This is a genomic window from Amycolatopsis sp. cmx-11-32, from assembly GCF_047608695.1.
Lineage (GTDB): Bacteria > Actinomycetota > Actinomycetes > Mycobacteriales > Pseudonocardiaceae > Amycolatopsis.
In genome coordinates this window covers 111,921-167,565 of sequence record NZ_JADNQN010000010.1, presented here as the reverse complement: position 1 = coordinate 167,565, position 55,645 = coordinate 111,921, and the positions used below count along the sequence as shown (strand labels likewise).

Annotated in this window: 55 protein-coding genes and 3 tRNA genes (2 of these 58 only partly in view); 27 read left to right on the top strand and 31 right to left on the bottom strand. The window is 68.0% G+C overall.

Annotated features, from left to right (window positions below; all coding sequences use genetic code 11):
* Positions 1–2,437 carry the 5' portion of a DEAD/DEAH box helicase gene (locus ACM6LR_RS27635; RefSeq protein WP_414944898.1) on the bottom strand. 2,336 nt of this gene lie to the left of the window's left edge, so the window shows 2,437 of its 4,773 coding nt (coding positions 1–2,437); the start codon lies at positions 2,435–2,437; its stop codon lies off the left edge, out of view.
* A 396-nt stretch (positions 2,438–2,833) separates the two neighbouring features.
* Between ACM6LR_RS27635 and ACM6LR_RS27630 the strand changes: the two genes are divergently transcribed.
* The 3 genes from ACM6LR_RS27630 to ACM6LR_RS27620 are packed head-to-tail and all read left to right on the top strand — an operon-like array spanning position 2,834 to position 6,785.
* Positions 2,834–4,927 carry a helix-turn-helix domain-containing protein gene (locus ACM6LR_RS27630; protein ID WP_414944802.1) on the top strand — a complete coding sequence of 698 codons (2,094 nt, stop codon included), beginning with the start codon at positions 2,834–2,836 and terminating at the stop codon, positions 4,925–4,927.
* On the top strand, positions 4,924–5,904 hold the full coding sequence (locus tag ACM6LR_RS27625; RefSeq protein ID WP_414944801.1) for a hypothetical protein: 981 nt from the start codon (positions 4,924–4,926) through the stop codon (positions 5,902–5,904). The genes ACM6LR_RS27630 and ACM6LR_RS27625 overlap by 4 nt, the downstream gene beginning before the upstream one ends.
* Positions 5,901–6,785 carry a DUF6339 family protein gene (locus ACM6LR_RS27620; protein ID WP_414944800.1) on the top strand — a complete coding sequence of 295 codons (885 nt, stop codon included), beginning with the start codon at positions 5,901–5,903 and terminating at the stop codon, positions 6,783–6,785. The genes ACM6LR_RS27625 and ACM6LR_RS27620 overlap by 4 nt, the downstream gene beginning before the upstream one ends.
* On the opposite strand, the gene ACM6LR_RS27615 is transcribed toward ACM6LR_RS27620, so the two are convergent.
* From ACM6LR_RS27615 to ACM6LR_RS27570, 10 genes are all read right to left on the bottom strand, one after another.
* On the bottom strand, positions 6,745–7,947 hold the full coding sequence (locus ACM6LR_RS27615; RefSeq protein ID WP_414944799.1) for a DNA cytosine methyltransferase: 1,203 nt from the start codon (positions 7,945–7,947) through the stop codon (positions 6,745–6,747). The two genes, ACM6LR_RS27620 and ACM6LR_RS27615, sit on opposite strands and share 41 nt — an antisense overlap.
* Positions 7,948–7,987: 40 nt before the next feature.
* Complete coding sequence (locus ACM6LR_RS27610; protein WP_414944798.1) at positions 7,988–8,980, bottom strand: DNA cytosine methyltransferase; 993 nt, start codon at positions 8,978–8,980, stop codon at positions 7,988–7,990.
* A 160-nt stretch (positions 8,981–9,140) separates the two neighbouring features.
* Positions 9,141–9,214: transfer RNA gene (locus tag ACM6LR_RS27605), tRNA-Arg, on the bottom strand.
* A 42-nt stretch (positions 9,215–9,256) separates the two neighbouring features.
* Positions 9,257–9,346: transfer RNA gene (locus ACM6LR_RS27600), tRNA-Ser, on the bottom strand.
* 410 nt (positions 9,347–9,756) lie between these two features.
* Entirely contained in the window at positions 9,757–10,557 is an 801-nt protein-coding gene (locus ACM6LR_RS27595; protein ID WP_414936253.1) for a phosphatidylglycerol lysyltransferase domain-containing protein, read from the bottom strand.
* A gap of 182 nt (positions 10,558–10,739) precedes the next feature.
* Positions 10,740–12,716, bottom strand: a complete 1,977-nt coding sequence (locus ACM6LR_RS27590; RefSeq protein ID WP_414944797.1) for an acetoacetate--CoA ligase — start codon at positions 12,714–12,716, stop codon at positions 10,740–10,742.
* Positions 12,717–12,744: 28 nt separating this feature from the next.
* Positions 12,745–13,497: an ESX secretion-associated protein EspG gene (locus ACM6LR_RS27585; protein WP_414944796.1), complete on the bottom strand. Its 753-nt coding sequence runs from the start codon at positions 13,495–13,497 to the stop codon at positions 12,745–12,747.
* Positions 13,497–14,621 (bottom strand): PPE domain-containing protein, encoded by a 1,125-nt coding sequence (locus ACM6LR_RS27580; protein ID WP_414944795.1) that lies wholly within the window; start codon positions 14,619–14,621, stop codon positions 13,497–13,499. The genes ACM6LR_RS27585 and ACM6LR_RS27580 overlap by 1 nt, the downstream gene beginning before the upstream one ends.
* The gene (locus tag ACM6LR_RS27575; protein ID WP_414944794.1) at positions 14,621–15,100 is read right to left on the bottom strand and encodes a hypothetical protein; all 480 of its coding nucleotides are present in this window, start codon (positions 15,098–15,100) and stop codon (positions 14,621–14,623) included. The genes ACM6LR_RS27580 and ACM6LR_RS27575 overlap by 1 nt, the downstream gene beginning before the upstream one ends.
* Positions 15,101–15,148: 48 nt before the next feature.
* Positions 15,149–15,781, bottom strand: coding sequence for a dienelactone hydrolase family protein (locus ACM6LR_RS27570; protein ID WP_414936258.1), 633 nt, complete (start codon positions 15,779–15,781; stop codon positions 15,149–15,151).
* A gap of 97 nt (positions 15,782–15,878) precedes the next feature.
* On the opposite strand from ACM6LR_RS27570, the gene hisC reads away from it, so the two are divergent.
* Complete coding sequence (gene hisC / locus ACM6LR_RS27565) at positions 15,879–16,934, top strand: histidinol-phosphate transaminase (RefSeq protein ID WP_414936259.1); 1,056 nt, start codon at positions 15,879–15,881, stop codon at positions 16,932–16,934.
* Positions 16,935–16,980: 46 nt separating this feature from the next.
* Here the strand turns inward: hisC and ACM6LR_RS27560 are convergent, their stop codons facing one another.
* The gene (locus ACM6LR_RS27560) at positions 16,981–17,742 is read right to left on the bottom strand and encodes a sulfite exporter TauE/SafE family protein (RefSeq protein ID WP_414936260.1); all 762 of its coding nucleotides are present in this window, start codon (positions 17,740–17,742) and stop codon (positions 16,981–16,983) included.
* Between the two features lie 69 nt (positions 17,743–17,811).
* Positions 17,812–18,456 (bottom strand): GNAT family N-acetyltransferase, encoded by a 645-nt coding sequence (locus tag ACM6LR_RS27555; protein WP_414937083.1) that lies wholly within the window; start codon positions 18,454–18,456, stop codon positions 17,812–17,814.
* Between the two features lie 74 nt (positions 18,457–18,530).
* Here ACM6LR_RS27555 and ACM6LR_RS27550 point away from each other — a divergent pair, with 74 nt between their 5' ends.
* The gene (locus tag ACM6LR_RS27550; RefSeq protein ID WP_414936261.1) at positions 18,531–19,223 is read left to right on the top strand and encodes a FadR/GntR family transcriptional regulator; all 693 of its coding nucleotides are present in this window, start codon (positions 18,531–18,533) and stop codon (positions 19,221–19,223) included.
* Between the two features lie 77 nt (positions 19,224–19,300).
* The gene (locus ACM6LR_RS27545) at positions 19,301–20,116 is read left to right on the top strand and encodes a class I SAM-dependent methyltransferase (RefSeq protein WP_414944793.1); all 816 of its coding nucleotides are present in this window, start codon (positions 19,301–19,303) and stop codon (positions 20,114–20,116) included.
* Positions 20,117–20,292: 176 nt separating this feature from the next.
* Here ACM6LR_RS27545 and ACM6LR_RS27540 read toward each other — a convergent pair whose 3' ends face one another.
* A complete protein-coding gene (locus ACM6LR_RS27540) occupies positions 20,293–20,793 on the bottom strand; it encodes an FBP domain-containing protein (RefSeq protein ID WP_414944792.1) in 501 nt (166 codons plus the stop codon).
* 84 nt (positions 20,794–20,877) lie between these two features.
* Between ACM6LR_RS27540 and ACM6LR_RS27535 the strand changes: the two genes are divergently transcribed.
* Positions 20,878–22,362 carry an adenylate/guanylate cyclase domain-containing protein gene (locus ACM6LR_RS27535; protein ID WP_414937084.1) on the top strand — a complete coding sequence of 495 codons (1,485 nt, stop codon included), beginning with the start codon at positions 20,878–20,880 and terminating at the stop codon, positions 22,360–22,362.
* Here the strand turns inward: ACM6LR_RS27535 and ACM6LR_RS27530 are convergent.
* Positions 22,349–23,386, bottom strand: a complete 1,038-nt coding sequence (locus ACM6LR_RS27530; protein ID WP_414944791.1) for a beta-ketoacyl-ACP synthase III — start codon at positions 23,384–23,386, stop codon at positions 22,349–22,351. The genes ACM6LR_RS27535 and ACM6LR_RS27530 overlap by 14 nt on opposite strands.
* An 86-nt stretch (positions 23,387–23,472) precedes the next feature.
* On the opposite strand from ACM6LR_RS27530, the gene ACM6LR_RS27525 reads away from it, so the two are divergent.
* The 3 genes from ACM6LR_RS27525 (at position 23,473) to ACM6LR_RS27515 (ending at position 25,090) form a co-directional block, all read left to right on the top strand.
* On the top strand, positions 23,473–23,838 hold the full coding sequence (locus ACM6LR_RS27525; protein WP_414936265.1) for a hypothetical protein: 366 nt from the start codon (positions 23,473–23,475) through the stop codon (positions 23,836–23,838).
* Between the two features lie 67 nt (positions 23,839–23,905).
* Positions 23,906–24,379, top strand: a complete 474-nt coding sequence (locus ACM6LR_RS27520; RefSeq protein WP_414936266.1) for an Lrp/AsnC family transcriptional regulator — start codon at positions 23,906–23,908, stop codon at positions 24,377–24,379.
* Positions 24,380–24,685: 306 nt separating this feature from the next.
* Positions 24,686–25,090 (top strand): SsgA family sporulation/cell division regulator, encoded by a 405-nt coding sequence (locus ACM6LR_RS27515; RefSeq protein ID WP_414936267.1) that lies wholly within the window; start codon positions 24,686–24,688, stop codon positions 25,088–25,090.
* Positions 25,091–25,193: 103 nt separating this feature from the next.
* On the opposite strand, the gene ACM6LR_RS27510 is transcribed toward ACM6LR_RS27515, so the two are convergent.
* Positions 25,194–26,288: a S1 family peptidase gene (locus ACM6LR_RS27510; protein WP_414944790.1), complete on the bottom strand. Its 1,095-nt coding sequence runs from the start codon at positions 26,286–26,288 to the stop codon at positions 25,194–25,196.
* A 472-nt stretch (positions 26,289–26,760) separates the two neighbouring features.
* Here ACM6LR_RS27510 and ACM6LR_RS27505 point away from each other — a divergent pair, with 472 nt between their 5' ends.
* From ACM6LR_RS27505 to ACM6LR_RS27480, 6 genes are all read left to right on the top strand, one after another.
* Positions 26,761–29,688, top strand: a complete 2,928-nt coding sequence (locus ACM6LR_RS27505; protein WP_414944789.1) for a helix-turn-helix transcriptional regulator — start codon at positions 26,761–26,763, stop codon at positions 29,686–29,688.
* Between the two features lie 211 nt (positions 29,689–29,899).
* The gene (locus ACM6LR_RS27500; RefSeq protein WP_414936270.1) at positions 29,900–30,751 is read left to right on the top strand and encodes an ESX secretion-associated protein EspG; all 852 of its coding nucleotides are present in this window, start codon (positions 29,900–29,902) and stop codon (positions 30,749–30,751) included.
* Between the two features lie 31 nt (positions 30,752–30,782).
* Positions 30,783–31,196 (top strand): hypothetical protein, encoded by a 414-nt coding sequence (locus ACM6LR_RS27495; RefSeq protein ID WP_414944788.1) that lies wholly within the window; start codon positions 30,783–30,785, stop codon positions 31,194–31,196.
* 11 nt (positions 31,197–31,207) lie between these two features.
* Positions 31,208–33,295, top strand: a complete 2,088-nt coding sequence (locus ACM6LR_RS27490) for a hypothetical protein (protein ID WP_414944787.1) — start codon at positions 31,208–31,210, stop codon at positions 33,293–33,295.
* Positions 33,292–33,621, top strand: coding sequence for a type VII secretion target (locus tag ACM6LR_RS27485; RefSeq protein WP_414936273.1), 330 nt, complete (start codon positions 33,292–33,294; stop codon positions 33,619–33,621). The genes ACM6LR_RS27490 and ACM6LR_RS27485 overlap by 4 nt, the downstream gene beginning before the upstream one ends.
* Entirely contained in the window at positions 33,618–34,133 is a 516-nt protein-coding gene (locus ACM6LR_RS27480; RefSeq protein WP_414936274.1) for a YbaB/EbfC family nucleoid-associated protein, read from the top strand. Before ACM6LR_RS27485 ends, ACM6LR_RS27480 begins: the two co-directional genes overlap by 4 nt.
* A 95-nt stretch (positions 34,134–34,228) precedes the next feature.
* Here the strand turns inward: ACM6LR_RS27480 and ACM6LR_RS27475 are convergent, their stop codons facing one another.
* The 6 genes from ACM6LR_RS27475 to ACM6LR_RS27450 form a co-directional block, all read right to left on the bottom strand.
* On the bottom strand, positions 34,229–35,365 hold the full coding sequence (locus tag ACM6LR_RS27475; RefSeq protein WP_414937085.1) for a diguanylate cyclase: 1,137 nt from the start codon (positions 35,363–35,365) through the stop codon (positions 34,229–34,231).
* Positions 35,366–35,582: 217 nt separating this feature from the next.
* Complete coding sequence (locus ACM6LR_RS27470) at positions 35,583–35,939, bottom strand: hypothetical protein (RefSeq protein WP_414944786.1); 357 nt, start codon at positions 35,937–35,939, stop codon at positions 35,583–35,585.
* Between the two features lie 143 nt (positions 35,940–36,082).
* Positions 36,083–36,217, bottom strand: coding sequence for a hypothetical protein (locus ACM6LR_RS27465; protein WP_414944785.1), 135 nt, complete (start codon positions 36,215–36,217; stop codon positions 36,083–36,085).
* 132 nt (positions 36,218–36,349) lie between these two features.
* Positions 36,350–36,562: a hypothetical protein gene (locus ACM6LR_RS27460; RefSeq protein ID WP_414944784.1), complete on the bottom strand. Its 213-nt coding sequence runs from the start codon at positions 36,560–36,562 to the stop codon at positions 36,350–36,352.
* A 294-nt stretch (positions 36,563–36,856) separates the two neighbouring features.
* Positions 36,857–37,510: a hypothetical protein gene (locus ACM6LR_RS27455; protein ID WP_414944783.1), complete on the bottom strand. Its 654-nt coding sequence runs from the start codon at positions 37,508–37,510 to the stop codon at positions 36,857–36,859.
* Between the two features lie 131 nt (positions 37,511–37,641).
* On the bottom strand, positions 37,642–38,472 hold the full coding sequence (locus ACM6LR_RS27450; RefSeq protein WP_414936278.1) for an SDR family NAD(P)-dependent oxidoreductase: 831 nt from the start codon (positions 38,470–38,472) through the stop codon (positions 37,642–37,644).
* A gap of 146 nt (positions 38,473–38,618) precedes the next feature.
* Here ACM6LR_RS27450 and ACM6LR_RS27445 point away from each other — a divergent pair, with 146 nt between their 5' ends.
* Entirely contained in the window at positions 38,619–39,365 is a 747-nt protein-coding gene (locus tag ACM6LR_RS27445; RefSeq protein WP_414936279.1) for a serine protease, read from the top strand.
* A 7-nt stretch (positions 39,366–39,372) separates the two neighbouring features.
* Entirely contained in the window at positions 39,373–39,591 is a 219-nt protein-coding gene (locus ACM6LR_RS27440) for an RNA-binding S4 domain-containing protein (protein WP_414936280.1), read from the top strand.
* 23 nt (positions 39,592–39,614) lie between these two features.
* Here ACM6LR_RS27440 and ACM6LR_RS27435 read toward each other — a convergent pair whose 3' ends face one another.
* Positions 39,615–40,559, bottom strand: coding sequence for an Ldh family oxidoreductase (locus ACM6LR_RS27435; protein WP_414936281.1), 945 nt, complete (start codon positions 40,557–40,559; stop codon positions 39,615–39,617).
* 113 nt (positions 40,560–40,672) lie between these two features.
* On the opposite strand from ACM6LR_RS27435, the gene ACM6LR_RS27430 reads away from it, so the two are divergent.
* The 3 genes from ACM6LR_RS27430 (at position 40,673) to ACM6LR_RS27420 (ending at position 41,610) form a co-directional block, all read left to right on the top strand.
* A complete protein-coding gene (locus tag ACM6LR_RS27430) occupies positions 40,673–40,960 on the top strand; it encodes a DUF2277 domain-containing protein (protein WP_414936282.1) in 288 nt (95 codons plus the stop codon).
* Positions 40,961–40,988: 28 nt separating this feature from the next.
* On the top strand, positions 40,989–41,333 hold the full coding sequence (locus ACM6LR_RS27425) for a DUF4190 domain-containing protein (protein ID WP_414936283.1): 345 nt from the start codon (positions 40,989–40,991) through the stop codon (positions 41,331–41,333).
* A gap of 188 nt (positions 41,334–41,521) precedes the next feature.
* Positions 41,522–41,610 (top strand) — tRNA-Ser (locus ACM6LR_RS27420).
* A 50-nt stretch (positions 41,611–41,660) separates the two neighbouring features.
* Here the strand turns inward: ACM6LR_RS27420 and ACM6LR_RS27415 are convergent.
* The gene (locus ACM6LR_RS27415) at positions 41,661–43,451 is read right to left on the bottom strand and encodes an RICIN domain-containing protein (RefSeq protein WP_414936284.1); all 1,791 of its coding nucleotides are present in this window, start codon (positions 43,449–43,451) and stop codon (positions 41,661–41,663) included.
* Positions 43,452–43,693: 242 nt separating this feature from the next.
* Here ACM6LR_RS27415 and ACM6LR_RS27410 point away from each other — a divergent pair, with 242 nt between their 5' ends.
* Together ACM6LR_RS27410 and ACM6LR_RS27405 are read left to right on the top strand one after the other, a co-directional pair.
* Complete coding sequence (locus tag ACM6LR_RS27410) at positions 43,694–44,101, top strand: YciI family protein (protein WP_414936285.1); 408 nt, start codon at positions 43,694–43,696, stop codon at positions 44,099–44,101.
* 8 nt (positions 44,102–44,109) lie between these two features.
* Positions 44,110–45,252, top strand: coding sequence for an RNA polymerase sigma factor (locus ACM6LR_RS27405; RefSeq protein ID WP_414937086.1), 1,143 nt, complete (start codon positions 44,110–44,112; stop codon positions 45,250–45,252).
* On the opposite strand, the gene ACM6LR_RS27400 is transcribed toward ACM6LR_RS27405, so the two are convergent.
* The gene (locus tag ACM6LR_RS27400) at positions 45,233–45,745 is read right to left on the bottom strand and encodes a MarR family winged helix-turn-helix transcriptional regulator (protein ID WP_414936286.1); all 513 of its coding nucleotides are present in this window, start codon (positions 45,743–45,745) and stop codon (positions 45,233–45,235) included. The genes ACM6LR_RS27405 and ACM6LR_RS27400 overlap by 20 nt on opposite strands.
* A gap of 538 nt (positions 45,746–46,283) precedes the next feature.
* Between ACM6LR_RS27400 and ACM6LR_RS27395 the strand changes: the two genes are divergently transcribed.
* Positions 46,284–47,216 carry a neutral zinc metallopeptidase gene (locus ACM6LR_RS27395; protein ID WP_414936287.1) on the top strand — a complete coding sequence of 311 codons (933 nt, stop codon included), beginning with the start codon at positions 46,284–46,286 and terminating at the stop codon, positions 47,214–47,216.
* Between the two features lie 96 nt (positions 47,217–47,312).
* Here ACM6LR_RS27395 and ACM6LR_RS27390 read toward each other — a convergent pair whose 3' ends face one another.
* A complete protein-coding gene (locus ACM6LR_RS27390) occupies positions 47,313–48,854 on the bottom strand; it encodes a M28 family metallopeptidase (RefSeq protein ID WP_414936288.1) in 1,542 nt (513 codons plus the stop codon).
* Between the two features lie 80 nt (positions 48,855–48,934).
* On the opposite strand from ACM6LR_RS27390, the gene ACM6LR_RS27385 reads away from it, so the two are divergent.
* On the top strand, positions 48,935–49,912 hold the full coding sequence (locus tag ACM6LR_RS27385) for an NAD(P)H-quinone oxidoreductase (protein WP_414936289.1): 978 nt from the start codon (positions 48,935–48,937) through the stop codon (positions 49,910–49,912).
* Between the two features lie 52 nt (positions 49,913–49,964).
* Here the strand turns inward: ACM6LR_RS27385 and ACM6LR_RS27380 are convergent, their stop codons facing one another.
* Positions 49,965–51,164, bottom strand: a complete 1,200-nt coding sequence (locus ACM6LR_RS27380) for a cysteine desulfurase-like protein (protein ID WP_414936290.1) — start codon at positions 51,162–51,164, stop codon at positions 49,965–49,967.
* 134 nt (positions 51,165–51,298) lie between these two features.
* Here ACM6LR_RS27380 and ACM6LR_RS27375 point away from each other — a divergent pair, with 134 nt between their 5' ends.
* Positions 51,299–51,907 carry a bacterial proteasome activator family protein gene (locus ACM6LR_RS27375; protein ID WP_414936291.1) on the top strand — a complete coding sequence of 203 codons (609 nt, stop codon included), beginning with the start codon at positions 51,299–51,301 and terminating at the stop codon, positions 51,905–51,907.
* Positions 51,908–51,966: 59 nt separating this feature from the next.
* Here ACM6LR_RS27375 and ACM6LR_RS27370 read toward each other — a convergent pair whose 3' ends face one another.
* The 4 genes from ACM6LR_RS27370 to ACM6LR_RS27355 are packed head-to-tail and all read right to left on the bottom strand — an operon-like array spanning position 51,967 to position 55,063.
* Positions 51,967–53,082: an epoxide hydrolase family protein gene (locus ACM6LR_RS27370; protein WP_414936292.1), complete on the bottom strand. Its 1,116-nt coding sequence runs from the start codon at positions 53,080–53,082 to the stop codon at positions 51,967–51,969.
* 52 nt (positions 53,083–53,134) lie between these two features.
* Complete coding sequence (locus ACM6LR_RS27365; RefSeq protein ID WP_414936293.1) at positions 53,135–53,347, bottom strand: hypothetical protein; 213 nt, start codon at positions 53,345–53,347, stop codon at positions 53,135–53,137.
* Complete coding sequence (locus ACM6LR_RS27360; protein ID WP_414936294.1) at positions 53,331–54,320, bottom strand: spore coat protein; 990 nt, start codon at positions 54,318–54,320, stop codon at positions 53,331–53,333. Before ACM6LR_RS27360 ends, ACM6LR_RS27365 begins: the two co-directional genes overlap by 17 nt.
* Positions 54,317–55,063, bottom strand: coding sequence for a cytidylyltransferase domain-containing protein (locus ACM6LR_RS27355; protein ID WP_414936295.1), 747 nt, complete (start codon positions 55,061–55,063; stop codon positions 54,317–54,319). The genes ACM6LR_RS27360 and ACM6LR_RS27355 overlap by 4 nt, the downstream gene beginning before the upstream one ends.
* Positions 55,064–55,112: 49 nt before the next feature.
* On the opposite strand from ACM6LR_RS27355, the gene pseB reads away from it, so the two are divergent.
* On the top strand, positions 55,113–55,645 hold the 5' portion of the coding sequence (gene pseB, locus ACM6LR_RS27350) for a UDP-N-acetylglucosamine 4,6-dehydratase (inverting) (protein WP_414936296.1). It continues 451 nt past the right edge of the window; only the first 533 of its 984 coding nucleotides appear in the window; it begins with the start codon at positions 55,113–55,115; its stop codon lies off the right edge, out of view.

The window sequence follows — 55,645 nt, the reverse complement described above, 5'->3', positions numbered from 1 at the left end:
TCGAGGTGTCGACCATGCCGTAGGTACGCAGGAACCAATTGACCGGCGAAAGCACTCGCATCCGAGTACTCACCTTGCTGCCGATCTGCCGAGTCCAGGACTCGACCAGCCCGTCCTCGGGCGCCGCCGCCAGGAACGCGGCCTTGCCCTCATCGGACAGTTCCTGGAACAGGTGCAGTGACCCCATGGTCGGCGCCCCGGTCAACACGACCGTCTGGAGCTGCACCCTGCTGGCGGTCGCCTTCAACTCCCGGCAGTACTCGCCGTGCGCCCACAGGTGGTACTCGTGGAACCAGCTGTCGTTTTCCGGCCGATGACCGGAGGCCGGTCGATCGGTCATGCCGAGCTCTCGCAACACCGGCAGGTCATCGGAGTGAAAGCGGACGTCGACAGCCAACCGGGCGTCACGCGAACCGTCCCCCGGCACCACCGGCCCCGGCAGCAGGCACTTGCCGATCGGACGAAATACCCCGGCAGTGGTCCTGACCCGGAGCCCGGCGGACACCTTTGCCGACTTGTCGCGCACCACACTCACGAGGTCCACACCGCCCGCGGTGCGCCACAACTCCCAGAGCCGAGTCCACTCCTCTTCACCGTAACCAGAGAAGCCCTGGTCGATGACGCTGCGAAAGCGTCCCTCCGCGTCAGCTTCTCGGATCCCGAGCCGGTCGAGTTCCCGAATCATCGTCGGGTCGCCCGAGATCCCACGATCCACGTACACCAGGTCATCGGTGAGACCGTCCTCGTCGTTGGACCGGAAGACGCGGCCGGCTGACGCGGCGACGAAGTCACCGTTCTCGGTCAGGACGATCTCGGCCTTCCTTGCCTCCGTCGCAACCGTTCGGAACGTGACGTCCTCGGCTGCGCGCTCGTCAAGGTGCGCCACGATCCGGATAGCGACGGCGGACGCGACCGCTGTCCCGTCCTCGACGAGTGCCTCCAGCCACGCGACGACGGTTTCCACCTCCACGCCCGCCGCGGCGAGTACATGGTTCACTTTTCCTCGGCGCAATCCACTCGCGTCCACCGAACTGTGCAGCCAGTCCTTCGGCCGACCGGCGTATTCGGTCCACAACGTCAGCGCGATTCGGCTCAGCTTTTCCGGGTGAACGCGCAGGTCGGCGGGTTTACGCAGGACCCCATCCTGATCAGGGAGCGAAGGCCGGACAGCCGCAAGCGCCCAGACCTTCTCGGTCAGGTACTCACATGCCCAGTTCGGCGACTCTTTGGCTCGTCCCGGCAGCAGAGGCAAGTACGCCGCCGGGTCTTCCGCCACCACCAGATCCGACAGTGAAGAAAGAACGAGATCGGCGGTGGCGTCGAGCAGTTCGATGTTGAGTTCGCTGCCGGACAGGAGGTGCTGCCGATCCTCGTTGGTCTTCCACGCGGCATTGACGACGCCGCTGAGCGTGGTCGCGTACTCGGTCGGGAAGAAGGCCCAGAACTCTCCTCGCTCATGCGGCACGTGGCACACGATCTGCCCATGGTCGTTCTTCGAGACCGAATACTCCGGCACAGCCCAAGACATGTCGATCACGACACGGTCGTGCAGTTCACCCGCGCCGATCCGCGTACGCTCGCTGACCTGGTGGGACCGGGAGAACACGCGGTACTGCTCCGAGCGCGACTTCTGACCGCCCCTGGCCTCGTGGATCACGTACCGCACGCCATCGTGCTCGACGGTGATTTCGCGACGGACGACCGGCAACTCCCGGCGGTCCTCGAGCACCATCTTGCGGACGTGGTGCGAGAACACCTGGAAGAGGCGGGGGAACTCGAGGATGTCTTTGCCGAGCAGGTCACCGACGCCGGTCACCAAAGGCAAGCGGACGACGGTGGCCGCTCCCGTACTCATCAGCTCGTCGAGGACGGGATCGAGCGAGCGTTCGTGGTCCTCGACCAGCGGCCAAGCGAGCCTCAGCACTGGAGTGTCGCCCACCGTTTCCAGCGGCTTCTCGCCGTTCGCGATCCGCGCATCGTTGACGGCCGTGAGGATCTCGTCGGCGGAACGCTCCGCGTCGAACCCGAACGAGCCGGAGCGGCTGAAGAACTGCGGAGTGTCGGTCACGGTCAGCACTGACTTCACGCCGACACCGAAGCGGCCGATCTGACTGCCGCTCTTCTGCGACACCCCCATGCGGAGAATGGTGTCCGCTCCCTGCACCGAAATAGGCGCGCCGTCATTTGCGCAGTACATGTGGGTTTCGGTGAGAACGACCTGGATCGTCCCGTTCCGGTGTTCGGGCGCCCGCATCTCGTCCGCACCGTTTTGCACCAGCTCGTATACCTGGCGTTCTCCGTAGCCGCCTTGGTGGATGCGACGCTCGGCGTTGGCGTCCTCCTTGATGCGGTCGGGATCGAACGCATAGGTCCCCAACGCCAGGCCATCGAGCCTGGCGATCATGACAAGCACGGGGCTGACCGCACTGTCGACCATCACTACTTCACTCCTTCAACGGACAGGTTCATGACCACTGTCCTTCTGATCCTCAGCAGATCGGGATTCGAGCGAGTCCGCTGCGCACTGCCACCCGACAGAAACGGACAACACAAAAGTTGGGTACGGCAAGTAGCGGCCCCTGACCGCAGGCCGCGCTTGACTCGGATGTGGATGACTCTGCTGCGGCTCGGATCCCTCCCGAAATGAAGTCGACACCCGAAGGGTGTGTCGGAGCGATGAGAAGACGAGAAGCGGTACAGTCGAACAGATTCAGCCGACCGAGGTGACGTTAACCATAAGTTGACAGCGCGCAAGTGTCAAATTTGCCTGTTAGACTGCTCTGGACCGCCTGTTGGGAGGTCGCTCGCAGGCACCAGGAAGGCAATCAGGCGAATGAGCGCTCAGCAGGGCGAGGACTTCGGCCCGTGGCTCGGACGGCAGTTGCGCCGGGCATCGAAATCCCAGGCCGAGCTCGCGCAACACCTGGACTTGACCCGTGCCGCCGTATCCGCATGGATCACCAGCCGCTCCGAACCTCGCGAGGAAGTCAAGCGACGGATCGCCGAGTTCCTCGGCATCGACGTGGCCTCCCTGCACAACCGCACCGCGGACGTGGTCGCCAAGCTCCCACTGGAGTGGCACCACAGGCCGGCACATGCGGACGGCGGACGTGAATACGGCAACGCCGCCGCCTTCGCCTTCAACGCCGACCTGGCCGTCCTCGCCCGCGAGGCGACCCAGAACTCGCTCGACGAACGCCATGATCCTTCCAAACCGGTCCGGGTCCACTACACATTGCACGAGTTGAGCGGCGGACACCTCGACTCGTTTCTCGAGGCGTTGCAGTGGGACAAGTTACGCCCGCACTACGACAAAGCCGCTTCGGCGGAACAGAAGGTCTCCCGAAGTCTGCGAGCGGCGCTGGACGACCTGGACCGAACCAGGTCGCTGCTGTTGTTGAGGGTGGACGACTACAACGCCGCCGGCCTCACCGGTCCTGAGTACAGCGACGGTCGCTTCGCGGCTGTCGTCCGAAGGCAGCTCGACAGCCACAAGCAGTCCGGCAAACGAGCCGGCGGTTCCTACGGGCTCGGAAAAGTCACCCTTTGGGCCACCAGTCGCTTCGGTCTGGTCTTGATGAACTCGACGCTGTCGATTCCCCATGAGGGCCGGACCGAACGTCGTGTCATCGGCAGGCTCGACTTGCCTTGGCGAACCGTGGACAAGACGGCTTACGCGGGGCCGGCCTGGTTCGGGGAGCCGGACACCACGCAGAGCCACAAGGGTGTCTCCCGCTCATGGTGGGCGGACGAGGAGTCCGTTCGGGGATTGCAGCTCGAACGCTCCAACGCGGAAACAGGCACGTCGTTCCTCATCGTCGGGGCGCATGACGCCTCCGGGGACGCGGAATCCTTGGAGGAGATGCACGAGAAGCTGGTGCGTTCGCTGGCCGATGGTTTCTGGGCCGCGATGATCGGTGGTGATCGGGCAGGCGCGCTGCTCGAAGCCCGCGTCACGACCTTGCGCAACGGCCGGGTGCTCGTACCCGAACAACAGGTCAATCCGCATACCCACCATCCCGCGCTGAGCAGAGCCCTCAAGGCGTATCTGGACAACGAGACCGTGACCGAGCGGACCGCGGGCGATCAAGTGGCCAGTGTCGAAGTACCTTTGTTCGTCACCCCGTTGAAAGGCGAAGGTCGAGCCCAAGGCAAAGGGGCAAGACACTCCGCCGTCCTTCTGCTCACCCGTGCCGAAGGGGAGGAACGAACCAACCGAGTGGCCTGCATGCGCGGCAACCGCATGACGATCCTCGACAGGCGCCCCAGGGATCTCCCCCTGGGCACCGACGCCTTCCAAGCCGTCCTTCTCGCCGGCCATGCGACCGAGAACGAAGGCGAAGACGTCGACCTCGCAGAACAGTTTCTCCGCGCGTCCGAGCCCCCTGAGCACCACAAGTGGGATCGCACGGAAGAACTGACGTCTTTGTACCAGCGAGGAGCGCTGTCCCGCATCAGCGAGTTCCTCGAAGAGATCGACAAAGCGGTACGCGAGCTTGTCGGGCGTCGGGAAATCGGCCATCGTGGTGGCCCGAGCGTTCTGAAGGAGTTGCTGAAGCTCGACGGTGCCGCCGCCGGCAGCAGACGCGCACAGGGCGTGCCGACGGTCCGGAGCATCAACGCTCAGCTGGACGACACCGGCGCCTGGCACGTGAGCGTCGACATCAAGCTGCCCAACGCGGAAGACCCGTGGTTGCTGACACCGGTCGCCAAGTTCGACGTCAGGTCCGGCGGGCGCCCGGCCGTCGAGTGGAGCCTTCTCAGCCCTGCGAAGAACTGCGACATCGAGAACGGCAACCTGGTCGTCCCGCCGGGGATGCGATCGGCCTCGTTCATCGGTGTCACGGATCCGGGAAGTCATCCTGTTCAAGGTCGTCTGTCCCGACTGGTCGTGGACGTTCAGAAGGCCCGCGGAGGTGTCGCGTGAGAGCCGCGTTTCCCTATCCGACGCTCTTCGGTGACGTGAGTCTCGATGTGACGGCCGTGAGTGTGGACGGCGCAGAGCTGCCGTACTCACACGTGTCCAAGGTCGAGCAGACAGTGGCGTTGCATCGAACCGGACGGGAAGAATGGGAGGTTGCGACTCTGCACCTGGCCGCCAAGCTCCCCGAGGCGGAGCTTTCCGAAGGACCTTGGGTCGATCCGGTGTGTTTGGCGGTGCTCACCGAGAAAGCCACCAATGCCCGGTCGACAACACGTCTGACCCGTTCCCGTGACGGTAGTTGGCGCGGAAGCATCGAACTGGCTCATGCCCGTCATCTCAACCGCGCCTCACTCGGTTTGACGGTTGTCGCCACACTCGACGACATGGCGGGCCGTTTCATCGGTGCCACCGAAAAGGACTGGTTCGTGGACCTCAAGGTCACCACCCCGGTCCGACAGCGCGATATCGAGATCGTGGAGATCGACTTCCGCGAAGGACCGCACGAATGGTTGCATCCGTTCAAGGAGTCACCATGGATCGTCGAAACCACGGGTGAGATCCCGACGGTCTATCTGAACACGAGCGCGGTGGAGGGTTTGGTCGATGCCCTGCACGGCACAGGCGGCAGCCCTGAAGAGAAGATGCTGCGTGAGATGACGGCGAGTCAGGTCGCACAGGACGCCTGGACAGCCATGTTCCACACGGCCATCAGCGACCTGGATCTGGACGAGGACGGGACACCTCAGATGCCTGCCGGCTGGCGCGAGGCCGTGGTGCGGATGATGCTGCCGGACGTGCTGCCGGGACGGCAGCTCACGGACGCGCTCTTCGACATCAACGAACGTCGTACCAAGGGGTTCGGTTGGTCCGAGCTCCAGACGAGTGTTCAGTACGCGGCGGGCAGGCGAAGTCAGATCACCAAGAAACTGACCAACGCCGTGCGGTCTGTTCATCGTTCGGACAGGAGCGATGAACGATGAGTCTTGAAAACAAGGCCGACCTCCCGCTCGTTCTGGGTTTGTTGCCGAACGCGGCGGTGGCCAAGTTCCTGACTCGCGGTATGCAGTCAGGGCAAGAAAAACCTCCGCTGGTCACACTCCGCAAGGCATCGATTCCTCTTCCGTCGACGGAAGCCCGTTGGGGGATCGCACCGATCCGGGAGTTGCTCGACGTAGCGATGGAGCGCTTCGAAGGGAGACCTGTGGATGCCGACGGCTGGCTGGCACCGAGACTGCATGCCACCCTGCGGATGACCAGGGCCGAAGCTGCCGACAGTCGCCTGTGGAACTTCCTCTCCATGATCGCGGCCCCGGATTACGTGGTATGGCGCCACAAAGGCGCCGAGATCACGCCGGCCTCCCGGTTCAGCGGCCCGCACTACACCCAGGCCTTCGCCCGTCTGTGGTGGGCGGCCGAGCTGTTCCGCAACGCGGACGACTACAGCCCGGTAGAAGTCGCGTGCAGCGTTCAAGACGTCCTGAACACGACGATGCGCCTGGACGTCATCGACCATCGCCCGACCGCGTTCGCGATCATTCGCGTGCTCGAAGAGTTGAAGCGCTCGAACGTTTCACGTCTGGGAGACCGGGCCAACGCGTTGTCGTCCGCGGTGAACGCGGCGGGGAGCACCCTGCTGTACGACGTTCTGGCGCCTGACGAGCTGGTGGATCAAGACGCGGTGCACGACTGGATCGCCGAGGCCGAGAACATGGCACCAGTGCACTGGGACCGTCTTCCCGACGGACCGGACGACGGCGAAGTCAGCGAGGACGCAGTCAAGGCCCTGACGCCCTTGTTCAGCCAACTACTCGAAGAAGCGCCTATGCGACAACGGAAGAAGGCTGCTGACTCTCCAGAGTAGCGTCCTTTTCGGACGGAGTCGCGATGGGCGTCGAGGGCAGCTGAGGTCGGTCGTAAATTCCCGGATCCCACTTCGCAGCGACAACCGCGTCAAGGTCCTCGGCTTTGAACTCAACCCCCAAGGCCGCAGCGAGCACGTGTGCGGCCAGACGCGGCGGAATGGCGTTGCCGACCTGCTGCGCGATCTCCTTGCCGGACCAGGGGTAATCAGCGGGGAAGGTCTGCAAGAGCCCGGCCTCGTCTTTCGTCAGCCGGTCGAGCTCTTGCTTGGGCCAGGCGGACGAATACAGCCTATTTCGTGAGATTTTGCCGGTGACCGTGGCGGAAGGCTCGTCGGACCTGCGCCTTCCCCGCAACTTGGGATCGCCGCCGGTTCCGTAGTTGGACACCACTTCGAACGGCTCGTCCCGATTGCGCAAGGCGTCGGACATCGTCACCCACGGCTTGAGAGTGGCTACTCCCTCAGACCGATCCTTACCCTTGTAGTACCGACGGTGCGTTGGCGTGGGCAGGGAAGCCTCGCCGTGAAGTCGTGCGATGAGGATCGCGCGACGGCGAGTCTGCGGGACTCCGAACTCTTCAGTGTGCAAGACGCCGCAGGCGACTTTGTAGCCACGTTCCTTCAAAACACCGGCGTATGCCTGCCAGACCGGCAGGACCGTCGGAACCTGTTCCAGCACGATGGCTTTGTAAGGCATCTCGTAGTCGAGAGCTTCCAATGCCCAGCGCAACGGCTCGAGTACCAGACCGGAACGTTCTTTGCCATTACGATTGTCGTCGCCTGCGCGTTCGTCGTCTTCGTGCATCTTCTCGAGTTCGGCGCTGATGTCTTCGCCTGCGGCCATCCGCTCGACGAAGCCGAGGACCGTGTCCAGTGCACGACGACCGGCGCCGCCCCCCGCGACGGTGTACGTCTGGCACGGAGGCCCGCCCGAGAGCACGGTGGCATCGGGGAAGTCCTTGGGCCCGTAGGCCCGCACGTCGTCGTGCTTGGTGCCAAGACCTGCGGCTGTCCTGGTCTTGCAGGCGTTGTCGTCCCACTCGATGCCGTCGACGTGCACGCCCAACCAGTGCGCGGCGACGTCCAGCCCGCCAGGCCCCGCGAACAGGTCCACCATCTGGATCTGCGCAGTCGTGAACAGCTGCGGCTGCACAGGGGTCATGGGGTGGAAGCTTAACTCGTGTACGACGGCCTTGAAATCATCAGGCTCCACCGCGTGTCAGCGCGGCACGAATGGCAAGTCCCAACGCACGGGCGACGGGTGGTGGTGAAGCGTGACCGACCTGGCGGTAGCGAACGGTCTTCTTGCCTTCGAACCGCCAGTCCGGCGGGAAACCCTGCAGACATGCGGCTTGCTCGACAGTCAGTTTGACCATGCCGTCCCGGCCGAGCGCCGGGTCCCACACGAAGTCGGAATCCGGCACCTCGTTCGCGACCGTGGCGCCGTCCACACCCATCTTGGCCCAGGCCTGCTTCGACCCGGTGGGGCCGAGATCCGGACCTCCCCGTTCCCAGGATCCTCCGACCAAGGTCGGCGCCAGTTTGTTCGCCTGCCGGGCCCACTCGCTCGTCTTGGCCCAGCCTCGCGCCTTCATCGACTCTTCCAACGCCTCACCCACCGTCACCGGTGGTTCCAGGCTCGGTTCGGGTACTTCAAAGGCGTCGATGGCATCGCCTTTGAGCGCCACCAGGATGCCTTGCTCACGATTCTGTGGGACCTGGTGGTCTGCCGCGTTGACCACGAACCACTTGTACCGATAGCCCAGGTGGTCGAGTTCCTCGTGGACGAATTCCCTTACTGCACTGTAGTCGTCCTTGGTGACGAGGTCCGGAACGTTCTCGACCAACAGTGCACGCGGCTGAACTCCATGCATCAACATGATGGTCGCCTTGAGTAACTCCAGCTCGATGTCACTTCCACGAGTCCGGTTGACCGTCGCCGAAGCCTTCACCCGCGGAAGGCCGGCGGACAGCAAGTCCACGTCGTAGACCTGCTGATGTTCTTCTGCGACGAACTGGAGAAGATCCAGTTCGAGGACATCCCATCCAGGACGATTCGCTCGCAGCGTTTGACACGCCACATCGCGATTATCCAGCAGCAGAACAGGATCGAAGCCTGCCTGTTCCAAACCCAGCGTGAGCCCGCCCGCCCCCGAACAGACATCGAGCGAGGAAAATCGTTTTGCTTCCGCCATAGTCCCCACCGAACCCCTCGACCACAGGAAGTGTTTCAGCGTATCTTAGAACAGCGTTCAAGGACGCCGGACAACCGAAGACTCAAACGAGGGTCCACAAAGGACAGACAAAAAGGCCCTCCCGCGAACGGGAGGGCCTTAGTGCTGTCTCAACCAGACGTGCGCCCGAAGGGATTCGAACCCCTGACCTTCTGATCCGTAGTCAGATGCTCTATCCAGCTGAGCTACGGGCGCTTGTTCAGTTTTCAATCTAGCACCTGCCGAAACAGGGGCCAGCGGAGGCTCCGGGATTTGAACCCGGGAGGGGGGGTTACCCCCAACCGCATTAGCAGTGCGGCGCCATAGACCAGACTAGGCGAAGCCTCCCAGGTCGAACGACCACTGCCCAGATAGGTTACACACTCCGCGAACCCCCGCGAAAGGGACCCCCCTTAGCTCCGCGGCAACGCCCTGAGCAGCAGCGGAGAGCGTCCGCCGAGCCTTTCGGCTTCAAGGACGGCGGTTCCGACGCTGGGGAGGTCGGGGGGGGGGACGCCAGGTAGCGCGCGGGACCCAGCGGGGCTGGCACTTCGCGTTGAAGCGGTAGAGGGTTTGGATCCAGCGTGAGAAGAATCGCAGTGTCCGTGCGGACGGGCCGGCGCCAATGCGTTGGCCTTGTTCGAGGACGGCGCGGAAGGCGGCGAAGTTCAGGGAGACGTGCTGCGCGGGGGTTCTCAGGAGCAGTTCAGCTCGTTGACGCCCGGTCGCGGCGCATGACGTCCAGCGAGAGGACTTCCTCACCCAGGGGAAGATGAAGCAAGCCGCGAACGCGACCCTCGTGCTCGGTGGTGACCAGGACCGAACCTGGGTCGCCCCATCCGTCCCAGTGCCATCGAGATGTAGGTGGCGGCCAGGGTGCGGAGTTCGTCCAGCTCGGCAGGAAGCAGGTCTTCCGCCTTGCGGACGGTGTAGCCGGCTCGTTTGGTGCGTGAGACGGCTTGGCGGACACCGCGCCTGACGCGGCCGTCGAGGGTGAAGGTTTCCGTGCCGACGACGGCTTCGTCGCGATCGCCAGGTTCTCGATGCCGAAGCGTGCCCAGTTCCGAGCAGCCCATGGTCGCGGGGCCCACGCGTACCGACGGCGGACGTCCAGGTACTCCTCGATCGCGCCGGCCACGCTTCCGGGTCACCGAGGGGCCCGCCGAGCACAGCGCGACGCCGGCGATCACGCGATAGGTCACGGCAGCTTCCCTGACTTCGAGAAGACCACGAACTTGTCCCCGCGCAGGGCGAGTCGCTCTCGTCCAGCAGCGCCCTGAGCCGCTCGACCTCGTCATCGGACAGCTCGGGCGCGGTTCGGCGAGCGGAGCGGGGAAATAGCCGACAGGGTCCTCCAGCCACAGCGCGTGGACATCGCCGGGCCGATATCCCGGGCCGGGGAGTGCGAGGAAGTATCGCCGCGTCGCGATCAGGGCGATCAGCAACGCGAGCGACACGAGACCGGTGCCGAGGTGCGACACCGTCAGGAGCACGGCGGCGGCGACCGCGAGTTGCCAGGCCCGTCGCTTCCTCCGGTTGAGGCCGACGGCGAGCAGCACCAGCGCGACCGTCGCCGCGCCGACCGTGGCCTCGTGCGGCGGTTCCAGCCATTCGGCGACGTGGCCGCGCAGAGTGCGCCGCCCGGCCGGGGACCGGCACCGAGACCAGGGTCGGCAGCCCGGCCAGGCGCGTCACCCAGGTGACCTCCCCGCCACGCGCCCGCCGAGTCCCGCCCCTACGTTCAGCTCCTCGCCAGCTCCACGAACGGTACAAGGGCGTCGGGGTTCAGCAGCGCGTCGCGGCTGACGGCGCGGTCAGGGGAAACGCCCGAAAGGATCTTCTTCACCGGAACCTCGCATTTCTTGCCGTTCAGCGTGCGGGGTACCTCGGTCACCTGGACGAACCGGTCGGGCACGTGCCGTGGCGAGAGGGCGCCTCGTAGCTCCTTGCGCAGGGCCGGCTCGACCTCGTCGAGCGAGGCGCCCTCGGCCAGGACGAGGAAGCACAGCAGTTGCCCGTCCTCGTTCCCCGCTGCCGAAGTGTCGATCACCAGCGAGTCCGCGACCTGGTCGAACGACTCGACGACCCGGTAGAACTCGGCCGTGCCCATCCGGACGCCGCCGCGGTTCAAGGTCGAGTCGCTGCGCCCGTAGATGACCGCGGAGCCGCGCTCGGTGATCCGGATCCAGTCGCCGTGCCGCCAGATCCCGGGGTACATCTCGAAGTACGCCTCGCGCAGCCGCGAGCCGTCCTGGTCGTTCCAGAAGAACACCGGCATCGACGGCATCGGCTCGGTGATCACCAGTTCGCCGACCGTCTCCACCACCGGCTTCCCGGTCTCGTCGAACGCGGCGACGGCGGCGCCGAGCGCGCGGACCGAAAGCTCCCCCAGCCACACCGGGACGTCCGGGGCGGAGGTGACGAACGCCGCGCACAGGTCCGTGCCGCCGGACACCGAGCAGATCTGGACGCGTTTGCCGACCTCGTCGACGATCCACCGGAAGCCTTCGACGCTCAGCGGCGCGCCGGTGGATCCCAAGGCGCGCAACGCGGTGAGGTCGTAACGCTCCGCCGGTTTGATGCCTGCTTTCAAACAGCTCTGGATGTACGGCGCCGACGTGCCGAAGTAGGTGACGCGGTGCTGCTCCGTCAGGTGCCACAACACGTTCAGGTCCGGGCTGCCGGGGCTGCCGTCGAACAGCACGATCGTGGTGCCCGTCAGCAGCCCGGAGATGAGGAAGTTCCACATCATCCAGCCGGTGGTGGTGAACCAGAAGAATCGGTCACCCGGGCCGAGATCGCTTTGCAGGGCAAGGGCTTTGAGGTGTTCGAGGGTGATCCCGCCGTGCCCGTGGACGATCCCCTTCGGCAGGCCGGTGGTCCCCGAGGAGTACAGGACCCACAGCGGGTGGCCGAATTCGACGGGCTCGAAGGCCAGTTCCGCACCGGCGTTGTCGGCGAGCAGCGTGTCCCAGTCGAGCGTGCCGTCGAGGCGGCCGCCCGCGTAGTCGATCAGCACTGTCGCTTCGAGCGTGGGGATCTCGTCCCGTAACGAGTTCACCGTCGACCGGCTGTCGAACCACCGTCCATTGTAGACGTAGCCGTTGACCCCGATCAGCACCTTCGGCTCGATCTGCGCGAAGCGGTCGGCGACCGCGCGGACCCCGAAGTCCGGCGAGCACGACGACCAGACGGCGCCGAGGCTCGCGGTGGCGAGGAAGGCGATCAGCGTCTGAGGGCAGTTCGGCGCCAGCGCGACGACTCTGTCCCCTTTGGTCACTCCCAGCTTCCGTAAACCCTCGCGCGCGGAGGCGACGGCGGAACGCAAGGCGCCGTACGTCAGCTGCGAGGAGAGGCCGTCTTCGCGGTGAAAGATCACGGCGACCTCGTCGTCGGCCTTCGCCGCGCCCGCGACACCGGGCATGAGCGAGTGCTCGGCGTAGTTCAGCGTGCCGCCCTCGAACCATCGCGCGTTCGGCATCTCACCGGTGAGCACCTCGCCGGGCCGGTCGTGCCAGCGCAGGCCGAGAAATTCGCCAACGGCCGACCAGAATTCCGGCACGCGCTGTACGGAGAACTCCCACAGCGCGTTGTAGTCGTCGACCTTCACGCCGCGTTCGGTGCGCAGCCACTGGCGGAACGCGTCGATCTTGGTGTCGGACAGGCGGCTCGGCTCGGGGCGCCAGAGCACTTCTGGGGCGTCGGCGGTGTGCGTCACCCAGCGATGTTAACCCTCGTTAACAAATCTAGCGAGCCCCCGTGAACAGCTCGTACGCCATCGTCTTCAGCCGCCCCGCGTCAAGCGGAGTAACCGTGAGCCAGCCCCGGTCGCGGCGAAGACCGTAGCGGCCATCGGGGGTGTCCACCCAGGTCAGCGTGCCCTCGCCGCGTACCCAGCGGCCTTCCCAGGACTTCCTCGTCGCCCCGAGCCGTCCACTGCCGATCCGCTGCGTCACGATCCGCACCATCACGATGACCTCGGGTTCACGCAGCCCGGCGTCGCGCAGGACGTCGGAGAACGCCGGCTGCCCGCCGCGCTCTCCCGCCTCGCACGCCGCCGTGTAGTCGTCCACGCGCAGGTTCACCGAGAGGCCCCGCCCCTGCTCGCACGGCGGCAACGCCTGCAGCAGGGTCGCGGCGACGAGCGGTTCCCGCAGAGCCGACAGCTCGACATCGGTGCCGGCGACCCCGATCGCGACGGCGCCCCGATCGGACACGCAGCCGACGGCCCGGTACGCCGGATCACCGTCGAGCCGCAGGTCCAGCGTCAGTTCGCTGTTCGCGAGGGTGTGCAGCAGGCCCATCAGTTCCGGTGCGGGAGCCTCCACCGTGCCGAGGCCGCGTTCGGACAGGGTCCCGCTCGCCGTGGCGACCAGTTCGGCCCGGAACTCCGGTGTCCGCCCGACGTGCGGAACCTCCAGCACCGCGGGCAGTTCGTCGCGTCCATGCGCCGACCACAGCAGGAACAGCTCGCCGATGTGCAACCGGATCCAGTCCATCAGCGGCCGTCCCTCGGGTCTTGGCCGATGACCGGCGGGGTCACCTGCCCGCCGAGGCCCCAGACGTCGGAATCCTCGACGAGGTAGTCCGGCGACTTGCGTTCTCCCTCGTCCTGCCGCCCTTGCTGGGGCGCCATCCCCATCGGAATCCCGCCGAAGCCGCCCATGCCCGCGGCCCCGGCCCGTGTCCCGGCCACCTGACCCGGCTGCCCCGACGGTCCGAAGCCGCCGACACCGGAACGGCCGCCCTGTCCGAGCTGCTCGTGGGTCGCGTCGGGGGCGCCGGGCGGCGGCGGCACGAAGGCGCCGCTGCTCGCGCCGGGCGTGCGCGGTGCCTCGACCGGCTCCCGCACCTGGATGGGAGCGGCCTCGTCGGCACCGCTGCTGCGGGTCGAGTCGTCCGGCGGCGTCTCCGGTACTGGCTCCGGTTCGGGTTTCGGCTCTGGTTCTTCGGGCGTCTCGAGGATCCGCGGCTGCTTGCCGTACGACGTGAAACGAGGAACGTTTTCGTAGACCTCGCCGGAGTTCCGCTGCATCCGCGTCATCACGTCGGCGGCCTGGCGGTGCAGGTCCTGCGAGCTCTCGTCGGTGGGTTCGGCGACGATCCGCCCTGCCTCGGCGAAGTCGGACTTCGGCGGCGACGACGTCGACATCGCCTGCGTCGAATCGGAGATCGGGATCGGACGGCGTTTCGGCGGCTCCGGCACCCTGGTGCGGGGCGCGAAGCCCGGCGGCTCCGGCATCACGCGCCGCGCGGTGTCGGCGATGTCCGCCTGGCGGCGTACGCAGTTCGCGACGTTCTCCGCACGCCAGCCGGTCTCGCCCGCCCAGTCGACGAGCTTGATCGCGGCGTCACGAGCCCTGTCCGCACCTTCGCCCGTCCAGCCGTCTGCGGTGGCGACGATGGCCGCCCGGAGCTCGGAACCGACCCTGTCAAGAAAACTGCTGATCTTCGCCCACTGCGCGGCGACGGCTTCCGCGCCTGCCAGGTCCAGCTCGTTGTGGACCATCTCGTAGAGCTCGCGGTGCGAGTAGCTCATCCAGTCGATGTCGGCGGCGAGGTGATCGGGGCCAGGTCGCGGCTCGGGCTCGGGCGGCGGCCACGGCGTGGGCAGGATGCGCATCAGCACTCGTCCTTCCACTCGGTTTCGACGATGTCTTCCATGTCGAAGCGGCGGGCGACCCGTTCGAGCTGCTCCTGCCCTTCCTCGTCCGTGGCGACGTACATCTTCCGTGCCGCCATCACGGTGAGCTGGAGGTCTTTGAGCACCACGGCGAAGTCCTTGAGGACGGGCACGGCGGCCTCGGTCCCCTCGGTCGCGGCGCCCTGGAAACGATCGCTCATCGTGTGCCCGACGAAGTTGTCGCCCAGCTTCAAGGGCGCTTTGAACTCCGTCGAATCCTTGATCAGCGCGTTGAGCTCATGCCGTGCTTTCAGCAGCGCGTCGACGAGCTTCTTGGCGGCGTCCTCGGTGACCTTGACGGTCCCCTTCTTGGCATCGGTCTTGGTGTCCCGGATCTGACCCGCCACCGGAGCCAATGCCGGAGCCGAGGCTCCGAAAGCGGCTTGTGGCGTCACGGGCACCTTGGGTGACTGTGCCATTTGACCCTCCCCTGTCACATCTGAAGGGGAATGCTAGCGCGAATGGAGTCACCGTAGGTGGGCGTCGAACCAATTCAACGTGCGCTGCCAGGCCTCGGCGGCCGCGTCCGGGTCGGCGTCGAAGCGGTGATTGGCGCCAGGGTAATGGACCACGTTCGTCGCGACGTTCGCCGTCGCCGCCGCGTCACGCAGCTGTTCGACCTCGGCGCCTCCGGCCTCGTCCCCGGCGTCGCCGTACATGCCGAGCCACGGGCTGGTGAGCCGTCCGGCGATCTCGACGAGGACCGGCAGCCCGGTGACCCCTTGCCCGCCGACGCTGACCGCGGCGCCCAGCCTGCGGTTCGACGCCACGACCAGTGCCGCCGTCCCGCCGAGGTCGAAACCAACGACACCCACGAGATCCGCCTGGACACCGCGCTCGGCGAGCCAGGAAAGCGTCGCGTCGGTGGCTTCGAGGAGGTCCTGCTGCGTGAGGTCGTCGCGATCGAGGTGCGGGGTGACGGTGAGCCAGCCTTCGCCGGCGAGGCCCGCCAGGAGCAGGCCCAAACCCTCTTCGACCTCTTCGGCCTCCTCATGTAACACCACGAGCCCGCCACGGACGACGCCATCCGGTTCGGCGAAGGTCAAGCGCGACGTACGGCCGTCGGCGTGCTGGTGTTCCACGGTGGTCGTCAGGGTCATTCCTCCATCAGACCACTCTTAGGTAAATATTCGGGGCTTGCCGTCGCGCGGGACGATACGGTGTCGGAGCCGTCCCCCAGACGTAGGAGCGCCGAAGATGTCCCCTGTTTCGCCGCGTGCGGATCTCGAATCGTTGCCGAAGTACGTCCCTGGCCGGACAATCCAGGGCGCGATCAAGCTGGCGAGCAACGAGGTTCCCGGCGGCCCGCTGCCGAGTGTGGCGCAGGCCATAGCCGAGACGGCGCGGGGTATCAACCGATACCCGGACATCACGGCGTCCGCGCTCGTCGAGCGGCTGGCCCGCGAACTGGCCGAGCCCGCCGAGCGGATCGCCATCGGCTGCGGTTCGGTTTCCCTTTGCCAGCAGATGATCCAGGCGCTGTGCGGCCCTGGCGACGAGGTCATCTTCCCGTGGCGTTCGTTCGAGGCGTATCCGATCGTCACGCAGGTCGCGAACGCCGTCGGCGTGAAGGTGCCGCTGACAGCTGAGCATGGGCTGGATTTGGAGGCGATGCTCGCCGCGATCACGCCGAAGACGCGCCTGGTCTTCGTGTGCAACCCCAACAACCCGACCGGCACGGTCGTGCGGCGCGCTGAACTGGAGCGCTTCCTCGACGCCGTGCCCACGGGCGTGCTCGTCGTGCTCGACGAGGCCTACAAGGAGTTCGTGACCGACGTCGAGGTGCCGGACGGCGTCGAACTGGCGCGCGGCCGGGACAACGTCGCGGTGCTGCGGACGTTCTCGAAGGCCTACGGTCTCGCCGGTCTCCGCGTGGGTTACGCGGTCGCGCCGGAACCGATCGCCGTCGCGCTGAAGCAGGTGTACGTCGCGTTCTCGGTGAACATGATCGCCCAGGCGGCGGCCATCGCCTCCCTCGACGCGGCGGACGAGCTGCTGGAGCGCTGCAAGGAGATCATCTCGGAGCGGACCCGCGTGCGGGATGCCTTGGTGGCCCAGGGTTACGAGGTCCCGGAGACACAGGCGAACTTCGTCTGGCTGCCGCTGGGCGAGCGGACGGTGGAGTTCGCGGAGCACGCGCTGGAGCGGAAGCTGATCGTGCGCCCGTTCGCGGGCGAAGGCGCGCGGGTGACCATCGGGACGCCCGAGGAGAACGACCTCTTCCTTGAAGCGGCGGGGGATTTCCCGCGCTGACGGCACATCGGTCAGCCCGTACTCCGTTCGCGGAGTACGGGCTTTCCTATTTGAGGAGCAACTGCACCATCGCGGCGAGGCCGATCACGACGATCACGGCGCGCAACACCTTCGGCGAAAGCCTGCGGCCGATCTTCGCGCCGATCTGGCCGCCGATCGTCGACCCGACCGCGAGCAGCGCGACCACGGGCCAGCTGACCGGCGCGACGAAGGCGTAGATCGCGCCGGCGACGATGTTCACGACGGCCGACAGCGCGTTCTTGACGCCGTTGAGCCGCTGCAGCGACTCGGACATGAGCATGCCCATCACGGCGACCATCATCACGCCCTGCGCGGCCGTGAAGTATCCGCCGTAGATGCCGATCAGGAAGATCAGGAACAGCAGGAGCGGCCCGATCTTATGGACCTTCCCGTTCTCCTCGCGGCGCTTCGCGATCCAAGCGGCCACTCGCGGCTGGACGATCACCAGCACCACCGCGAGGCCGACCAGCGCGGGCACGACGGTCTCGAAGGCGTCCTTCGGCAACGACAGCAGCAGGATCGTCCCGCAGATCGCGCCGAGGAACGACGCCACGGCGAGCCTGACGACCTCGGGCCAGTAACCCTTGAGCTCATGGCGGTACCCGATCGCCCCGCTGACCGTGCCGGGAGCGAGGCCGATCGCGTTGGACGTCGTCGCCGTCAGCGGCGAGTAGCCGAGCGCGACCAGTACCGGGAAGGTCACCAGCGTGCCCGAGCCGACGACCGTGTTGATCGTGCCCGCCCAGAGCCCCGCGACGAAGATCAGGATCGCGTGCCACCACGTCATAAAGCGCTCACGTCGGCACCATAAGCACCGTTACCTCCTTTCGCGCTCTGGATGTGTCTAGTCGAACATTCAGCTGACCGTTATGTCTTTTTCAGGCTCCGGCAGGTGGGCGGGGGTGATCTCGGCGGCCACCGTCCAGCCGAGCGACAGGTACAGCGCCCGTCCCTCTTCCGTCGCGACCAGGACCGCCTTGTCCGCCCCGGCGGCGACCGCCACCTCGTCGAGCCTGCGCATGACGAACCGGCCGAGCCCGCGCCGCTGGTGCTCAGGCTCGGTCACGACCTGATCGACCACCGCCGTGCCACCGGCGATCGCGACCCGGCCGGTGGCCGCGCGCGAGCCGTCGGGTGCGCGCACCACGACGTCGGTGACGACACCGTCGCCGACCAGTTCCGCCCGGTACGGCTCAGGCGCGGCCATGACGGGCCGCATCGCGAGCGGAGTGCTCATCAGGTACTCCGGCGGGCCGACCGTCCAGTTCGATGGGACCGTCTCCGCCACCTCCTCACGCGAACCGCTCACCTTCAGCCACGTCCCTGGCTCGGTGAGCGCACGAGCCCGGCGCGCGACCGATCCGGCGTCCGCCAGCACATATCTCACGCGATGCCCCGGGCGCCCGACGTCGAGCCGGTAGCCGTCCGGTTCGGCCACCGGGACCCCGACGCCGCGGGAAAGCGCCCACCCGTGCACCCAGGCCTTGATCAGTCCTGCCACCCCAGTCATCACCCGATGATGACACCGGTCACCGACAATCCCGGACGGTTCGCCGGACCTGCGAGGATGGGGCGGTGGCCGACGACGAGCGCGAGCAGGTGTGGAGTGCGACCGTCGATCATCTGCGCGCGATGATCGACTCCGGCAAGCTCCCCGCCGGATCGAGGCTGCCCGCCGAACGGGCGCTCTGCGAACAGCTCGGGATCAGCCGCGGTTCACTGCGGCAGGCGTTGCGGGTACTGGACTCCATCGGCTACGTGCAGGTGCGGCCGGGTTCGGGCACGTATGTCCGCGAGAACATCGACGAAAAGCCGCTGCGCGGCTGGTTCTCCGAGCACGAGCAACTGGTCGAGAAGCTGTTCGACCTGCGGACCACCGTCGAGCCGACCCTGGCGGAGCGACTCGCGCTCGATCACACGCCACGGGTGCTCGCGCGGCTGGAGAGCACCGTCGACGAGATGGACCAGGCCGCGGCCGACGACGACATGCTGCGCGTGATCGCGGCCGACGCGGAATTCCACCGGGTGATCGCGGGCAACGCGGGCAACGACGACGTCACCGATCTGCTGCGTTCGGTGCTCTCGCTGGTCGGCGAAGAGCGGCGGGCGGCGTTGCGGCTGCCGGGGCAGATCCGGAAGGCCGTCGACGAACATCGCGCGATCCTCGAAGCGATCCGCCGTTCGGACGCCGTGGCCGCGCGGGAGATCACCCGGCGGCATCTGCTCGACGCCAAGACCTACGTCCACGACTACACGGCGCGGGATTGAGGTTTCCTCGATGGCGGGGCGACCTCGCCACGGGTACTCTTTTCAGAAGATTGTGAAACTTCTGACGGGGGTGTTGGGTGGAGAAGGTCCGATTCACCGAAGAGAAGGCGACCATGCTGGCCACGCTGTACGGCCGGGCGCTCGACGCCCGCGGTGACCGGCCGATCCTCGGCGACAAGGCCGCCGACGAAGCCGTCAAGCGGATCGACTACGACTTCGGCTCGCTCGGCGTCGACGGGCAGCTAGGGCTGACCATCGCGCTGCGGGCCAAGCCGATCGACGACTGGGCCGCGGCCTTCCTCCGGGAACATCCGGACGCGACCGTCGTGCAACTCGGCTGCGGAATGGACAGCCGCGTGTACCGCCTCGACCCGCCGCCTTCGGTGCGCTGGTTCGACGTCGACTACCCCGAGGTCGTCGACCTGCGCGGCCGGATCTACCCGGCGCGGGACGGGTACCGGACCATCGGCTCTTCGGTGACGGAATTCGGCTGGATCGACGAGATCCCGTCGGACAAGGCCGGTCTGGTGATCGCCGAGGGACTGACGATGTACCTGCGGCCGTCCGACGGCGAGGAATTGCTGCGCCGGCTGGTCGCGCGTTTCCCCCAGGGCGGCGAGATGGTCTTCGACATCTTCAGCAGGCTGGGGATCAAGCTGCAGAAGCTGAATCCCGTGGTGCGCAAGGCCGGGGCGACGTTGTACTGGGGCATCGACGAGATCTCCGAGCTCGAACGGCTCGGGCTGACGCTGGTCTCGAAAATCGACTCGACGGATTACGCGACGCCTGAGGTGAAGGACCGGCTCACGAGGTCGATGCGGGCGCAGTTGTGGTTCGCGGGGCTGTTCCCGGCGTTCAAGAAGATGGGGCGGATCCTGCGGTTCCGGTTCTGAGCCTCGTGATCACTGGACCAATCACTGGACCAGTTCCGGCGGGCCGAAAGTCCGTGAAGGTCTCCTCGCGACTGCCCAGTGGCCGTGTCGCGAAAGCCACTTTCGCGACGTCTGATGTCCCGAAAGTGGCTTTCGCGACACCCGAGGCGGCTGCCGCGATACTCACGAGGTGAGGGTCAGCGGGATTCCAGTACCCGCTCCACGAACCGGTGCAGCTTGTCCTCCAGCCGGAGCACGCGTTCCTCGAACATCAACGTCTCCGACGGCTGCGGCACGTCCGGCTTCAGCTCGCCGCGGATGTACTGGCTGCACGCGAGGTTCGCGCACACGTAGAGGCCGAGCGTGTTCCCCTCCCGCCCGGATTTCCCCGCGCGGCGGCCGGAGAACAGCGCGATGTCGGACAGCGGATGTGTCGTCGTGCACAGGCCGCACATGTTGCTCAGCAGGACACGGCCCTTCGGCCGGGGCGCGGCGCGCAGGGACAGCCCGACGGTTTCCCCGCGGTAGGGCAGCACGAGATAAGCCCGGGCAGCGGCCTTCGGGTCGCGCCAACCGAGGAATTCCCTTTTGTCCCAAGGGATTTCATCCGGCCGGGCGGGCAGCGTGACACTCTTGGCCTCACCTCGCGTGCAATTCACGAAGGACGCCCTGATCTCGTCGGAGTCCAGCGGTTCCATACCGGCAACGTAGCCACCGCACGCGAGAACTGGCCAACCGTTTTCCCCCGGAGGTCATACGATCACCGGGTGCGTGGGAAGACGATGTCGAGCCGGTTCCGCCTGGTGCTCAGGACCAGTCTCGGTTTCGCCGCGCTCGGCATCGGCTCCAGTGTGTGCGGCGCCGGTGTCGTGGCGTTGCTGCTGCTCCTGCAGGGCCTGCCGAGCGAGGTCGGCGACCGCGGCTGGATCCTCGGAGTCACCGCGGCCGGGATCGTGGCGCTGTCACTGGTGGTCGGCACCCTGTGGACGGCGTGGCTGCAGCGGCGCACGGCGGTCTGGTTCGTCTTCGGCCGCCCGCCGACCGGCGCCGAAGCCGCGCGGGCGCTGCGGCTCCCGGTCGACATGGGGATCGTGAGCGGGACACTCTGGCTGATCGGCACGATCGTGCTCGGTTCACTCGCCAGGGTGCTCGGGTCGTGGATGGACGCCCTCGGGATGGCACTGGTCATCGGGCTCGGCGGGCTGACCACGGTCGGCCTCACCTACCTCGCCGCGGAGTGGGTCGCGCGGCCGGTGATGACGATCGCGCTCAAGGTGACCCCGCCGACAGGGACGCTCAGGGTCACCGTGCGGACCAGGGTGGTCGTCACCTGGTCGCTGGCGAGCGGGGTCCCGTTCCTCGGCGTGCTGCTGGTGGCCACGCCGCCGGACCTCGGCCAGGGCGACCACGTCGCGAGCCTGATCATGCTTTCGGTGATCGGGCTAGTTGTCGGCGCCATCGGGACCGGCCTGCTCGCGAAGGCCGTCGCGACCCCGTTGCACCGGCTCCGGGTCGCGCTCGACGAGATCGCGCGCGGCAACAAAGAGATCGTGGTCGACGTCGACGACTCCAGTGAGATCGGCCTGCTGCAGACCTCGGTCAACGATCTCGCCGCGGGACTGCGCGAGCAGGAACGGATGCGGGACCTGTTCGGCAGGCACGTCGGGGACGAGGTCGCCCGGCACGCGCTCGAGTACGGCGCCTCCCTTTCCGGTGACGTGCGCGAGGTGACGGCCCTGTTCGTCGACGTCGTCGATTCGACGGCCTTGGCGAACCGCACCCCGCCCGAAGACCTGGTGAAGATGCTCAACCGGTTCTTCACCAGCGTGGTGCACGCGGTCGGGGCACGCGGCGGGCTGGTCAACAAGTTCCAGGGTGACGCCGCGCTCTGCGTGTTCGGCGCGCCGACCCGGCTCGCGGACGCGCCGACGGCGGCGCTTTCGGCCGCGCGGGCGATCCGGGACGCCGTCCAGGAGACCGGCGAGCTGGACCTCGGTATCGGCGTGGCGAGCGGGCAGGTCTTCGCCGGTCAGCTCGGTACCAGCAGCCGGTTCGAGTACACCGTCATCGGCGACGCGGTGAACGAGGCCGCGCGCCTGACCGAGTACGCGAAGTCCGCGAACGGCCGGATCCTCGCGAGCGAGGCGGTGCTCAAGGCCGCGTTGGAGAGCGAGCGCTCGCATTGGGAGCCGTACGCGGAACTGGAGCTGCGCGGACGTCAGGAGCCGACGCACGCCTGGGAGGCGAGCGCGCTCAGCCCGGAATGACGTCCGGCCAGCGCAGCAGCGTCGAGCCCCAGGTGAGCCCGGCCCCGAACGCCCCCATCACGACGCGGTGCCCTGGCTGGAGAGTCCCGTCCTTGACGGAGTCGGCCAGCGCGATCGGGATCGACGCCGCGCTCGTGTTGCCCACCTTCTCGATGTTCGAGTACATCACGTCGTCCGCGAGCCCGAGCTGTTTCGCGCAGGTCTGCAGGATCCGGATGTTGGCCTGGTGCCCGATGAACCGGTCGATGTCGCCGACCATCCAGCCGGCTGATTCCAGTACTGTCCTGGCCGATTCGGCCATCCGCGCGCAGGCGTGACGGAAGACGGTCTGGCCCTGCATCACCAGGTAGTGGTCACGCGGGTCGTCCGAGCGGCGGTTCTTCGCGCCACCGGCCTCGACCCACAGCAGCTCCGCGAGTTCGCCCTCGCTGTGCAGGTCGAACGGGCCGAGCGCGCCGAGTTCGCCGGCCTCGCCCGCCCGCAAGAGGACGGCACCCGCGCCGTCGCCGAAGATCGGCACGGTGCCGCGGTCGTTCGGGTCGACGAGCGAGGTGAAGACGTCCGCCCCGATCACCAGCACGCGGCGCGCGATGCCGGCGGCGATCAGCCCGGCGCCGGTGGCGAGCCCGTAGATGAACCCGCTGCACACGGCGTTGACGTCGAACGCGGCGACGCCGTTCAGCCCCAGCTTGGTCGCGACCTGCGGTGCGCTGGCCGGGCACACCTGGTCGGCCGTCGACGTCGCGAGCACGACGGCGTCCGCGCCGCTCTCCCCCGCCGAGGCCAGCGCCCGGCGACCCGCCTCGACCGCGAGGTCCACAGTGGACGTCCCGGGGTCGACGATCCGGCGCTCGCCGATGCCGGTCCGCGAGCGGATCCACTCATCGGAGGTGTCCAGCCGCTGGGCGATCTCCTCGTTGCCCACCACGCGCGGAGGCAGCCACGAGCCGAGACCGGCGATAACGGCCGCCTGAGATGAGGGCACCAAGAAATCCTTTCGCGCGGAAAAAGAAGGGTCTGCCATTCACTTGTAAGCGCTACCATTCAGTAGACCCGTCAGTTGTGTTCCGGGTCACATTTCAAAGAATTCTCACTTTTCCTCGCAGTGCCGTGCCGGACAAGCCTCAACTGCAACTGACCTGGCAGGACCGGGTGACCGGGCACACGGGCGGCGGGCTCAGGATGCGAGCGGGCTGGACGCTCGACGAGGTCCGCGGGGCCCGCACGCGGGTCAGGTGCTCCAGGCGGTACCTCGAAGCCGTCCGGACGTACGTCGAAACGGCGCTCGCCGGACTCGGTGTCGAGTCGTCGTTCGTGGCGGTTCACCCGCTGCTCGACGACCCGGCGGAAGCGCGGCGCAGGGTCTCCGACGCGTTCGCGATCACTGTCGACGGCGTCCCGCTCGGCGTGCTCGTTCTGCCGGACGTCGTCGTGGACTCGGCGAGCGCATCGAACGCGTGTTCCCGAACAGCGTGATCCACACCGCGCGGCGGCACGGTTGGAGATCGGGCGTCCGGACGAGTCGCCCGGTTAGCCTGACCTGGTGCACACACCCGACCTCGACCGCATGGACGTCGCCATCCTCTCCTGCCTGCAGTCCGACGCGCGCACGATCGCCGAGTCCATCGGCGCGAAGGTGGGCCTGTCCGCGGCCGCCGTTCAGCGGCGAATCAAGCGGCTGCGCGAGACCGGGGTGATCGAACGCGAGGTGGCGGTGCTGTCACCGCGGGCGCTCGGGCTGTCGATGACGTTCGTGGTGATGGTCGAGATGGAACGGGAAAGCCTCGCGATCCTCGACGGGTTCCGGCGGCAGGTGCTCGGGGACGACAACGTCCAGCAGTGTTACTACGTCACCGGCAACGCGGACTTCGTGCTCGTGGTGACCTGCCGGGACATGGCGGACTTCGAGGCGTTCACGCGGCGGATGTTCTTCGACAACCCGAACGTGCGGCACTTCACGACGTCGGTGGCGATGGACCGGGTCAAGACGGGGCTGACGCTGCCGCTGGAGCCCTGACGGTCCAAAGAGGCTGAAGGGGACCTTCCCCGCGTCTGACGCGACGAAGGGAGCTTTCACCTCATGTCATGCGGGGAAAGTCCCCTTCAGCTCTTCCTGAACCGTCCACAGTGGATGCCGACGGCGTCGTCACCACGGGTGCCCGACCGAACGCAAGGGGTCTGTGCCCGGCGTTACACCACTATGGACATGTGCAGCCGATAGCGTGAACGTCGCCGCAGTCGCGTCATCCCGCGTCAGCCAGGCCATCTCCTTCCCGAGACGAAAAGTTCGCGCCGCGCGAACCACGAGCACTTAGGAGTGGCCGTGCACACCGACGCTATTCACCAGAGCCAGTTCGTTCTGCTGAACAACAGCAGCACGCCCGTTCTCTCCCGCCTGTCCTTCCACGTCGCCGAGCCGTACGCGGTCACCGTGTCGTTCCGGACCGAGCGCGGCCGGTGGGTCGAGTGGACCTTCGCGCGTGAGCTCCTCGCCGCCGGTCTCACCGACCCCGCCGGGCTCGGCGACGTCCGCGTCCGCCCCGACCTCTCCGAGGACGAGGCGATGCTGACGCTGGAAATCGAGTCACCCGACGGTTATGCGTCGTTCGAGCTCGAACGTGAGGACGTCGAGTCCTTCCTCGGATCGACCTTCGAGCTGGTCCAGCTCGGCTCCGAGAGCGAGTACTTCGACGTCGAGGCACTGATCGAAGAAATCAGTAACGTCTAGAGCAGCCCACGGGGTACGAAAGACGCAGGGCGGCCCGAGTGCGCTGGAGGCACTCGGACCGCCCTTCGTCCTTTCAGCGGTTCTCGGCGACCAGGGGGTGGGGTCAGCCGAGGACCAGGGTGGTCCCGGTCGCGGACAACGCCGGCCGGACCGGGAAGAAGTACGTCACCGAGCTGTTACCGCCGGACAGCATGCCCTGGGCCTGGTTGCCCGCGATGAACGAGCCGCCGGAGTCGCCGGCCTGGGAGCGCACGTTGGTGGCGGTCATGCCGTAGACCGTGCCTTCGGCGTAGCGGACGGTCTGGTTCTTGGCGCCGACGGTGCCGCAGGTCCAGCCGGTGGTCGAACCCGACTTGCAGACCGAGGCGCCGGTGGCCGCCACGTTCGAGCCGCTCACGCGGGTGCCGTTGTTGATGACGCCGCGCGGCACCCAGTTGCTGTTGACCCGGACGTGGCCGTAGTCGTTGGTCGGGAAGCTGACTCGGGCGAACGAGCCCATCGCGACCCGGTTGGACCCGGTCACCGTTCCCGGGCCGCAGTGCCCGGCGGTGAGGAAGCCGCCGTTGACCGAGAATCCGATCGAGCAGCGCGAAGAGTTGTTGATGTAGTAGGCGTCGCCGCCGCGGACGTCGTACTTCAGCGTCGGCGCCGAAGTGGTCTCGACCACCGAGACGGCGGTCTTGTCCACACCGGACTTCTCCAGGTACGAGTCGACGACGCCGCTCTTGCCCGGCAGGACGTTCAAGGCCACACGGTTGGCCTTGGTGTCGACGCCCCAGCCGGTGATCGCGCCGTCCGCCGCGCGCTCACCCGCGTTCAGCTTGTCCACAGTGGAATCGAGCTGGGCGGCCGAGAAGCGCACGAGTTCCGCTTCCGCGCCACTGGCGAGGACCTGGCTCAGTTTCGCCGCGTCCGTGACGCCGACGCGGAGCTTGCCGGTGGCCTCGTTGTAACTCGCGCCGCCGAAGCTGCCGGCGAGCGCCGAGGCGAGTGACTGTTCGAGAGTGCCGGCGGCGGTCTCGCTCTGGATCCTGGCGAGTGCCTGCCCGGCGGTCAGGCCGAGGTCCCGTTGCAGGGCGGGAACCATCTCTTGGTTGAGCAGGGTGTCCGAGGACGCCGCCGCGGGGGTACCCGTGACGAGCGCGCCGGTGGCCAGTGCTGCCGTGGCGGCCACACCGAGGAGCTTCGTGATCTTCATGCTTCTCCCTCGTCATCACGCACGGCTCCGGTTCGCCATGCGATTGCCCTCCCCCGATGGGTGAGAGTTCTGGAACCGGACGAGGCCCGCAATCCGGGTCGGCACTGGATAGGTATACCCATTCTTCGGAGCCGAAATCCCCTGCTCCAGGGGTGGCCACTGGAGCAGGCACCCGTACGGACACGTCCGTAAGTAGGGATTCGGAGTGAATACCTTGCGTAGTCGTGAAGACCCCCTGAACGTAGGATGAATCGCCGGATCGGGCTCCTCGCCGATGTTTCGAGCGTCTGGTGATTTTCTAACCGACGATCCGTCAGCCAACCGGTGACGGTGCGTTCGCGGACGGCCTGACGGGGTGCCCGTGCTGTCCGGGTTGGGTGGTTTACGACCAGGTAGGCAGTGCTTAGGCTCCGCAGGACAACGCACAAGATCGTGTCGGGCTCAGCGGGAACTCTCAACCGAGGAGCGCATGATGTGGCTTGCCACCCCTCGCCCGACCTCGGTTTCGGTCCGCGCCGGATCGACGGCACTCGTGGGCCGCGACGTCGAGGTCTCTGCGATCGTGAAGATCCTGCTGCGCCGTCCCGCCGCCGTGCTGATCGAAGGCGAACAAGGGATGGGCCGCAGCAGGCTGCTCGAAGAGCTGGCCGGACGCCGTGAGTTCGCGGCAGGCCGGGTACTGACGGGTGCCTGCCAGCCGATGCGCGAACCGTTCCCGTTCGGACCGGTGCTCGAAGCGCTGCGTTCGGCGGGCGACCGGCCGCTCGGGCCGCTCAGCCCGGTCGCCGGTGTACTGAGACCCTTACTGCCCGAACTCGCGGAAAGCCTTCCGCCCCAACCGGAACCGCTCACCGACCCGTGCGCCGAACGGCACCGCCAGTTCCGCGCGGTCCGCGAACTGCTGATCGCCTGCGGGCCCGCGCTCATCTTGATCGACGACCTCCAGTGGGCCGACGAGGGCACCCGTGACCTGATGCGGTTCCTCGCCGCGGGCATGCCCGCCGAACTCGCCGTCGTCGCGGCGTACCGGACCGGGTCCCCGTCGAGGCACGGAGGCTCGGGCATCCCGTTCCGCACCCCGCCGAACGTCCAGACCGCCCGCGTGACGCTGGGCCCCCTCGACGTCGAAGCCGTCGGGAAGCTGGCGGAAGAACTGCTGGACCTGCCAAGGGTTTCCACGCCGTTCACCGCGAAACTCCGGGAAAGCACCGCCGGGATCCCGTTCGTGGTCGAGGAGACCTTGCGCGCGCTGCGTGACGCCGCCGGGCGGCTGCCGATCGGCGAAGTGCTCTCGGACCGGCTGCTGGAAAGCCTCGAAGTCCCGATCTCCCTGCGCGAAGCCATCACCGAGCGGCTCGAAGCGCTGCCCGAACCCGCGATCCGGCTGGCCCGCGCGGCGGCGGTGCTCGCCGTCCCGTCCGAACCCTCGGTGATCGGCGAACTCGCCTGCCTTACCGGCGACGCGCTCCGCTCCGCCCTTCTGTCCACTTTGGATGGCGGCGTACTCGGCGAGCTCGGCGGCGATCACTACGGCTTCCGGCATCCCCTGGCGCGCAAGGCCGTTTACGACACCATCAGCGGACCGGAACGGACCCTGCTGCATTCGCGCGCCATCCAGGTGCTCGCCGATCAGCCGGTGCCCCCGCTGACCCTGCTGGCGAACCACTCCCGTGCGGCGGGGCGGACCGAACAGTGGCGCCACTACGCCGAAGCCGCCTCCGACGAAGCCATCGCCCACGGTGACACGTCCCGCGCGATCGATCTGCTCCAGTCCGTCCTGGCCGAGACCGGGCTCGGCGAGGACGACATCGCCCGGCTGGCCACAAAACTCAGCCAGGTCGCCCTTCGCGGGTTCCGCCCGGACGTCATCGAGACACTGGAGCGGATCCTCGAAGAGCTCACCGACCTGCGGCCGAGTGTGCGCGGGACGATCCGGCTCAGCCTCGGGATGCTGCTGGTCCGCACGATCGGGCGGCTCGGCCGTGGCCGGGTCGAGGTGGAGAAGGCGATCACCGAACTGGTCGACGAGCCGGAACTGGCCGCCCGCGGGATCAACCTGCTCGCCCAGCCGATCGACGGGCTGACCCCGCTGTCCTGGCACGAGGTCTGGATGGAGCGCGCCCGCGAGGTCTTCGACCTGATCGAAGACCCGGAACTGCGGCTCGCGCTCCTCGGCGACCGGATCTCCACCCAGGCGCATATCGGCGACGGCTCGGCATGGACCGAGTTCACCGAACTGCCGGACCAGGGCAGCGGCGTCGCCGAACGCGTCCAGCTCGCCAGGCTGTGGTGCAACCTCGCCGACGCGCAGTCCTGGGCCGGGCATCTGACCAGGGCGGAAAAGCTGGTCACGGAGGGGATCCGCCGCGCGACCGACGCCGGCGCGCTCTACGCCGCCGGCCTCGCGCAGGGCACCAGGGTCCGGCTCGACTGGGTGCGCGGCAACTGGGCCGGGCTCGCGGAGGCCACCGAACAGCTCCGCGACGGCTACCCCGACCTCGGCCCGATCGTCATGGAGTCCTCGCTCGTCCTCGGCGGGCTGGCCGCCGTCCGCGGCGAGTTCGCCGCCGCGCAACGACATCTGACCGCGGCGAGCGTGCACGCCCCGGAGCACGGGCCCATCCCGGTCGTCCTTTCGGCGGCGGGGGTCCTGATCAGGGTGCTCCTCGCGACGGACGACGTCGACGGGGCGTGCGCGGCGGCCGACAACGCCGTCTCGGCGGCCCGGCGCAAGGGCGTCTGGGTGTGGGCGGCGGGGCTGGTCCCCGCCGCGGCCGAGGCCTACACGCGGGCCGGGCGCTGGTCGGAGGCGGACGCCGTGGTCGAGGAATTCGCCCGCGGCGTCGACGGCAAGGACTCGCCGGTCTCCCAGGCCGCACTGCTCGCCGGCCGGGCGATCCTGCTCGACGCGCGCGGCAAACACCCCGCCGCGGCAACGGTTTTCGACGAGGCGGCGGCGGGCTACGAGGCGCTGCCGATGCCGTACCAGGCCATCGGCGCCCGGGAGCGGGCCGCACTGTGCCGTCTCAACACAGGCCGTCTCACCGCGGGCAGCCGCCCGGCGATCGAGGAGCTCGCGGCGGCCGCGGAGTCCTACGAGCGGCTCGGCGCCACCCGGGACGCCGGCCGGTGCCGCCACCAGCTGCGGGAACACGGCGCGTGGGCCCCCTCGCAGCGCGGCCGTCGCGGCTACGGCCAGGAGCTTTCGCCCCGCGAGCTCGAGGTCGCGAGGATGCTTTCCGACGGCCGCACGAACCGGGAGATAGCGGACGGACTGTTCCTTTCTCCGCGCACCGTGGAACAACACGTCGCGAAAGTCCTTCGGAAACTCGGGGCCCGATCGCGGACGGACGTGGCCCGCCGGATGTCGACCTACGCCCCCGCCGCGATCGACCGGTAGCAGCACTCGAGCGGTCGTTATTCCTTTAGGGGCAGGAAAAGTGCCCGATCGGGCACTGTGATCCATTCCATCGGGTTCGGCGGTGTTCGTATGGTTCCGTACAGTCATGCGCTGTGCTAGTTTGTTTTCGCCATTAACAAAGTCGGCTCTCTTTGTGCAGGTCAGCCGATCGGGACGGGGTCCGACCCCCGTGAGGGAGTAGCGCAGAAGCATGGCTGAACGAGCCGATTTCGCGCTGGGGACGGTAGAAGCGACTGTGGTCGGGCAGGCGCTGGGCGTTGATGTCCGATTGTTTCCCTTGCGCGTCCGCAACACTTCGATCGACCCGGAGCGGTACACCGCCGTCATCCGGAAGGTCTACACCGATCTCGAGCAGCGCCGCCTGTCGGTCGACGGGGAGCTGACCCCCGCCATCCGCACCGCGTTCGCGCTGCTCGCGAACCACCGGATCACCGTTTCGGTCAACGGCATCGATGGTCTCGGCCAGGACATCGCCGTCCTCACCCTCACCGACGGCAGGCAGGCGCTCGGCATCACGCAGGCCCACGGGGACGACCTCCTGCAGTTCGCGCTCTTCGCGGACGAAGAACTGGTCGAGGTCCTCTCCGGTGTCCTGCCGCGGATGCGGCCCGCGTCGACCGGACGCCGCAAGATCGTGCAGAAGGAGGAACGCGCCGTCTCCGCGATGGCCGCGCGCCGCCAGGCCGAGGCGGAGTTCGACGAGGAGGAGACCGACGCGTTCGGCAACCTCCAGTTCACCGGCGTCGTCCGTGCCCGGACCGAGACTCCGGCCCCGCGCAACGACGAGAGCGACCTCGAGGTACTGGAGAAGGTGCTGTCCGGGACCCGGCTCGGCGGCGGGCACATCATCGTGAGCGGCATCGGCCGCCGCGGCGAGCGGCTCCGGTCGACGCCGCTGAGCTGGCTCGACACCGAAGACGGCCGGTACCTGGTCTGGACCGAGACCGACGAAGCCTCGGGCGCCGTGATCGGTCACTACGACCCGGCCAGTCAGTCGGGTGTGGCGAACGCGATCAAGAACGCCATCGCGGACATCTACTGACCTTCCTTACCCCCGGCGAGAGGAGCCTCCGTTGACCGAGGAAGCACAAGAACTGAAGTCGGCGAAGTGGGCCCCCGCACACATCGGGCTCGCGGGCGCGCAGCTGAAGCGCATGGCGCTGCAGGGCGGTTTCGCCGTCGACGAGAGCACCGGCGCTGAGATGATCCGTTCCCTCCAGGGTGTGATCGACAGCCTCGAGGAGCGCTGGAGCGCGCTGACCAAGCTGCAGAAGTCACCGCAGATGAGCGACACCGCCACCGCGCGCTGGGTCTCCCAGCACATGCAGGGCACCGCGACCGACGGGCAGGGCCTGCTCACGCAGCTCGAAGCGGCTCGCGCCGAGTTCCCGACCTACGTCGAAGCGATCGAACTCGCCAAGAAGAACTACCGTGAACGCGACGACGAAAACCAGCGCGACCTGACGCGGATCGACACCGAGATCTAGAGGAGAGACCCGTGACCGAATCCGCGGAGAAGACCACGCAGGTCTCCGACCCCCACTCCGAGTCGTACGACCCGGACAGTCCGTTCTACGACGTCACGGCCGATTCGTCGAGCAACTACTACGTCGGTCCGCTGGCGGACAAGGCCGCCTCCGGTGACGAGATCCGGGCCGGGGCCACGGTCGGGACCGACGTCCTGTTCAACCTCTTCGGCTGGGGTGACACCGCGCTCAACGGCTTCAAGGACCAGTTCACCCAGAAAATGTATGAGGGGCAGCTGGAGAAGGCACGCGAAGGTCTCGAGAAGAACCTGGAGATCCGCAAGCCCGGTCAGCCGCCGTCGACGGTGTGGAGCAACGCCACCCACGAGCAGATGCAGACCGCGATCGCGGGCAACGCGGATTCGGCCGCGGTCGGCGAGACCTCCGAGGAATGGGTCCGGGTCGGCAACGACCTGTCCGCGCACCAGCGCAACCTGGCGAAGGCGATCAACGCGAGCACGGCCAACTGGGAGGGTGAAGGCGGCGACGCGGCCCGCGAGCACCTCGCCGGTGTCGGCAAGTGGCTCGGCTCGACCGCGAACGGCGCGACGCTGACCGGCCGGCAGCAGCAGATCCACTCGCAGACCCTCAACGAGACGCAGAAGCTGATGAAGGCCAACCCGCCGGTGGCGTTCAGCGTGCAGGAGGCCAACGCCAACCTGCAGACGATCAAAGACCCGCAGCAGTACATGTCGCAGCTCGGGAAGGACCTCGAGACCTTCAAGAAGCAGCAGGACGCGCGCGACCAGGCCGCGAAGGTGATGACCGACTTCGACAGCACGGTCGGCTCGGCGATCGCCACCCCGGCGTTTCCGCCCCCGCCGAAGCTACCGACGGCGCAGGCGACCCCGCTGGTGCGGGGCACCTCGCAGTCCGGCGGCGGTGGCGCGGGATCGCCCTCCCGCCTGCTTCGCGACCCCAACTCGCCTGAGAACCCGGATGGCACGCAGCGGCCCAGCCCCTTCAACGTGGGCTCGGACGGCACGCGCCCGGACGGCATCGCCGCTTCGGTGGACGGGACGCCGCAGGGCGGGCCCGGTGGCGTGTCGCCGTTCAACTCGCCGAACGGGCCCGCCGGTGGCGGTCCGGGCGGCGGTGTTCCCGGTGGCGGTGTTCCCGGTGGCGGTGTTCCCGGTGGCGGTGTTCCCGGTGGCGGTCCGGGTGGCAGCCAGCCGGGCGGCTTCCCCGGCGGCGGTTTCCCCGGTGGTGGCCCCGGTGGTGGCGGGCCCGGTTCGAACCAGTACCGGCCCGACATCAACGTCCCGAACTTCCCGGCGGGCGGTGGTCCCGGCCCCGCGACGTCGTCGTCGCCCTATTCCCCGAACATGCCGAAGATCGACGACGGTACGCACACCACGGGCTACACACCGCCGTCCATCACTCCGCCGTCGTACAACCCGCCGAACATCCCCATTCCCGAGGTCGGCGGTCCGCGGCCCGGTGGCGGTCTCCCGTACACCCCGCCCAACATCCCGATGCCGAACATCCCGGGGCCCAACGGCGGGCCGGGGCCGGTCATGCCGAAGATCCCGCCGATGCCGCGCCCGGGTGGCATCGGCGAGCGGCTCGGCGGGCCCACGTTCCCGGACACCGGCTCGTCGTACAAGCCCACGCCCTACACGCCGCCCAAGATCGGCATGCCGAACATCCCCGGTGGCGGTAGCGGCATCGGTGGTACCGGCGGCAGCGGGCTCGGCGGCATCGGCGGCGGCGGGACCGGCGCCGGTGGTTCGAGTGCCGGCGGTTCGGGTGCCGGCGGTCTCGGCGGCGCCGGAAGGTCGACGGGCGCGCTCGGCATGGGCGGCGCCGCGGGCGCGATGGACGCCGAGGCGGCCGCGGCCCGTGGGGCCGGTTCCGGTTCCGGCAAGGCGGGCACCCCCGGTGGTATGGGCCCGATGGGTGGCGGCATGGCGCCCGGCGGGGCCAAGGGGCAGGGCCAGGAGGACAAGGAGCACAAGGTCGCGGACTACCTCGAATCCGACGACCCGTCCTTCTTCGCCGCCGACGAGATCGTGGCACCGCCGGTGATCGGTGACTGGAAGAACAAGGATTGGAAGTGACGGCTTCGTTCGAAGTCGAGCCGGACGACCTGACCGCGCACGCGAGCCATCTCGAAGGGCTCGTGGACCGGTTGGACACCGCGCACGGCGCGACCGGTTCGGCGATGTCGGCGGACGCATACGGCCTGCTGTGCGCGTTCCTGCCGCCGATCGTCAACCCGACCGGCGAACGCGCGGCGGAGGCCATCAAGTCGGCCGCGGAAGGGATTCGGGCGACGGCGGACAACGTCCGCACCGCCGCGAAGTCCTATGTGGAAGGCGACGAGACCAACGCGGAACCGTTCAACGCCGAATTCAAGGCCTTGGACATCGGAGGAAAGAAGTGACCGGCGCGAACGGGCTCGGGGAGCTCACCACGGACCCCGACGAGGCACAGCGCAAGATGGACCAGTGGGCCCAAGGGCTCGAGGACAAGGCCCAGCGCTACGCGGCCGCCCAGGAGCGGACCGAGCAGTTGCGGCTGACCGCGTCCAGCTCCGACGGCGCCGTCAAGGTGACCGTCGGGGCGGACGGTGGCGTGACGGGCCTCGAATTCGGGACCAAGGCGAGGACGTACCCGCTGGAGGAGCTGTCGCGGCAGATCCTCACGACCATGCACCGGGCGCAGGCCGGGATCTCGGACCAGGTCGCCGAGGTCATGCAGGAAACGCTCGGCGACGAGGACCAGGAGACCCGGTCACTGATGATCGGCACCCTGCGCAGCCGCTTCCCCGAGATCGAAGAGGAAGAGCCTCCGCCGGACGACGCTCCCCCGGCGCCGCCGTCCGCCGAGACCCCGCAGGCGCCTCGCGAGAAGCGCCACGAAGCACCGGACGACGAGGGCAACTCACCCTGGTGAGTCCGCCACCCCTCGCGTTTCGTCCTCTAGTTGCTGTCGTTGGTAGTGCGAACTACCGCAACTAGAGGACGAAACGCGGGCGGGTCGCGGGCGGGTCAGGCGGCGGCGAGGGAGACGACGCGGTTCCGGCCGCTGTTCTTCGCCTGGTAGAGCGCCGAATCCGCGACGTGCAGCAGCCGCTCCAGGACCGTCCCGCCGGACGGATAGACCGCGACGCCGATCGACACCGAAAGCCCTCGCACCGTCCGTGGCCCCGACGCCGTCGCCACTTCGACCTCGATCGCCATCACCGCCTGCCGGACCCGCTCGGCCACCGGCAACACCTCGTTCTCCGTCGCGCCGGGCAGCAGCACGACGAACTCTTCGCCGCCGAAGCGCCCGACGGAGTCGTAGTCGCGCACGTGCTCGGAAATCGTCGTCGCGACGACCTTGAGCACGGTGTCACCCGCGAGATGGCCGTAAACGTCGTTGACCTGCTTGAAGTGGTCGAGGTCGAGCATCAGCACACCGAGTTTGCTCTTCGCCCTGGCCGCCGACGAAAGCTCCCGTTCGCTCAGCACATGCCACGCGTGCGCGTTCAGCACCCCGGTCTTGCCGTCGATGTTCGCCGCGATCTCCAGTTGCCGCACCAGCACGCTGCGATGCAGCACCAGCACGGGCAGCAGGACGAACGGGACGAGCGCGGGCGCGTGCACGATGCCCAGCGCGGTCGAGGCCCCGAGCACCAGGGTGGTGACTTCCAGCAGGTTGTCGTCGCCGGTGCCGAACAACGAACGCAGGGACCGGCCCCCGGTGTGCAGGTAGACCGAGAGCGCCACGATGAACGCGTTGGCCGCGGTGAACACGGCCGCCGCCTCGACGATCCGCAGCGACCCGGTGAACCCGGCAGGCAGGCCGTTCCAGCCGGAGACGATGGCTCCCGACGCCAGGCAGGAGAGCACGATCGCCGCCGCGCAGTAGACGACGCGGTAGGCGGGACGGTGGCTCATTCCCCGCCACACCCGGAGCCAAAGATGCAGGTAGATGAGCAGTCCGAGGGCGAGCGCGAGTCCCGATGGCAGAACGAGTACCCCCGCGAACGTCCACACCGAAGTCATGTTGATATGCGGCCGGTCACAAAGGGTGCGCCGCAAGCGTTCCACCGAACGCGAAAGCTCAGCCTGCAGGAAGGCGAGGCCGAGCAGTGAGCCAAATCGGACGAATTCCGTAGTCTCGTAGTTCGATCGGAGCAAGGCGATCACGGCGACTGCCGCCGCAAGCCCTTCCACGACAAGAAAAACCGCAGGTACGCCGCGTGGTCCGGACCATAACTCCCAGCGCCCGACCCTGGCTCTCAGACGTGTGCCGGCCCCTTCTCCGGCGAGTTCCGTATCCCCCATAATCATCGTCACCGGTCCCCCTTCCGTACGCATTTCAATGTATCCGAGGTAGTACTGAGGGTGGCTTGAGTCAATTTCGGAACACACAGATGGAGCAGTGGGAGGGAGGATCATCATGAACGGTCGCGAGGACTGATCCCATCGATTTACCGGTCCGGCTCCCGGCCGGAAGCCACATATCGGGCCCGGTGCCGATGGCAAGTTTCCCCGCCATCGCCATCGGGCCCGCCGAGGCGACGGCGACCGTCGCGGCCACCCCGACGGCCACGAACGGGCCGGTCAACTGCCCGAGCCCGCCCGCCGGCATGATCCCGATTCCCCGCGCCGTCACCGAACTCATCGAGGTCAGGCTCATCGCCTGCGCCCGGACGCCGTCCGGCACCGCGCGGGCCATCAGCGCGACGGCCTGCAGGTGGTACGGCGCCACTGAGCCCGATCGGCGCGAGACAGAGCGGCGGTGAAGGGCGAAAGAAGGCAAAAGCAACGGAACAACGGATGCGAAGGCGAGAATGTCCACTATTCGCGTTTTCCGCCGCGCTGGAACCCAATTCGTGAAGATCCACGATCCAATTACCGAACCCACCGGATCGGCCGCGAAAATGAGGCCGACCGCGAAACCCCCGCCCCGAGTTCGACGGCGAGCGGTGCCGCGAGCCCTTCCAGCGCGATGGCGAACCCGGCGAGCATCTTCAGCCCGAACAACATCCGGATTCCCCTGCCCTGCCACAGTTCCCTGGCACCTCACCACTGAAAGCCCGCGCCACCCGGCTTTTCACCGAGGATTCCGTGACGGCGGGCGTCCGGCGACGGACACGAGCAGCGCCGAGACCACAAAGGTCACCGCGTCGATGACCAGTCCACCACCGCCGAATCCGACCAGCTGTGCCGATGGGATGGTGATCGTGCGAACCGCGAGCCGGCGACGTACCACTCGCCTTGGAGAACGTCCGGGAGCAACGCGAGTTGCGCCGTCCGGAACGGGCCGCCCGCCATCGTCAGGATCACCAGCAGTCCGGCGAGGACCGGCAACGGCGTCCCCGGTATGGCCATCAGGCCGACCCGGCGAACAAGGTGCCGCCGATCAGCGTCGGCAGATACGTCAGCCCGTAGGCCCGGTCAGCCCCGCCGGCGCCGTTCTTTCCCGGACCAGCACCGACAACGCGACTCTTGCCAGCTGGTCACCGGCCTGCGAAGGCGGCCTTGAACGCGGTGTCCTGATCGGAGTCCCCCTTTTCCATGAGCCCCTCCCCTTGACTCACGGTAGTCGATCACCTCCGCTGTGCCAGCGGCCATCCGGCCCCCCACTCCCGGCAGTGTCCACTGTGGAGAGACGATTCCGGATGGTCAGCGGCCTGCGCCGTATCCCCTCATTCCCTGTGCCATTTCCATCGCCAGCGCGTTCACCGCGGCGGGATCCATTATGGTCCGGAGACCGTCCGTGGTCCTGTCCCGCGCTCCGACGTCGGAACGCGGCTGCTCCGTCTGCCGCGGCTCGGCCGGCGGCAGGGCGACGGCTTCTTCCTTCGCGGCCTTTTTCTTCGTCGGGGCGAGCACTTGCTGCTTCACGGTGACCGGAACGTAGACGGTCACCGGCGCGGGCTGCGCGGGCTGGACGACCGGTGGCGCGGCCTGCTGGGTCGCCACCGCGGGCAGCGGCGGCTCGGGCAAGGCGGTGTCGTCGACCGGCTCGAGGGTGAACGTGCCGGCGAACCAGCCGAGCGCGAGCAGCGCCACCCCGGCACCGCCGACCAGCCAGGACCTGGCGCGACGATGGATGACGACGGCCTTGGGCCGCAGGTCCTTGTCGACGACCGGTTCACAGGCCGGGGCCTTGACCGCCAGCGGCTCCGGCTCGACCTTGTTCTTCGGGCTGCGCCGCCGCTTCGGCAGGCTCGCCGCGATGATCCCCGTCCGGTCCAGCAACTCGGTTGTCTCGACGGGCACACCGGCACAGAGCGCGGCATCGGTCGACGGACGGCGCTGGGCGGCGCGCGGCATGGGGACCTCCGGAAGGGGAATCACGAACGTCAGCATTGTGGTGCATTTCCGACGCCGCCGTAAGTAATGCACCCCGATCGAGTTATCCGAAGCCGTTCGGACCACGGAGAGTTACTCCGTTCAGCGGCCCCTCATTTCCGGAAACCCCGCATGCCGAGGCGTCCCAGCAGCGCGAGAGGGCGCTGATAGAAAGAACCGAGGACGCGGGGAATCGCGTCGATGACGTAGGCGTCGCCACCGATCAGGATGCGCGGCGTCTTCCGTTCGATACCGCGCACGATGGTCCGCGCGGCCTTCTCCGGCGTCGTCCTCGCGATCTTCTCGAAGCCCTTGGCGGCTTTGTCGATGTCCCGTTCGACGCCACCCCGCGCGTCGCGGGCGATATTCGTCTTGATGCCGCCGGGATGTACACAGCTGACCGCGACCGGATGCCGGGCGATCAGCATTTCCTGCCGCAGTGCCTCGGTGAACCCGCGCACCGCGAATTTCGCCGCGTTGTAAGCACTTTGCGTGGGCACACCGATGAAGCCGAACACACTCGAAAGGTTGACGATGTGCCCGTCACCCGAAGTGATCAGCTGCGGAAGAAAGGCTTTCGTGCCGTTGACCACCCCGCCGAGATTGATCCCCATCAGCCAGTCGTAGTCGTCCCAGGTCATTTCCTCGACCGTCGCGCCGAGCGCGACCCCGGCGTTGTTCACCACGAGGTTGGCGCCCCCGAAATCGACGGCGACCTCCTCGGCGTGCGCGAGAACGGCGTCACGGTCGGCGACGTCCAGTTCGTACGCTTTCGCGGTGCTGCCCGCCTTCTCGCACAGTGCGGTGGTTTCGGCCGCGCGGACGGCGTCGACGTCGGAGAGCGCCAGCCGCGCGCCGCGTCCCGCCAGCTCGATCGCGAGTGCCCTGCCGATTCCCGAGCCCGCGCCCGTGATCACCGTGACCTTGTCCGTGAACGACTTCATACCCGCTCCTCGCAGCTCGACTGTTACCGGAGGTAACACATACTACGGCTGTGAGCTTGCTGTGCGTTGATCGCTTCGGGCTGTGTTCGTGGACCGCTTATGGTGATCTGTAGCCAAGACAGTCGTGGACGAGCGGAAGGAAGGCGATGCGCCGCGCCCTGTTGTTCGCGCTCTGTGTCGTTCTGGCCGGCTGCTCCGCCGCGTCGGCCCCCGCCGAGACCACCGCCGACGACACCGTCGTGGCGGTGGAGGCCACCCACAACCCGGCGATCGGCGCGCTGTTCCTCGACGGGTCGCATTACTGCACGGCCAGCGTCGTCCACAGTGGCCCGGGAGACCTCCTGCTCACCGCGGCACACTGTCTCCACGACGGCGAAGGCGGCGAATACGCGACGGGGATCTCGTTCGCGCCCGGTTACCACGACGGCGTCGCGCCCTACGGCTACTGGGACGTCTCGGATCCTCAAGTTCCCGACGGCTGGTCCGATTCGTCTGATCCTGACCTCGATGTCGGGTTCGCTACCGCGCGCCAGGCAGGCAACGCGAAGAGCCTCGAAAGCGTCACCGGTGCCAACACCCTGATGACCGGCGGCGGGTTCGCCCACACGATCACCCTGACCGGTTACCCCGACGAACGGGAAGCACCGGTCGTCTGCCACGGCACCAGCGTCAAGGCCGACACCTACCAGATGCGCGTCGCCTGCCCCGGCTTCACGACCGGCACCAGCGGCGGCCCGTGGGTGGTCGCCCCCGACCCGGCGACCGAACTCGGCACCGTCGTCGGCGTGATCGGTGGCTATCTGTACGGCGGGGACGATCCGGACACGTCCTACAGCAGCTATTTAGACACCGACGTCGCCACCTTGTACCGGAAGATGGACGCGCGGGGATGATCTCCCCATGAGCATCCACGACGTCCCGATCACCGGCGAACCGATCCGCCTCGGCCAGTTCCTCAAACTCGCCAAACTGGCCGAAGACGGTTCGCACGCCAAAGACCTCCTCGACGCCGAAGAGGTCACGGTCAACGGCGAGGTGGAGGTCCGGCGCGGCCGTCAGCTGACGAACGGCGACGTCGTGGAGGTCGGCGGCGAAGGCGGCCGCGTCGTCCTGGCCTAGCGTCACGGTCACGCGTGTTGTGCCTAGCGGCCCTGTAAGGGCGCCAGGCGCAGCGCCTTGGCGAGGCCTTCGAGTTCCCGGTGCATCTGCTCGTTCAGCGGGACACCCAGCGCTTGGCACTGTTCGAGGTACTGCGCCTCGCGCCAGCCTGGATAGCGGACCGGGGTCCCGCCGTCCCAGCCGAGCAGGCTGCCGAACAGCGCGCTCGCGGCCTTGTAGAAGCCCTCGGCGCTGCGGAGCGTCGTCGGCGCGATGGCCATCACCATGAGGCCGGTGTCGTGATCGTGGTCGCCGACTCCCGACAGCACCCCGGCGAAGATCTCGACCAGCAGGGCGAATCCGGCGACGGCGGCGCTGTCGACGTCGTTGAGGGTGTCCAGGTCGAGGACGAATTCGGGGTACGCGCCGGCGGGGGCGGCCATGCCGAGCGGGTTCGCGGCCCTCCCGTGCTCACCGCCCGCGGCCATGACGAGCCCGATCATGGTGTGCGGCAACGCCCTCGCGGCGTGGTGCCCGGCGCGGCCGAACGGCCCGACGCCGCGGACGGACAGGAGCCCGACGCCGTAGCGGCCCGCCCGGGACACCGCTCGGTCCATCGCGTCGCTGACGGCCCACAGGCCGGGCGCGCGGCGGTAGTCGATCAGGGCGGCGGCGCCGCGGTCGGCGATCATCAGTGGTTCGGCCCGGGGCCGCACCATGCCGTTGACCAGCATCGGCAGATGCAGCCGGGCCAGTTCGGCGACACCGGATTGCGGGGTCCCGGTGAGATCGCCGTGGCACACCGCCTCGGCGGCCATCCGGGCGCGCGACCACGGCAGGTCGTGCGCGGTGAGGATTTCGGTGACGAGGTCGACCAATGCGTCGATCGGGACGCGCTGCCAGACCTGTTCCGGGATCGGAGAGGGTTCGGCCGGTTCGGTGATCGGTTCGACGGGGGCACGGCGCAGAGAGCGAGGTCTGAGGGACACTCGGCCGAGAGTGCCTTCGCGTGTTTTTCGGCGTCAACGAACCGGGGCACCTTCTAACCGACTGTGTGATCGAAGCGCCCGGAAACGTCGTTGGACGGACGTACGATCGGGGCATGTGCCGGAACATCACCACGCTTCGAGGCCTGGAGCCGGCGGCGACGCCGGACGAGATCGAGGCCGCCGCCCGCCAGTACGTCCGCAAGGTGTCGGGGGTGCAGAGCCTCTCCGACGCCACACGTGAACCGTTCGAAGCCGCCGTCGCGGAGATCACCGAGATCACCCGGCGGCTGCTTTCCGAGCTGCCCGCGCGCCGTCAGCCCCCGGCCAAGGTGCCGCCTTTGCGCCGTCCGGAGGTCCAGGCACGCATCGCCGCGAAAGCCGAGAAGAGTCAAGCGTCCTGAACCAGGCCCCGGCGGTTACGGTGAGCCGGTGACATATCCGCAGGACCCCTACGGTCAGCAGCCGCCGTATGGCCAGCCGTACCAGCAGCCGGGTTATGGCTACGGCCCGCCGCAGCCGCCGCAGGAACAGGGCCTGGCGATCGCGGCACTGGTCGTGTCGATCGTCAGCCTGGTCGTGTGCAGCGGGCTGCCGTCGCTGATCGGCGTCATCATGGGGCACATCGCGCACTCCAAAGCCAAACGCGGTGAAGCAGGCGGCCAGGGGATGGCGCTCGCGGCGATCATCATCGGCTACATCGGTGTCGCGATCATCGTCGGCATCGTGCTGGTGGTCTTGATCGTCGGCATCACGACCGACTGGAACTTCGGTTAGGGCGTGTCTCTCGAACTGATACGGCTGAGTGAGGGACCAGCTGATGTCGCGGCCCGGCCGCGGAAATCCGAAGGCACGCTTTGAGCGACACTGCCTAGTCCGTCCATGCCCCCGCCACCACCCTCGACGGAGCGCTTCGACTAGATCCGAAGCATTTCGGCAAAAGGCCGTCGGATACCCTCGACAGCGGTAGCGTGTCCGAGCGGCCGAAGGAACATGTCTTGAAAACATGCGAGGGCTCTGTCCTCCGTGGGTTCGAATCCCACCGCTACCGCCAGTCTTGAGAAACGAAAGCTCCCCAGGCCCGCGGACCTGGGGAGCTTCCCGTCACGCCGGTACGAGACCCCACACGGTCTCGTCGCTACGGCCGCCCACGAAGGGCCGTTGCTCCAGGAGCGAAGCGGTGCCGTTGTTGACCTGCCGCACCGCCAGTGAGCTGGCCCGGTTCACCAGTCCGTAGCGCGTGTCGGCGCTCCGTAGCAGCTTCCACTGCTGATTGGTGGCCGAGCCGCAGTGCGTCTGTTCGAGCAGCGCGCCCTCCGCCGTACTGCCGGAGACCGGCCGCAGGCACTGGCCGCTCCGCTCGTTGACGATCTTCCAGTACCCGCCGCCCGCGTCGGTGAGCCTCCATTTCTGGCCGTTGTCGTTCTGCCGGGCCACGTTGGTGATCTTCGCGCCGGCGGACGTCGAACCGTCGACCACGGCCGCGCTGTTGCCGTTGGTGGCGACGGCGAGGTAGTACCTCTTGCCCGCCTGCGGGCCGGGATCGGCGACGGGGTTCAGGGTCCACTGCTGGTTGGCCGCCCCGGTGTAGGGCTGCTGGACGAGCGGGGCCGGATACGCGCCGCCGTCGGTGATCGCGTAGCCCGTCATATAGTTGAAGATCGCCACCTTGCCATTGCCGAGTGGCTGGAACGCCCACCGCATGCCGTTCTGGCCGTTGCAGTCGTACTGCAGGATCTGCGTGCCGGGTGCCGTGCCGCTCTGGGCGCTGTCGGCGCACAGCTGGCTGTTGGCGTTGACGAGTTGCAGACCGGTGTTGTAGCCCAGGATCCACTTCTGGCTCGTGGAGTCGGTCCGGGGCCGCTTGCTGAGATTGGCGAGTCCGCTGGTCGAGGAACCCACGACGTCGATGGCGTCACCGTTGGCGCCCGTGATCACGTAGGTCTTCCCGCCTTGGGCGTGCCCGTCGTCGTTGTCGGGGGTGTCCTTCTTGATCAAAAAGGCGCTGTTCGCGACATTCCAGTGGGTGGCGAGCCAGCTGCCGGGGACGGGGTTCGTGCTGAAGTAGTCGTCGTTCCCGCAGTCCAGCAGGCGATCGAAATCGCGCTGTGTGCAGTCGAAGGACTGGGTGTCGCCGTAACACATCAGGTCCCATTCCTGGGAGCAGTGCCCGCTGCCCTGGTAATGCGGGGCGCCCGGCAGGACCGCGCCGAGCATGTGGCCCACTTCGTGGGCGACGGCGTTGACACCCCAGCAGGGCACGGCGATCTCGGTGTAGTGCCTGCCGTTGTTGAAGGCGTTGGCGGGGCCGGGCTGGTCGTCGCTGTCGCCCCAGGTGCCCGCGCAGGTGTGGGGGTTGTCGGAGAACAGGATGTAGTCACGGTCGGCGTTGTGGAAGCCCGCTTGGATGGCACGGTCGCGGATCGCGCCGGACTGGTACGTGCCGTCGGGCACCACCAGGTTGGCGACGGCGACCTGGCAGCCCGCGCCGGCGGTCGTCACGTAGCGGACGTGCCTGCTGCCGCCCGTCACCGCGGCACTGTCGTTGAACGAGTCGTCCATCCCGGACGCGTAGGCACGCAGGGACGGCACGACGGTCGAGTGCCGGTCGGGTTGACCGGCCTCGCGGACGTAGACCAGTTCGATGCGCTTGCCGGAAACTCCGTCGCCCTCACAGACCACCGGGTTGGCGGCGATCTGCGCCTGAGCGACGGAGGGAGCGAGCGGGGCCACCGGGGCCGCGCCGGGCGGCAGCGCCCGAGCGTGATCCCTGGCGGCGAAGGCGGTGGAGTCATCGGAGGAGGCGGCGGCCCCCGCGGTCTCACCCGCGAGCAAACCACCTACGAGGCCGGCGATCACCAGTACGCCGGCGTATCTCCGTTTTGCTTGGGACAAATGTTCTTCCTTTCACGATGGAGGACGCAATAAGAAGGCTAGAGATCGGACGTATAGACCACCAGGCAGAAAAACCAGCAGGCTACTTTTCGATGCCAGGCGACAATTCACTCGAATGGTGCTTGCGGCAAGTCAGCGTAAGGTCGGATGAAATCGCTCATCACAAGAAATTACGCGTGTCCTGCTCCTTTCAGGCGACGAGCACGCCACAATGGCCGCACGATCATCGAGGAGAACCCGCCATGCCCAAGTACCTGCTGCTCAAGCACTACCGCGGTGCTCCGGCGTCGGTCAACGACGTACCGATGGACCAGTGGGCCCCGGAAGAGATCACGGCGCACGTGCGATACATGAAGGACTTCGCGACCCGGCTCGCGGAGACCGGCGAATTCGTCGAAGAGCGGGCTCTCGCCCCCGAAGGCACCTTCGTCCGATACGACGGCGAAGGCCGCCCGCCGGTCACTGACGGCCCGTTCGCCGAGACCAAGGACCTCATCGCCGGCTTCATGGTGATCGACGTCGACAGCTACGAGCGAGCGCTCGAACTGGCGGGTGAGCTGTCGGCCGCTCCGGGGGCAGGCGGCAAGCCGATCCACGAGTGGCTCGAACTGCGTCCGCTGTGGGGCGTGCCGCTCGTCATCGCGGAGTGACCACCGAGATGGACGAGGTGCTGCTCCGGAACCTCACGCCGAACGTCCTGGGGGTCCTCGTCCGCCGCGGAGCCGACTTCGCGGCGGCGGAGGACGCCGTGCAGGAAGCGCTGATCGAGGCCGTCCGCGTCTGGCCCGGCGACCGGCCGAAGGATCCGAAGGGCTGGCTCGTCACCGTGGCGTGGCGCAAGTTCCTCGACATGGCCCGGTCGGACGCCGCCCGGCGCCGTCGCGAGGACCTCGTCGACGACGAGCCGGAGCCCGGGCCCGCTCCCGATTCGGACGACACACTGCAGCTCTACTTCCTCTGTGCCCACCCTTCGCTGACGTCGTCGTCCGCGGTCGCCCTCACGCTGCGCGCCGTCGGCGGGCTGACCACCCGCCAGATCGCCCAGGCCTACCTGGTGCCCGAGCCGACCATGGCGCAGCGCATCAGCCGCGCCAAACGCACCGTCGCCGGGGTGCGGTTCGACCAGGCGGGTGACGTCGCCACCGTGCTGCGCGTGCTCTACCTGGTGTTCAACGAGGGCTACTCCGGCGACGTCGACCTCGCCGCCGAAGCCATCCGGCTGACCCGGCGGCTCGCGGCCGCGATCGACCATCCCGAGGTCGCGGGATTGCTCGCCCTCATGCTGCTGCACCACGCCCGGCGTGCCGCCAGGACCGCGTCCGACGGCAGTCTCGTGCCGCTCGCCGAGCAGGACCGCGGCCGCTGGGACACCGGGACGATCGCCGAAGGCGTCGAGATCCTGCAGGCGGCGCTTGCCCGCGACAAACTGGGCGAATTCCAGGCACAAGCCGCCATCGCGGCACTCCACGCCGACGCGCCGGCCACCGAAGAGACCGACTGGGCGCAGATCGTCGAGTGGTACGACGAGCTCGCCGCCCTCACCGACAGTCCGGTCGTCCGGCTCAACCGCGCGGTGGCCGTCGGCGAGGCCGACGGACCGCGGGCGGGCTTGGCCGCGCTCGCGGAACTGGACGACTCACTCCCCCGGCACACCGCGGTCGCCGCCTACCTCCACGAGCGCGACGGCGACTTGACCAAGGCGGCGAAGCTGTACGGCCAGGCGGCCGAGAAGGCGGCCAACCTCGCGGAGAACGCCCATCTGACGCGTCAGGCGGCCCGGCTCAACGCCCTTCTGAGGTGACCGGCGGCAGGCGCGGGAGGCCGTCGATCTCCGACAGATGCTCCAGCACCCGCCCGAAAGCCTGCCCCAGCACCTTCTGCTCTTCAGGACTCAGCAGGTCGATCAGGTGCTCCCGAACGCCTTCGACATGCGTCGGCGCCGCACCGTCCAGCAGTTCCGAGCCACGCCCGGTCAGCTCCGCGACGACGCCGCGCTTGTCCGCCGGGTCGCGGGTGCGGCGGATGACGCCCTCGGCCTCCAGCCGGACCATCTGGTGCGAGAGCCTGCTCTTGGTCGAGCCGAGCATGCTCGCCAGTTCCGTCATCCGCATCCGGTTGTCGGGCTGGAGCGAGAGGCAGACCAGCACCTCGTAGTCGGCGAGCGTGACGTCATGACGCTCGGCCAGTTCACGGTGCAGGCGTTGCCGGAGCCGCATGGTGGCGACGATGTACGAGCGCCACGCGACCATCTCCGGCTCGGACAGCCAGCGCACATCGTTCTGCTCCACCGCCATCCACGCAGGGTAGATCGTTGATCGCACGAGACGCATACCCACCGGTCACTTTTCGGCCCCCCGAAAAATCCGGCGGAACATTCGCCCGAAGGAGGGTTACGAAGAGGTTGAGACTCGGCGAGAAAAGGCGCATTCTTCTTGTCAGCGGATGGTCGGGCAAGTATCGGGCGAACCGTCGTAAGGTCGCCGGACCTGCTCCCAGCCGGGAAGGGTCAGGTGGTGGTATGGCGGGTGATTCTCGCGGTTGACCGCCTGCTGTGTCCCCGCGACCGGAACGGAAAGGACCGGGTCGGTCGCGACTGTGAACAGCGAAGAGCGCGGGTATCTCGGATGCGCTCGACAATTCTCGCGCATTCGGCGTCACTCCAGCCTGTTTCGGGTTCGCGGCCTCTTCGACCGCCTCGGCAGCGCCGGACGCCGGCCCGCCGATCACGGCCAACCGGCGATCAGCACAAGACAACCTCGGTAGTTCCTGGGTGCGGCCACGCGAAGCGGCCGCACCCAGGCATATCCGGCCCTCTCCGGTTACGCTTCCCCCGTGCGATTCGACGAAGGCGCGGGCCTGGACACCTCCGAGGTCGGGGACCTGCGCGGCGGTGGTGGCGGTGGCGGTGGCGGTATCGGCGGCCGGGTGGCACTCGGCGGCGGCGGGCTCGGCGTGGTCGGTCTCGTCATCTACTTCCTGCTCGCCCAGTTCGGTGGCGTGAGCCCGAACCCGTCCTCGGGCGGGCTCGGCGGCCTGGGTGAGGTGGGTTCCGGGCAGCAGGTGGACAACACGTCGCTTTCGCAGCAGTGCAAGACCGGCGCGGACGCGAACCGGAACCACGACTGCGCGATCGTCGCCGTCATCAACTCGATCCAGGACTACTGGGGCCAGGAATTCCAGCGGTCCGGGTCGACCTACCGCAAGGCCGTCACCAAATTCTTCAACGGCGGCGTGAACACGGCCTGCGGCAACGCGACGTCGGACGTCGGACCGTTCTACTGCCCGGGAAACTCGGAGGTCTACATCGACCTCGGGTTCTTCAACGAACTCCGTACCAAGTTCGGCGCGCGGGGCGGGCCGTTCGCGGAGGCGTACGTACTGGCCCACGAATACGGCCATCACGTGCAGAACCTCACCGGAGTCTCCAAGAAGGGCACCGGGAGCGGACCGACCTCGGGTTCGGTGCGGCTCGAACTGCAGGCCGACTGCTACGCCGGTGTCTGGGCGAACCACGCCACGACCACGCCGACCGAGACCGGACGGCCGCTGATCAGCGAAATCAGCCAGGAAGACGTCAATTCCGCGCTGGACACCGCTTCGCGGATCGGGGACGACTACATCCAGTCCGAGCTGGGCGGCGGCCGGGTCGACGAGTCGAAGTTCAGCCACGGCACTTCGGCGCAGCGGAAGAAGTGGTTCACCACCGGCTTCGAGACCGGTCAGCCCGCGCGGTGCGACACCTTCGCGACCAACAGCCTGGGCTGAGTCACCGGCGCCCTGGTCACCTGAAGTACAGGAAGGCCCCCTTCCTTGCGCCTGGCGCAAGGAAGGGGGCCTTCCTGTACTTGGGGCACGTGCCTACTACGCGGCGACGTGGTGGTCGTCGGCGTGGACGGAAGCCGTCAGGCTCCGCTGCTTGGACCGCTCAGCCGCGCGAAGGGCCTTCGCCTTCGCGGCCTTGCCACCCGGGACACCATTGATGTTCTCGGTGCTGGTCGCGTACACGCCCAGGGCCCAGGCGACGGCGTCGGAGTTGCGGTCGAGCGCGACGCGGTCGACGTTGCCGAGGTTGTCGCACTTCTGGTGGTAGCACTTGTCGTAAGGAACGTTGGCGCTACCGCCCCACTTCGCCGCCTGCGCTGCGGTCTTCACGCCTTCGGCACCGGTGAACAGGCCACCCGCCGGGATGCCGACGGCGATGAACTGGCCGTAGTCCGAACGACCGGTGAAGTCGGTGCCTTCGACCGGGACGCCCTTGCCCTTCTCGAGGTAGTTCACGAGCGTCTTCTCGAGCTGCGCGGAACCGTAGGGGCCGGGGCCCGCACCGGTGGCGTCGGAGTCGTCACCGTCGTAGGCGAAGTACGCCGCGTTCGGCGAGCCGATCATGTCGTAGTTGTAGTACAGCGCGATGTCGAGCTGCTGTTCGAAGCTCAGTGAGTTGACGTAGTGGGTCGAGCCGACCAGCCCGAACTCCTCCGCGCTCCACCAGCCGAAGCGGACGGCGTTGTTGACCTTGGCCTTGGCGCCCAGCTGCAGGGCGGTCTCCAGCAGCGCGGCCGAACCGGTGCCGTTGTCGTTGATGCCGGGGCCTTCGGTGACGCTGTCGAGGTGCGCCCCGAGCATCACGACGTTGTCCTTGCGGCCGGTCTTGGTCTCGGCGAGGACGTTGTAGCTGGTCCGCGCCTCTTGGAGAGCACGCAGGTCGAGGGTGACCGGGGTACCGGCCTTTCCGGCGAGCACCTGGCCGTCGGCCTGGGTGACGCCACCGGTCGGGATCTTGCCCGCGGCCGGGTCACCGAGGGTGCCGTTGACCGGGCCCGGGACGTTGTTGTAGACGATCGCGCCGATGGCGCCCGCCTCGGCGGCTGTCGCCTGCTTCTGCGCGAAGGAGCAGCCACCACGCTGGATCAGCGCGATCTTGCCGGTGACCCCGCCGGCGTAGTCGGCCGCTTCGCAACCGCTGGTGTCGTCGACCGGGACCACCGCGAGCGGCGCGGTGATTCCGCCCGCCGGCGTCGACGGGCTGTAGGACATGATGATGATGGGGACGTCGGCGCCCGCGACCGTCAGCTTCTCCGCGAGGGTTTCCGCGTAGGTGAACGGGAACTCCTGGCGGGTGACCGCGAAGCCGGCCTGCTCCAGCTTCGTGGCGACGTACTCCGCGGACTTCTTGTGGCCCTCGGTGCTGGCGGCGCGGCGGCCGCCGTTCGCGTCCGAGATCCGCTGAAGGGCGATCAGGTGCCGGTTGACACTGGCGCCGTCGACCTTGTTGACGAGCTGCTTGGCCAGCGCGGGGCCGTCGAGCTTGGGCGCGGCCGTCGCAGCGGGAGCCATTCCGACCGTGAGCGCGGCGGTCGCCATCACCACGATCGAGGGAACGATGCTTCTTCGCGAATATGACATGGGGGTCACCTTTATGTGGTTTGCGCCACAGGTCAACCGACGTTCGGCGGACTTCAGAACACCGGGATAGGGTCGGCTGTATGTATGCGATCACCATCCGTGAGCCCGGCGATCCCGATGTTCTCGAATGGACAGAGGTGGCGGATCCGGTGGCGGCCGAAGGCGAAGTGGTGATCGACGTCGCGGCGAGTGCGGTGAACCGCGCTGACCTGCTGCAACGCCAAGGTCTCTACCCGCCTCCGCCGGGTGCCAGCGAAATCCTCGGCCTCGAATGTTCGGGCACGGTCGCCGAAATCGGCGAAGGCGTCGAAGGATGGCAAATCGGGGACGAGGTTTGTGCTTTGCTCGCCGGTGGCGGCTATGGGGAAAAGGTCGCCGTTCCGGCCGGACAACTGCTTCCGCTTCCCGCCGAAGTCGAATTGCTGGCGGCCGCGGGACTTCCCGAAGTCGCGTGCACGGTTTGGGCCAATGTGGTGATGCACGCCGAGCTGTCCGAGGGCGAGGTTCTGCTCGTGCACGGTGGCGCGGGCGGGATCGGCACGCACGCGATCCAGGTCGCCAAGGCGCTCGGCGCGACGGTCGCGGTGACGGCGGGTTCGGAAGAACGGCTGGAGAGCTGCCGCCAGCTCGGCGCCGACATCACGATCAACTACAAGGAGCAGGACTTCGTCGAGGTTCTGCGCGCCGAGACCGGCGGCGCGAACGTCGTCCTCGACAACATGGGCGCGAAGTACCTCGACCGCAACGTCGACGTGCTGGCCGCCGACGGGCGGCTCGTGATCATCGGCATGCAGGGCGGGATCAAGGGCGAGCTCCACATCGGCAAACTGCTGGGCAAACGCTGCAGCCTGTACGGCGCCGGCCTGCGGGCGCGGCCGCTCGAACAGAAGGCGGCGATCGTCGCCGACGTCCGCGAACGGCTGTGGCCGCTGGTGGGGCAGGGTTCGGTGAAGCCGATCGTCGGGCAGGTCGTGCCGATGGCCGAAGCCGCGTCCGCGCACCGGGCGCTCGAAGAAGGCACCGTTTTCGGCAAGGTTCTGCTCGCCGCTAAATCCTGACCGGCCAGGCGCAGCCTGTCCGTCGAGGGTGGCGGCGGGGCGGGGTCCGGGCTTAGCGGATCTCCTCCAGTACCCGGACCAGCTGATTGACCTCGAAGACGTTCGAGTAGTGCGCGAGGCCGATCCGCACGGCGCCGCCGATTTCGGCGGCGCCCAGTGACCCGAAGACGCCGCTGGTGCCGTCGTCGGCGAAGGCGCAGAGCCCTTGCGACGCGAGATACTCCGCGACCTCTGGCGACTTCTTGCCCGCCACGGCGAAGGCCAGCGCGGGAATCCGGCGCATGGCGTCGCCCATGACCATGACGTGCCGCAGCGAACGCAGCTCCGTGGACAGTTGCGCCAGCAGTCCCGCGTGGTACGACTTCGCCGAACCCAGCGACGTCACCAGCCGCTCGCGCCGCGAACCCATCGCCGCGTCGTCCAAGCCGGCGAGGTAGTCGATCGACGCGATCAGCCCGGCGAGCAACGGGTACGCGTGCGGCCCCAGTTCCATCCGGGCCGGGCCGCGCGCGGCCGGGTCGAGCGAGACCGACGGCAGCCGTTCGAGCAGTTCGGGATCGCGGAAGACCAGCGCCCCCACCGATGGTCCGCCCCAGGCCTGCGCCGAAACCACTATCACGTCGGCGCCGAGCGCGTTGAGGTCCAGCGGCACGAACGGCGCCGCGTACGTCGCGTCGACGACGACCAGCGCGCCGACGCGTTTGGCGAACTCGATCACCGTCGGGACGTCAGGCCGGGTGCCGACCGAACCGGACGCCAGCGTGACCGCGACGACCTTGGTGCGAGCGGAGACGAGGTTCTCGTACTGCCACGCGGGCAGCTCGCAGGTCTCGATGTCGATCTCGCCCCAGCGCACGACCGCGCCGACACGTTTCGCGGCGCGGCGCCACGGCGCGAGGTTGGCCTCTTCGTCGAGCCGGGAGACGACGACCTCGTCACCGATCGTCCAGCGGTCGGCCATCGCGTCGACGAGACGGCGGATGAGGTCGGGCGCGTTGGGTCCGAGCACGACTCCGGCCGGGTCGGCGCCGACCAGGTCGGCGACCGCCCGGCGAGCGGCCGTGACAATGCTTTCCGCGCGCTGGGAGGCCGGAAACGCTCCGCCCGGCCCCGACACCGGAGCACGCATAGCCGTGGATACGGCCGAAGCGACCTGTTCAGGTACGAGCATTCCGGCGGCGCCGTCGAAGTGAATCCAGCCGTCACCCAGCGCGGGAAACAACCCACGGATACGAGCGACGTCGAACGCCATGGGGACACCGTACGGACGTGCGGTTCGACGCTTTACCCGGGGTTGGGTGCCCGACCACGGGGCGCGACGATTCCCGCTACGCTCGGAGACGGCGCCGAAAACCACGCTGCGCTTCGTACCCGACGTAAGCCAGGATGGAGCACATGACCGACCCAGTTTCCCGCGAATCGACCACCCCCGGCGACGGCGGCGGAGACTCCTCTCCCCACGTGGTGGTCGTCGGTCCCGACGGCACCCCGGTCGGCACCGCGCGCCTCGCCTCCGGCTCCGGCGAGCAGGGCGAAGGCGAGCAGCACGAGGAGTCGCTCGGCGACCTCGTCGAAGAACCCGCCAAGGTGATGCGGATCGGCACGATGATCAAGCAGCTGCTGGAGGAGGTCCGCGCCGCACCGCTGGACGACGCCAGCCGCACGCGCGTGCGTGAGATCCACCAGACCTCGATCCGCGAGCTGGAGCAGGCGCTGGCGCCGGAACTGCAGGACGAGCTGGAGCGGCTGGTGCGGCCGTTCACCGAGAACTCGACGCCGTCCGATGCCGAGCTGCGGATCGCGCAAGCTCAGCTGGTCGGCTGGCTGGAAGGGCTGTTCAGCGGCATCCAGACCGCGCTGTTCGCGCAGCAGATGGCCGCACGGGTGCAGCTGGAGCAGATGCGGCGCGGTCTCCCTGCCGGCCCTTCCGCCGGCGGCGGCACGGGCTTTGGCGGCGGTCCCGGTGAGGCGCACGGGCCCGGCCAGTACCTCTGACGCTCACGAGCGCGCTATGAACGGTCCGTTCCTTGCAAATTTTGCAAGGAACGGACCGTTCATAGCGTCCGGGGGTTGCGCAGCGGGCTGAAGAAGGTCCGCAGGTCCGCGATGAGCAAGTCCGGCACCTCCAGCCCGGGGAAGTGACCGCCGCGGTCCGGAGTGGACCAGTGCACGATGTTGTCGGTGCGCTCGGCGAGGTGCCGGATCGGGTGGCCGGTGTCCTTCGGGAACACGGCGACCCCGGTGGGCACAGTGGACTTCGGCGGTTCCTCGCCCCAAGCCCCGCCCGGCGCGGCGTAGATCCGCGAAGACGAGTTCGCCGTGCCGGTGAGCCAGTAGAGCATCGCGTTGGTGAGCAGATCGTCGCGATCGATCGCTTCTTCGGGGACGTCGCGCGAGTCCGAAGAGGACTCGAACTTCTCCACCAGCCACCCGAGCTGCCCGGCCGGTGAGTCGGTGAGCCCATAGGCAAGCGTTTGCGGCTTGGTCGCCTGGATCATGGCGTAGCCCAGCTCGCCGTACTGGAACTCCTCCGGATCCGACTCTGACACCGCCTCAGCGCTCGGCAACATCGTCAGATGCGCCCCGATCACCCGTTCCGGGCACCGGACGCCCACGGCGCGCGAGACGATCGCGCCCCAGTCGCCGCCGTGCAGCCCGAACCGCTCGTACCCGAGCCGCGACATCAGCACCGGCCAGGCGCCGGCGATCCGGTCGGAACCCCAGTCCGCCTCGGTCGTCGGCCCCGAGAAGCCGAACCCCGGCAGCGACGGCACGACGATGTGGAACGCGTCGTCGGGGTCGCCGCCGTACGCGCGCGGGTCGGACAGCGGCCCGATGACGTCGAGGAACTCCACAATGGACCCGGGCCAGCCGTGCGTGAGCACCAGCGGTATCGCGTCCGGCTCCGGCGACCGCGCGTGCAAGAAGTGGACGTTCGCGCCGTCGATGTTCGTCATGAACCCCGGGAAGCCGTTGAGTCGCTCCTCGTGTGCCCGCCAGTCGTAGCGGAGGCGCCAGTACTCGACGAGGTCCTGGAGGTACCCGAGCGGCGTGCCGAGCCCCCAGCCGACACCGTCGATCTCGTCCGGCCAGCGGGTGTTCGCCAGGCGGGTGGCGAGGTCGTCGAGGTCGCGCTGAGGAACGGCGATCTTGAACGGCGAGATGGTCATGCGACGACGGTAGGGAGGATCGAGGACAGCCGCGGACCTCGATCCAGCGGGCTCATACCCGGAACTGCGGCAAGACCCAATCCGACATCAGGTCGGCGACGTCCTCGACCCGTTCCTCTTCCACCTCCCTGCCCTCCGACCGGAGGAACAGGATCGTGTCGATCAACTCGATCTCCCTCGCGAGCAAGGGCCGGATCTGCAAGATGCTCGTTTCCCTGGCGACGGCGTCGAGGAGAGTGGCCCGGAAATCACTGCTGACGTCCATGTCCCCCGCTCAATCCCCAGACGGCTTCCACCCGGTCCAGTACCCGGTCCACACCCTGCCCGTCCACAACGGACGCGGCCGTCTCCGAGAATCGCCGCCGCACCACCGGATCCCGCAGCAAGGTCCGCAGCGTCTCGACGGCGTCGTCGTTCAGTGCCGCCGCGCTCCCCAGGCCGGCCGCGAGCCCGAGGTCCAAAGCTCCCCGGTACCCGGTCTCCTGGTTGTCGACCAGCCGCACGACGCCGGTCGGAACTCCGAGGCAGCACAGCTCCAGCAGCGTGACACCGGCCGCGCTCACCGCCACGTCCGTCTCCACCAGCAGGTCGAGCAGGCCAGGACCGGGCGGCGCGATGCGGAATTCCTGGCCGGGCAAGGCCTTCGGCACCACCGGTTCACCACGCACGAGGACATCGGCGACGAACGGCAGGCCCGTGTCACGCAAGGCATGCAGCAGCGCGCTGACCGTCTCGGCCCATTCCGTCCCGCCGCCGAGCACCACGGTCACGTGCGGCCGCTCGGCCCCCTCGCGGCCGCGACGCTTCTCTCGCGCCTCCCGGACCACATCTCGCAGCGGCGCGTAGGCCACTCCTCTGAGCAGTTCGGTGGAACCGTCGTCGGGCCGCGGCGCGGGCGCGAAGCCACAGTCGACGACGAGGTCCGCCGCGCGCCTGCCGAACACGTCGTCCTCGATGGACACCAGCAGCGCACCGGCGGCGTTGACGCTTTCACGCAGCTCGCCGAGGCCGTAGTGATCGACGAGCACCACGTCGAAGCCGTCGAAAGGCACGGACGGCAGTACCGGCACGGACAGCTCCCCGAACCGGGCCGCCAGCCACTCGGCGTTGTCCACGAAACCCGAGAACGCGACCTCCCAGCCCCGCGCGACCGCGCGTTCGGCGTAGGCGACCATGCGCGAGACATGGCCCGCGCCGATCGTCCCGGAGGCGTCGGCCCGCAGCACCAGTCGAGTCACCGGGCCACCTTTTTCTGCTCCACGTGCGCGTTGAGTCTCGCGAGATCGGGTCGCGCGCGCAGTACGGCGACCACTTCGCGCCAGTCGCCGACGCGGTCTCCCAGCTCGGCGACGACACCTTCGATGACCGCCCAATCCTCGGCGGTGTCCAACGTCACGCGCAGGTCCTCGGCGGGCGGGCTGACCACGACACCGAAGCAGGAGTACGTCTCCGGCCGCGAGTAAATGCCGGATGTCACGTGCTCCCGGTCGGCACCACGGGCGGTCTCGACCTGCTCGGCCAGCACTTCCGCACGCACGAGTTCGGCGTCGAAGCCGCGGGGCAAGGTACGCACCAGGGTCGTGCTCAGGTAGTCCAGCGAGGGCTGGGCGCGCCACAGGGTGACGAGCTGCCCGATCAGTGCCGGGTCGAGCAGCGGGCAGTCGGCGGTGAGCCGCACCACGGCATCGGCGGGATGAAGCGCACAGGCGGCGGCGAACCGCGCGAGGACATCGTCCAGCGGGCCTCGGGCGACCAGCGCGCCGTGCCGCTCGGCCTCCGCGGCCACCGCGTCGTCTTCGGCTTCGGTGGAGGTCGCGACCACGACGTCGTCGATTCCCGGCGAGGCCGCGGCGGCACGGACGACCCAGCCCAGCACGCTCCGGCCGGACAGGGGCCGCAGCACCTTGCCCGGCAGCCGGGTCGACGACGCCCGCGCCTGGATGACGGCGTTGACCACGTGGGCCCCGGGGGCTGGATCCATGGGTGACATGATGGCCTGCGGCAGTAGCACCGAAACGCGGAGGTCGACGATGTCCGAGCTGGATGGCTCCAGCATCCTGCTCACCGGCGGGACCGGTTCGTTCGGCAAGGCGTTCATCACCTACGCCCTGGCCGAGCTGAACCCGCGACGGCTGGTCGTGCTCTCCCGAGACGAGCTCAAGCAGTACGAAGCGCGTCAGCAGTTCGACAACGACCCGAGGCTGCGCTGGTTCATCGGCGACATCCGGGACCGCCGCCGCCTCGAGCGCGCGATGCACGGGGTCGACTACGTGGTGCACGCCGCCGCCCTCAAGCAGGTCGACACGGGTGAGTACAACCCGTTCGAATTCGTGCAGACCAACGTCGTCGGCTCGCAGAACGTCATCGAGGCCGCGATCGACACGGGCGTGAAGAAGGTCGTCGCGCTCTCGACCGACAAGGCGTCCAGCCCGATCAACCTCTACGGCGCCACGAAGCTGTGCGCCGACCGGATGTTCATCAGCGCGAACCACTACGCCGCGACGCATCCGACCAGGTTCTCAGTGGTCCGCTACGGCAACGTGATGGGCTCGCGCGGAAGCGT

Coding starts and splice junctions, on each gene's coding strand:
- ACM6LR_RS27570 (WP_414936258.1), bottom strand. CDS start 15,781: ATGACCCTGACGACCACCGTGGAACACCAGCACGCCGACGGCCGTACG.
- ACM6LR_RS27355 (WP_414936295.1), bottom strand. CDS start 55,063: ATGGATCCAGCCCCCGGGGCCCACGTGGTCAACGCCGTCATCCAGGCG.
- ACM6LR_RS27380 (WP_414936290.1), bottom strand. CDS start 51,164: ATGGCGTTCGACGTCGCTCGTATCCGTGGGTTGTTTCCCGCGCTGGGT.
- ACM6LR_RS27370 (WP_414936292.1), bottom strand. CDS start 53,082: ATGACCATCTCGCCGTTCAAGATCGCCGTTCCTCAGCGCGACCTCGAC.
- ACM6LR_RS27410 (WP_414936285.1), top strand. CDS start 43,694: ATGCCCAAGTACCTGCTGCTCAAGCACTACCGCGGTGCTCCGGCGTCG.
- ACM6LR_RS27630 (WP_414944802.1), top strand. CDS start 2,834: ATGAGCGCTCAGCAGGGCGAGGACTTCGGCCCGTGGCTCGGACGGCAG.
- ACM6LR_RS27460 (WP_414944784.1), bottom strand. CDS start 36,562: ATGGCCATACCGGGGACGCCGTTGCCGGTCCTCGCCGGACTGCTGGTG.
- hisC (WP_414936259.1), top strand. CDS start 15,879: ATGTCCCCTGTTTCGCCGCGTGCGGATCTCGAATCGTTGCCGAAGTAC.
- ACM6LR_RS27505 (WP_414944789.1), top strand. CDS start 26,761: ATGTGGCTTGCCACCCCTCGCCCGACCTCGGTTTCGGTCCGCGCCGGA.
- ACM6LR_RS27580 (WP_414944795.1), bottom strand. CDS start 14,621: ATGCGCATCCTGCCCACGCCGTGGCCGCCGCCCGAGCCCGAGCCGCGA.
- ACM6LR_RS27390 (WP_414936288.1), bottom strand. CDS start 48,854: ATGTCATATTCGCGAAGAAGCATCGTTCCCTCGATCGTGGTGATGGCG.
- ACM6LR_RS27560 (WP_414936260.1), bottom strand. CDS start 17,742: ATGACGTGGTGGCACGCGATCCTGATCTTCGTCGCGGGGCTCTGGGCG.
- ACM6LR_RS27510 (WP_414944790.1), bottom strand. CDS start 26,288: ATGAAGATCACGAAGCTCCTCGGTGTGGCCGCCACGGCAGCACTGGCC.
- ACM6LR_RS27615 (WP_414944799.1), bottom strand. CDS start 7,947: ATGACCCCTGTGCAGCCGCAGCTGTTCACGACTGCGCAGATCCAGATG.
- ACM6LR_RS27540 (WP_414944792.1), bottom strand. CDS start 20,793: ATGGAACCGCTGGACTCCGACGAGATCAGGGCGTCCTTCGTGAATTGC.
- ACM6LR_RS27455 (WP_414944783.1), bottom strand. CDS start 37,510: ATGCCGCGCGCCGCCCAGCGCCGTCCGTCGACCGATGCCGCGCTCTGT.
- ACM6LR_RS27365 (WP_414936293.1), bottom strand. CDS start 53,347: ATGGACGTCAGCAGTGATTTCCGGGCCACTCTCCTCGACGCCGTCGCC.
- ACM6LR_RS27500 (WP_414936270.1), top strand. CDS start 29,900: ATGGCTGAACGAGCCGATTTCGCGCTGGGGACGGTAGAAGCGACTGTG.
- ACM6LR_RS27585 (WP_414944796.1), bottom strand. CDS start 13,497: ATGGACTGGATCCGGTTGCACATCGGCGAGCTGTTCCTGCTGTGGTCG.
- ACM6LR_RS27465 (WP_414944785.1), bottom strand. CDS start 36,217: ATGTTGTTCGGGCTGAAGATGCTCGCCGGGTTCGCCATCGCGCTGGAA.
- ACM6LR_RS27445 (WP_414936279.1), top strand. CDS start 38,619: ATGCGCCGCGCCCTGTTGTTCGCGCTCTGTGTCGTTCTGGCCGGCTGC.
- ACM6LR_RS27530 (WP_414944791.1), bottom strand. CDS start 23,386: ATGGCAGACCCTTCTTTTTCCGCGCGAAAGGATTTCTTGGTGCCCTCA.
- ACM6LR_RS27375 (WP_414936291.1), top strand. CDS start 51,299: ATGGAGCACATGACCGACCCAGTTTCCCGCGAATCGACCACCCCCGGC.
- ACM6LR_RS27440 (WP_414936280.1), top strand. CDS start 39,373: ATGAGCATCCACGACGTCCCGATCACCGGCGAACCGATCCGCCTCGGC.
- ACM6LR_RS27430 (WP_414936282.1), top strand. CDS start 40,673: ATGTGCCGGAACATCACCACGCTTCGAGGCCTGGAGCCGGCGGCGACG.
- ACM6LR_RS27400 (WP_414936286.1), bottom strand. CDS start 45,745: ATGGCGGTGGAGCAGAACGATGTGCGCTGGCTGTCCGAGCCGGAGATG.
- ACM6LR_RS27620 (WP_414944800.1), top strand. CDS start 5,901: ATGAGTCTTGAAAACAAGGCCGACCTCCCGCTCGTTCTGGGTTTGTTG.
- ACM6LR_RS27450 (WP_414936278.1), bottom strand. CDS start 38,472: ATGAAGTCGTTCACGGACAAGGTCACGGTGATCACGGGCGCGGGCTCG.
- ACM6LR_RS27535 (WP_414937084.1), top strand. CDS start 20,878: ATGTCGAGCCGGTTCCGCCTGGTGCTCAGGACCAGTCTCGGTTTCGCC.
- ACM6LR_RS27610 (WP_414944798.1), bottom strand. CDS start 8,980: ATGGCGGAAGCAAAACGATTTTCCTCGCTCGATGTCTGTTCGGGGGCG.
- ACM6LR_RS27575 (WP_414944794.1), bottom strand. CDS start 15,100: ATGGCACAGTCACCCAAGGTGCCCGTGACGCCACAAGCCGCTTTCGGA.
- ACM6LR_RS27405 (WP_414937086.1), top strand. CDS start 44,110: ATGGACGAGGTGCTGCTCCGGAACCTCACGCCGAACGTCCTGGGGGTC.
- ACM6LR_RS27385 (WP_414936289.1), top strand. CDS start 48,935: ATGTATGCGATCACCATCCGTGAGCCCGGCGATCCCGATGTTCTCGAA.